The 48,961-nt window shown below is 35.1% G+C and carries 42 protein-coding genes (1 of these 42 only partly in view); 30 read left to right on the top strand and 12 right to left on the bottom strand.

Annotated features, from left to right (window positions below; translation table 11 throughout):
• The first annotated feature begins 173 nt into the window (after nucleotides 1-173).
• From ACMAYL_RS15695 to ACMAYL_RS15625, 15 genes are all read left to right on the top strand, one after another.
• Nucleotides 174-2,615 carry a DNA translocase FtsK gene (locus tag ACMAYL_RS15695; protein ID WP_103217578.1) on the top strand — a complete coding sequence of 814 codons (2,442 nt, stop codon included), beginning with the start codon at nucleotides 174-176 and terminating at the stop codon, nucleotides 2,613-2,615.
• Nucleotides 2,616-2,800: 185 nt separating this feature from the next.
• The gene (gene rpsB, locus ACMAYL_RS15690; protein ID WP_103217579.1) at nucleotides 2,801-3,580 is read left to right on the top strand and encodes a 30S ribosomal protein S2; all 780 of its coding nucleotides are present in this window, start codon (nucleotides 2,801-2,803) and stop codon (nucleotides 3,578-3,580) included.
• 26 nt (nucleotides 3,581-3,606) lie between these two features.
• Nucleotides 3,607-4,491, top strand: coding sequence for a translation elongation factor Ts (gene tsf, locus ACMAYL_RS15685; protein ID WP_103217580.1), 885 nt, complete (start codon nucleotides 3,607-3,609; stop codon nucleotides 4,489-4,491).
• A gap of 78 nt (nucleotides 4,492-4,569) precedes the next feature.
• Complete coding sequence (gene pyrH, locus ACMAYL_RS15680) at nucleotides 4,570-5,277, top strand: UMP kinase (protein WP_021268728.1); 708 nt, start codon at nucleotides 4,570-4,572, stop codon at nucleotides 5,275-5,277.
• Nucleotides 5,278-5,294: 17 nt separating this feature from the next.
• On the top strand, nucleotides 5,295-5,852 hold the full coding sequence (gene frr / locus ACMAYL_RS15675) for a ribosome recycling factor (RefSeq protein ID WP_103217581.1): 558 nt from the start codon (nucleotides 5,295-5,297) through the stop codon (nucleotides 5,850-5,852).
• Between the two features lie 18 nt (nucleotides 5,853-5,870).
• Complete coding sequence (gene uppS, locus ACMAYL_RS15670; protein WP_103217989.1) at nucleotides 5,871-6,623, top strand: polyprenyl diphosphate synthase; 753 nt, start codon at nucleotides 5,871-5,873, stop codon at nucleotides 6,621-6,623.
• A gap of 11 nt (nucleotides 6,624-6,634) precedes the next feature.
• A complete protein-coding gene (locus tag ACMAYL_RS15665) occupies nucleotides 6,635-7,453 on the top strand; it encodes a phosphatidate cytidylyltransferase (RefSeq protein ID WP_103217582.1) in 819 nt (272 codons plus the stop codon).
• 8 nt (nucleotides 7,454-7,461) lie between these two features.
• Entirely contained in the window at nucleotides 7,462-9,012 is a 1,551-nt protein-coding gene (gene rseP / locus ACMAYL_RS15660; RefSeq protein ID WP_103217583.1) for an RIP metalloprotease RseP, read from the top strand.
• On the top strand, nucleotides 9,012-9,608 hold the full coding sequence (locus ACMAYL_RS15655; protein WP_412471321.1) for a hypothetical protein: 597 nt from the start codon (nucleotides 9,012-9,014) through the stop codon (nucleotides 9,606-9,608). The genes rseP and ACMAYL_RS15655 overlap by 1 nt, the downstream gene beginning before the upstream one ends.
• A gap of 177 nt (nucleotides 9,609-9,785) precedes the next feature.
• The gene (locus ACMAYL_RS15650) at nucleotides 9,786-10,232 is read left to right on the top strand and encodes a hypothetical protein (protein WP_412463466.1); all 447 of its coding nucleotides are present in this window, start codon (nucleotides 9,786-9,788) and stop codon (nucleotides 10,230-10,232) included.
• A gap of 11 nt (nucleotides 10,233-10,243) precedes the next feature.
• On the top strand, nucleotides 10,244-11,005 hold the full coding sequence (gene pssA / locus ACMAYL_RS15645) for a CDP-diacylglycerol--serine O-phosphatidyltransferase (RefSeq protein ID WP_103217586.1): 762 nt from the start codon (nucleotides 10,244-10,246) through the stop codon (nucleotides 11,003-11,005).
• The gene (locus ACMAYL_RS15640) at nucleotides 10,986-11,960 is read left to right on the top strand and encodes a hypothetical protein (protein ID WP_412463465.1); all 975 of its coding nucleotides are present in this window, start codon (nucleotides 10,986-10,988) and stop codon (nucleotides 11,958-11,960) included. Before pssA ends, ACMAYL_RS15640 begins: the two co-directional genes overlap by 20 nt.
• On the top strand, nucleotides 11,947-12,711 hold the full coding sequence (gene truA / locus ACMAYL_RS15635) for a tRNA pseudouridine(38-40) synthase TruA (RefSeq protein WP_412470411.1): 765 nt from the start codon (nucleotides 11,947-11,949) through the stop codon (nucleotides 12,709-12,711). The genes ACMAYL_RS15640 and truA overlap by 14 nt, the downstream gene beginning before the upstream one ends.
• Before the next feature lie 103 nt (nucleotides 12,712-12,814).
• Nucleotides 12,815-14,095 (top strand): trigger factor, encoded by a 1,281-nt coding sequence (tig, locus tag ACMAYL_RS15630; protein ID WP_103217589.1) that lies wholly within the window; start codon nucleotides 12,815-12,817, stop codon nucleotides 14,093-14,095.
• A gap of 94 nt (nucleotides 14,096-14,189) precedes the next feature.
• Nucleotides 14,190-14,936, top strand: coding sequence for a hypothetical protein (locus ACMAYL_RS15625; RefSeq protein ID WP_412470410.1), 747 nt, complete (start codon nucleotides 14,190-14,192; stop codon nucleotides 14,934-14,936).
• Between the two features lie 31 nt (nucleotides 14,937-14,967).
• Here ACMAYL_RS15625 and ACMAYL_RS15620 read toward each other — a convergent pair whose 3' ends face one another.
• The 5 genes from ACMAYL_RS15620 to hisC all read right to left on the bottom strand — a co-directional run bounded on the left by ACMAYL_RS15620 (nucleotide 14,968) and on the right by hisC (nucleotide 19,633).
• Nucleotides 14,968-15,627: a hypothetical protein gene (locus tag ACMAYL_RS15620; protein ID WP_103217591.1), complete on the bottom strand. Its 660-nt coding sequence runs from the start codon at nucleotides 15,625-15,627 to the stop codon at nucleotides 14,968-14,970.
• A gap of 133 nt (nucleotides 15,628-15,760) precedes the next feature.
• Nucleotides 15,761-16,390 (bottom strand): flavin reductase family protein, encoded by a 630-nt coding sequence (locus ACMAYL_RS15615; RefSeq protein ID WP_392993628.1) that lies wholly within the window; start codon nucleotides 16,388-16,390, stop codon nucleotides 15,761-15,763.
• 2 nt (nucleotides 16,391-16,392) lie between these two features.
• Entirely contained in the window at nucleotides 16,393-17,499 is a 1,107-nt protein-coding gene (locus ACMAYL_RS15610) for a homogentisate 1,2-dioxygenase (protein WP_412470408.1), read from the bottom strand.
• Nucleotides 17,499-18,503 carry a fumarylacetoacetate hydrolase family protein gene (locus ACMAYL_RS15605; protein WP_103217593.1) on the bottom strand — a complete coding sequence of 335 codons (1,005 nt, stop codon included), beginning with the start codon at nucleotides 18,501-18,503 and terminating at the stop codon, nucleotides 17,499-17,501. The genes ACMAYL_RS15610 and ACMAYL_RS15605 overlap by 1 nt, the downstream gene beginning before the upstream one ends.
• Nucleotides 18,500-19,633 (bottom strand): histidinol-phosphate transaminase, encoded by a 1,134-nt coding sequence (gene hisC, locus ACMAYL_RS15600; protein WP_103217594.1) that lies wholly within the window; start codon nucleotides 19,631-19,633, stop codon nucleotides 18,500-18,502. Before hisC ends, ACMAYL_RS15605 begins: the two co-directional genes overlap by 4 nt.
• A 126-nt stretch (nucleotides 19,634-19,759) precedes the next feature.
• On the opposite strand from hisC, the gene ACMAYL_RS15595 reads away from it, so the two are divergent.
• From ACMAYL_RS15595 to ACMAYL_RS15580, 4 genes are read left to right on the top strand one after another with little or no spacing between them, the layout of a single operon-like run.
• Nucleotides 19,760-20,164: a DUF309 domain-containing protein gene (locus ACMAYL_RS15595; protein ID WP_103217595.1), complete on the top strand. Its 405-nt coding sequence runs from the start codon at nucleotides 19,760-19,762 to the stop codon at nucleotides 20,162-20,164.
• A gap of 11 nt (nucleotides 20,165-20,175) precedes the next feature.
• The gene (locus ACMAYL_RS15590) at nucleotides 20,176-20,916 is read left to right on the top strand and encodes an EI24 domain-containing protein (protein ID WP_103217596.1); all 741 of its coding nucleotides are present in this window, start codon (nucleotides 20,176-20,178) and stop codon (nucleotides 20,914-20,916) included.
• Entirely contained in the window at nucleotides 20,891-21,823 is a 933-nt protein-coding gene (locus ACMAYL_RS15585; RefSeq protein WP_412463463.1) for a hypothetical protein, read from the top strand. The genes ACMAYL_RS15590 and ACMAYL_RS15585 overlap by 26 nt, the downstream gene beginning before the upstream one ends.
• A 52-nt stretch (nucleotides 21,824-21,875) precedes the next feature.
• Nucleotides 21,876-22,412 carry a GNAT family N-acetyltransferase gene (locus ACMAYL_RS15580; RefSeq protein ID WP_103217598.1) on the top strand — a complete coding sequence of 179 codons (537 nt, stop codon included), beginning with the start codon at nucleotides 21,876-21,878 and terminating at the stop codon, nucleotides 22,410-22,412.
• Between the two features lie 28 nt (nucleotides 22,413-22,440).
• On the opposite strand, the gene ACMAYL_RS15575 is transcribed toward ACMAYL_RS15580, so the two are convergent.
• The 5 genes from ACMAYL_RS15575 to ACMAYL_RS15555 form a co-directional block, all read right to left on the bottom strand.
• The gene (locus tag ACMAYL_RS15575) at nucleotides 22,441-25,107 is read right to left on the bottom strand and encodes a valine--tRNA ligase (RefSeq protein ID WP_412470407.1); all 2,667 of its coding nucleotides are present in this window, start codon (nucleotides 25,105-25,107) and stop codon (nucleotides 22,441-22,443) included.
• Nucleotides 25,108-25,228: 121 nt separating this feature from the next.
• Nucleotides 25,229-25,984 (bottom strand): hypothetical protein, encoded by a 756-nt coding sequence (locus ACMAYL_RS15570; RefSeq protein WP_412463461.1) that lies wholly within the window; start codon nucleotides 25,982-25,984, stop codon nucleotides 25,229-25,231.
• Nucleotides 25,981-27,033, bottom strand: a complete 1,053-nt coding sequence (locus ACMAYL_RS15565) for a hypothetical protein (protein ID WP_103217601.1) — start codon at nucleotides 27,031-27,033, stop codon at nucleotides 25,981-25,983. The genes ACMAYL_RS15570 and ACMAYL_RS15565 overlap by 4 nt, the downstream gene beginning before the upstream one ends.
• Nucleotides 27,020-28,981, bottom strand: a complete 1,962-nt coding sequence (locus ACMAYL_RS15560; RefSeq protein WP_412471320.1) for a hypothetical protein — start codon at nucleotides 28,979-28,981, stop codon at nucleotides 27,020-27,022. Before ACMAYL_RS15560 ends, ACMAYL_RS15565 begins: the two co-directional genes overlap by 14 nt.
• Nucleotides 28,941-30,971 (bottom strand): heterodisulfide reductase-related iron-sulfur binding cluster, encoded by a 2,031-nt coding sequence (locus ACMAYL_RS15555; protein ID WP_412471319.1) that lies wholly within the window; start codon nucleotides 30,969-30,971, stop codon nucleotides 28,941-28,943. The genes ACMAYL_RS15560 and ACMAYL_RS15555 overlap by 41 nt, the downstream gene beginning before the upstream one ends.
• 261 nt (nucleotides 30,972-31,232) lie before the next feature.
• On the opposite strand from ACMAYL_RS15555, the gene ACMAYL_RS15550 reads away from it, so the two are divergent.
• A complete protein-coding gene (locus ACMAYL_RS15550; RefSeq protein WP_146037826.1) occupies nucleotides 31,233-32,069 on the top strand; it encodes a hypothetical protein in 837 nt (278 codons plus the stop codon).
• On the opposite strand, the gene ACMAYL_RS15545 is transcribed toward ACMAYL_RS15550, so the two are convergent.
• Nucleotides 32,066-32,914, bottom strand: coding sequence for an Hsp33 family molecular chaperone HslO (locus ACMAYL_RS15545; RefSeq protein WP_392993608.1), 849 nt, complete (start codon nucleotides 32,912-32,914; stop codon nucleotides 32,066-32,068). The genes ACMAYL_RS15550 and ACMAYL_RS15545 overlap by 4 nt on opposite strands.
• Nucleotides 32,915-32,987: 73 nt before the next feature.
• Here ACMAYL_RS15545 and ACMAYL_RS15540 point away from each other — a divergent pair, with 73 nt between their 5' ends.
• From ACMAYL_RS15540 to ACMAYL_RS15495, 10 genes are all read left to right on the top strand, one after another.
• Nucleotides 32,988-35,294: a PD-(D/E)XK nuclease family protein gene (locus ACMAYL_RS15540; RefSeq protein ID WP_412471318.1), complete on the top strand. Its 2,307-nt coding sequence runs from the start codon at nucleotides 32,988-32,990 to the stop codon at nucleotides 35,292-35,294.
• Nucleotides 35,294-38,491, top strand: a complete 3,198-nt coding sequence (locus ACMAYL_RS15535) for a UvrD-helicase domain-containing protein (RefSeq protein ID WP_412471317.1) — start codon at nucleotides 35,294-35,296, stop codon at nucleotides 38,489-38,491. Before ACMAYL_RS15540 ends, ACMAYL_RS15535 begins: the two co-directional genes overlap by 1 nt.
• 77 nt (nucleotides 38,492-38,568) lie before the next feature.
• Nucleotides 38,569-39,282, top strand: a complete 714-nt coding sequence (locus ACMAYL_RS15530) for an outer membrane beta-barrel domain-containing protein (RefSeq protein ID WP_392993602.1) — start codon at nucleotides 38,569-38,571, stop codon at nucleotides 39,280-39,282.
• Nucleotides 39,283-39,293: 11 nt separating this feature from the next.
• The gene (locus ACMAYL_RS15525) at nucleotides 39,294-40,688 is read left to right on the top strand and encodes a hypothetical protein (protein ID WP_103217609.1); all 1,395 of its coding nucleotides are present in this window, start codon (nucleotides 39,294-39,296) and stop codon (nucleotides 40,686-40,688) included.
• Complete coding sequence (locus tag ACMAYL_RS15520; protein WP_412470403.1) at nucleotides 40,685-43,513, top strand: tetratricopeptide repeat protein; 2,829 nt, start codon at nucleotides 40,685-40,687, stop codon at nucleotides 43,511-43,513. The genes ACMAYL_RS15525 and ACMAYL_RS15520 overlap by 4 nt, the downstream gene beginning before the upstream one ends.
• Nucleotides 43,513-44,400 (top strand): hypothetical protein, encoded by an 888-nt coding sequence (locus tag ACMAYL_RS15515; protein WP_412471316.1) that lies wholly within the window; start codon nucleotides 43,513-43,515, stop codon nucleotides 44,398-44,400. Before ACMAYL_RS15520 ends, ACMAYL_RS15515 begins: the two co-directional genes overlap by 1 nt.
• Entirely contained in the window at nucleotides 44,400-44,660 is a 261-nt protein-coding gene (locus tag ACMAYL_RS15510; protein ID WP_103217612.1) for a hypothetical protein, read from the top strand. Before ACMAYL_RS15515 ends, ACMAYL_RS15510 begins: the two co-directional genes overlap by 1 nt.
• An 8-nt stretch (nucleotides 44,661-44,668) precedes the next feature.
• Complete coding sequence (locus ACMAYL_RS15505; protein WP_103217613.1) at nucleotides 44,669-46,555, top strand: AgmX/PglI C-terminal domain-containing protein; 1,887 nt, start codon at nucleotides 44,669-44,671, stop codon at nucleotides 46,553-46,555.
• Between the two features lie 159 nt (nucleotides 46,556-46,714).
• Complete coding sequence (locus tag ACMAYL_RS15500; RefSeq protein WP_158246844.1) at nucleotides 46,715-47,476, top strand: outer membrane lipoprotein-sorting protein; 762 nt, start codon at nucleotides 46,715-46,717, stop codon at nucleotides 47,474-47,476.
• A 1-nt stretch (nucleotide 47,477) separates the two neighbouring features.
• Nucleotides 47,478-48,761: a hypothetical protein gene (locus ACMAYL_RS15495; protein WP_392993591.1), complete on the top strand. Its 1,284-nt coding sequence runs from the start codon at nucleotides 47,478-47,480 to the stop codon at nucleotides 48,759-48,761.
• A 39-nt stretch (nucleotides 48,762-48,800) separates the two neighbouring features.
• Here the strand turns inward: ACMAYL_RS15495 and ACMAYL_RS15490 are convergent, their stop codons facing one another.
• A protein-coding gene (locus tag ACMAYL_RS15490) for a biopolymer transporter ExbD (RefSeq protein WP_103217616.1) crosses the window boundary here: on the bottom strand, nucleotides 48,801-48,961 show its 3' portion. It continues 349 nt past the right edge of the window; only the last 161 of its 510 coding nucleotides appear in the window; its start codon lies off the right edge, out of view — the gene reads right to left on this strand; the stop codon is at nucleotides 48,801-48,803.

Genomic DNA, 48,961 nt, shown 5'->3' with positions numbered 1-48,961 from the left:
AGGGTCACTTGGTGTGAGACTAGGAAGATGCACCTTCTATATAAAAAGCCAGATCTTAGGATCTGGCTTTTTTTATTTGTGGCCGTAAAATTCTTAATTCACTAATTCATGCTTAAATAAGGCTTTTCGGCCTTTTCTTTTGCCTTTACTATCATTTCATATACAATAGTAATATGAAGAAAAATATCCTTAAAACTCAACTAGTTACCCTGTTTATCTTAACATTATTTTCATTTGTTTCTTTTTACTTTGGAAATGATCTACCGGATAACTACTTTACGATTACATCTAATAATTCAGGAAATATTCTTAGCTATTATTTTTTCTCATTGGTTAAGTTTGGCTCTTACTTTAGTGGGCCTTGGATTTTGATTCCTTTCTTCGTTTTTGCTCTATGCCATACATTTATATATGACAGAAGAGAGTATATGGTGGATATCCTCAATTTTTTCCCATTACTTTTCTTTGCTGGAAGTATTTCATTTTTTCTATTTCAAGATGCTCTTGGAATTGGACTACAGTATATTTTCAAAAATTCATTTACTTCGCTTTGGTTAGGTATTTATAGCGGTGTCGCTTTTGGATTATTTCTTTTGGGTACTTTTAGAGGTGGATTTAAAGAGAGTATCATTAAAGTATTTAATTTTACTAAGGCCGCTCCTAAGAAAGTGGTTCAGGCCAAGCAAGCTCTCATTGCTCCATTTGAGAAGAAGAAACCTGTTGCGCAAATTGAGCATGATAATAGTCTACGAAAAAGAATGGATAGCATTCTAAAAGACGATAATAAAGATAAGGATGAGACTAAGAAAGAGGGATCTTTATTTGCTTCTCTCAATAAAATTAAACCACAAAATATCTTAAAGTCTAAGACTGTTGTTGAAGAGAAAACTGACAATATTGAACAAGATGATGAGGATATTGAAGAAGCAGTAATTAAGCCACAAATTATGAGACCTTCATTTGATGAATCAAATACAGTCGTTCGTACAGCTCCTGATGTTGAAGAAGAAGATCCTAGTGAGGATGTTGATAGTAATACTCCTAGAGAGCCGCAAGTTAAGAAGATTCTTGTAACTGCTCCGCTTAATCGTATGGCAGATACTTCTAGTGATAACCAATATTTTAATATTGTTGATACTGCTACAGAGGCTACGATTGAGAAGGTTTCGAATGAGCCTGATAAGGCATATTTTGAGCAAATTATTACACTTCTTGAATCTAAGCTTACTGAGTTTAAGATTGAGGGTGAAATTGTTAACGTTTTAAAAGGTCCTGTTGTTGATACTTTTGAATTTAGACCAGGGGCCGGTGTTAAGGTTTCTAAGATTGCAGGATTAGCTGATGATTTATCCTTAGCACTCTATGGAGCACCTATTCGTGTTGTTCCTGCAATGATGGGGAAAGATACTGTCGGTGTTGAAGTCCCAAGAAATCCTCGTGATATCATATATTTAGATGAAGTTTTAAGTTCTAAAGAGTTCCAAAATGCTAAATATTCTCTGCCTATTGCGATGGGGAAGAATGCTTTTGGTGAATCTTTTGTTATCGATTTAGCTACTTGTCCACACATGCTTGTAGCAGGTGCTACAGGTGCAGGTAAGTCGGTATTTATTAATTCACTTCTTGTATCACTTCTTGTTAAGAAGTCTCCTAAGAAGATGAAATTAATTCTTATTGACCCTAAACAACTTGAAATGGCCCTGTATGCTAAACTTCCACACTTATTAATGCCTGTTGTAACTGATGCAAAAACTGCTTCAATTGCGCTTTTATGGGCATGTCAGGAAATGGATCGTCGTTACGGAATTCTTGCTGAATTTGGTGTTAGAAATATTTCTGGATTCAATGAAAAACTCAAGAGAGCAACTCCAGAAATGCTTGCTAAGATTCACCATCACTATGAAGATACAACGGCCGAAGATTACGAATTACCATATATCGTTATTATTGTAGACGAGTTTGCTGACCTGGTACTTACTAAGGCCGGTAAAGAAATTGAAAATAATATCGCACGTATTGCAGCTAAAGCACGTGCCGCAGGAATTCACTTAGTTCTAGCAACTCAAAGACCTTCTGTTGATGTTATTACTGGTGTTATCAAGTCTAACTTCCCAACTCGTGTTGCCTTTAGAGTATCTTCAAGAACTGACTCAAGTACTATTCTTGATAAAATTGGGGCTGAGAGACTTCTTGGGAAAGGGGATATGCTTTACAAACACGGTATTAATACTCAGCGTGTTCACTCTTCATATGTAGATGAAGTAGAAATCGAAGCCTTAACTCAAAAACTTGAAGCGCTTGAATCAGGATTCGATGAAAAAGCAATGGAATTTCTTGAGAATGGTGGTGAAGTTGAAACAGATGAATACTCTTATGGTTCACATATCACACCTGCATCTTCATCAAGTTCAGGTGATTCTCTTTATGATGAAGCTGTTAAAGTCGTAATGGAATCTCGCTCGGCGTCAGCTTCTATGCTGCAAAGAAGATTGAGAATTGGTTACAATAGAGCAGCAAATCTTATTGAAGAACTTGAAAAGCGCGGGGTAGTAGGACCTGCTCAGGGTGCTAAGCCGCGTCGCGTTCTTGTTGATGGAAGTTCACCAACTCTATAATTCAAAAGGCCCTTTCTTTCGGTAAGTTAGGGCCAATAATTCCTCTAAAAATATTACAAAAAAATATTGAATCCATAGTGTCATCGTGTTAAAAATGCACCATCGCAATATCGCGAAATAAACTACTGCTCGAAGGTTGGTCCGTTCGGTTCGAGTTAGTGTAATTAACCAACTTAGGAGTTCGTATGTCAGAATTAAACATTAATGATCTTTTAAAAGCAGGTGCACACTTTGGTCACCAGACTCACAAGTGGAACCCAAAAATGAAGCCATATGTATTTGGTGAGAGAAACGGTATCTACATTGTTGACCTTGCTAAAACAATTCCATTAGCAAAAAAAGCTTATGACTTCCTTAAGAAAACTTCTTCTGAAGGTAAGCCAATTCTTTTCGTAGCTACAAAAAGACAAGCTTCAGAAACTGTTAAGAATGCTGCTGCATCTTGTGGTGCATACTACGTAACTAACAGATGGCTAGGTGGGATGCTTACAAACTACAAAACAATCAACCTTTCAATCGATAAACTAAGAAAAGTTGAAAAGATGAAAGAAACAGGTGACTTCGAGTTACTAACTAAGAAAGAAAGAATCAAAGTTGGTAAAGAAGTTGAAAAGCTAGAGAAAAACCTTGGTGGTATCAAGGATATGAGAAAGCTTCCAGGTGCTCTTGTTGTTGTTGATCCAAACAATGAAAGAATTGCTGTAAAAGAAGCTAACAAGCTAGGTATTCCTGTTGTTGCAATCGTTGATACTAACTGTGATCCAGAAGGTGTTGACTACGTTGTTCCAGGTAACGACGATGCAATCAAATCGATCACTCTATTCTCTGATTACTTTGCAGGTGCAATTGCATCAAATGCTGGTAAATCTAAGTCTGCTGGTAACCAAGTTACTGATAAGGCACTAGAAGAAGAAATTCTTTCTAAGTATGAGAACGACATCGATTTAGCTGGTGAAGAAGAATAATTAATAAATAATTAGCGAGGTAAAAAATGGCTATTACGGCAAGTGCTGTTAAGGAATTAAGAGAAAAAACTGGTGCAGGAATGATGGACTGTAAAAAAGCTCTATCAGAGACTAACGGTGATGTGGAAGCGGCAATCGATTTCCTAAGAACTAAAGGTCTTGCAACTGCTGCTAAGAAAGCAAGCCGTGTTGCTGCTGAAGGTACTGTCGTATCTCTAGTAGAAGGGAACGCAGGTGTTATTCTTGAAGTTAACTGTGAAACTGACTTTGTTGCTAAAGGTGATGATTTCCAAGGTTTCGCTAATACAGTTGCTGCATGGACTCTTTCAAATAAGCCAGCTTCTATTGAAGAACTTAAAGAAGCTAAGAACTCTGAATCAACTGAACTTACTATGAAATGTGGTGAGAAAATCGACCTAAGAAGATTTGCTGCAGTTGAAACTACAGGTGTTCTTGGATCGTATAACCACGGTGGAAAAATCGGTGTTCTAGTTGATCTAGCTACTGATAAAGCTGATGCTCCAGAAGTTGCGGAACTTGCAAAAGATATCGCAATGCACGTTGCAGCTGCTGCACCTTCTTTCTTAACTGCTGATGATATCGATGAAGATTACAAAAAGCGTGAAGAAGAAGTTTACCGTGCTCAACTTAAAGAAGAAGGTAAACCTGAAAACATGATCGATCAGATCGTTAAAGGTAAACTTGGTAAGCTAGCAAAAGAAGTATGTCTTCTTGAGCAAGTTTTCATCAAGAACCCAGACTTTACTATCAAGAAGCTTGTTGCTGATGTAGCTGGTAAAGTTGGTGGTGACATTACTGTAACTGCTTTCCACAAAATCAATCTTGGAGAAGGGATTGAGAAGAAAGAAGACAACTTAGCGGAAGAAGTTGCTAAGATGACTCAACAGTAAAATTAATTACTAAATACGAGAAAGGGCTTTTTTAAGCCCTTTTTTTTTGCAATTACAGTGTAGTGTTATTGGGGATTTATGAAATATAAAAGAATTTTATTAAAACTTTCTGGTGAGGCCTTAGCTGGTGAAGCTGGTTATGGTGTAACTCACGATGTTCTTAACCAAATTTCAGAAGAGGTTAAAGAGCTAGTCGCAATGGGTGTTGAAGTTGCGATCGTTGTTGGTGGTGGTAATATTCACCGTGGTGTAGCAGGTGCTACAAGAGGTATGGACCGTACTTCTTCAGATCATATGGGTATGTTGGCGACTGTCATAAATGCGCTTGCTATGCAGGATTCTCTTGAGCAAAAAGGTGTATTTACGAGAGTAATGTCGGCTATTAATATGCAAGAAGTTTGTGAACCTTATATCAGACGTCGCGCAGAGAGACACCTTGAGAAGAAACGTGTTGTTATCTTTGCAGCAGGTACTGGTAATCCTTACTTCACAACAGATACAGCGGCAGCTTTAAGAGCAAATGAAATTGACGCACAGGTAATTTTTAAAGCAACAAAAGTTGACGGAATCTATGATAAAGATCCAATGAAATATGATGACGCAGTTAAGTTTGATCAATTAAAATATATCGACGTATTAAATAAAGGAATTAAAGTAATGGATTCTGCAGCTATCTCACTTTGTATGGATAATGAGATGGAAATTGTGGTATTTAATATGTTTGAAAAAGGTAATATTGCTAAGGCCGTAGCTGGTGAAAGCATTGGAACTAAAGTTATTAAATAATTTATAAGAGGTATATTATGATTAATGAAATTAAATCATCATTAGAAACTGGTATGTCAAAATCAATTGATTCTTTAAAGCATCAATTAACAAAAATCAGAACTGGTCGTGCATCAGCTTCTGTTTTAGATGGTATAACTGTTGATTACTATGGTTCTCCAACTCCTGTTAATCAAGTTGGACAAATTTCAACTCCAGAAGCAAGACTTCTTCAGATTCAACCATTTGATAAAACACTTATCAGTGAAATTGAAAAATCAATTATCAATGCTAACTTAGGTCTAAACCCATCAAACGATGGTAATCTAATTAGAATTGCTTTCCCTGCACTAACTGAGCAAACAAGAAAAGAGCAGGTAAAAGAAATTAAAAAAATTGGTGAAGATAGTAAGATTGCAATTCGTAACGTACGTCGTGATGGAAATGAACTTGTGAAAAAAGCTGAAAAAGCAAAAGAAATTTCTGAAGATGATTCTAAGAAATTTCAAACTGAAATTCAGACTGTAACTGATAAGTATACTAAACAAGTTGATGAAATCATTGCTGCTAAAGAGAAAGAGCTTCTTACTCTTTAATCTTTATTTGAATTAATGATGAACTTTCAAACTTCTAAATTAAAACATGTTGCAATTATAATGGATGGCAATGGGCGCTGGGCACAGAACCGCGCCCATCGTCGTGTATGGGGACATGTGCGTGGAAGTTCTGTTGTTAGTGATGTCGTAGAAAAAGCTGACGACATGGGGATTAAGGCCCTAACACTTTATGCATTCTCTACTGAGAATTGGGGCCGCCCACCTTCTGAAATTAGAACTCTTTTTCTTCTTTTAAAGAAGTTCCTTATTAAAGAAAGAACGAGAGTTTTAAAAAATAATATTAAATTTAATATTATTGGTGATATTTCAAAACTTCCTAAAGATACAATTGAAATTATTAATCGACTAAAAGAAGAGTCGAAAGATAATACAGGATTAAAATTAACTTTTGCTTTTGGCTATGGTGGACGTGCAGAAATTATAAGTGCGGTAAATAAGCTAATTGCTGAAGATATTGAAGTGACTGAGGAGAATATCTCTCAAGCTCTTCATGCCCCTGAGTTAGGTGATGTCGACCTAATGATTAGAACTGGGGGAGATCAAAGAATCTCAAACTTTCTATTATGGCAGATTGCATATGGTGAGCTGTATTTTACAGAAACAATGTGGCCAAATTTCACAAGTAAAGAATTTGAAAATATTATTTATGAAGTTGAAAAACGTGAAAGACGTTTTGGACAAGTTTCTGAGACTGAATCGCTTGCTGCTTCTAAAAATAAGATTAGAAAGAATATTAGATTAATAAATTAAACGGATTTAAAATGACAAATACTCAAAAAAGAGTCCTATCTGCCATTGTAATGATAGGTATCGTCGCATTAGCATATTCTATTGGAGTCATTGGTATTGAAGCATTACTTATCGTTGTAAGTGCTGCTTGCTTTTATGAATTTGCTAAAAACTTTCTGTCCCTTAAAGTTACAGGGATTTTCACACTGATTAATTTTGTTTTCTTACTTGGAATCCAATTCTGGGCGATGAACAATCCTCATGTTTTTGAAGGTTTTTTAATTCCTTCTATTGGCTGTCTTTTAAATCTTGTTCTAATTGGTTACTTGTTCGTTTCTCCTATGGAGTCGATGAATTTTGTTAATTTACTTAAACGAGTTACTATCTTGAGTATGGTGATGTTTTTGATCCCATTTCTTAATCTTCATTCACTTCTTAATCGAAGCAACTGGCAAGCTCTTGTAATTATTCTATTAGTTTTTAACTTTGGGATGGATACGGGCGCATGGTTCTTTGGTAAGAACTTCGGAAAAACGAAATTGTGGGCGGCCGTAAGCCCTAATAAAACAGTTGAGGGCCTAATTGGAGGTGCTGCAACATCAGGATTATTAGGAACTTTAGTTTGGTATTATTTAATAGGCGATTTTGCGGTAAAATATATACTGATCTTTTTTATTTTAGGTATTTTGAGTCAGGTCGGGGATTTGATTCAGTCTAAATTGAAAAGACAAATAGGTGTAAAGGATAGCTCGAATTTAATTCCTGGACACGGAGGAGTTTACGATCGAATCGATAGTCTTCTTTTTGTCATTCCGTTTTACACACTATTGTTGAGTTATAAAATTTTATAAGGGTTAGTATGTTAGAGAAAATAGTTATATTTATTTTATTTTTAGGGCCACTAGTATTTTTTCATGAATTAGGACACTTCTTATTTGCCAGACTTTTTGGAGTAAGAGTTGAAGTTTTTTCAATTGGCTTTGGTCCAAAATTATTTAGATGGAAAAAAGGTGATACAGAGTACGCAATCTCACTAATTCCACTTGGTGGTTACGTTAAGATGTTTGGGGATGACCCATTCAATAAAGATGGTATCTCTGAAGAAGAAAAGAAGTTCTCTTTTATTCATAAGAAGAAATGGCAAAGATTTTGGATCGTATTCGGTGGTCCACTTGCTAACTTCATCCTTGCTTTCTTTATTTTCTTTGCCCTTTTCCTGACAGGTGAAAAAGTTCCAGAAATTAAAATTGGAAATGTAGCGAAAGAAACTCGCTTTTATAAATTAGGTTTTAGAAGTGGTGATATTGTAAATAAAGTAAACGAGCATCTAGTTACTTCTCCTAGCGATATCGTTCTGGAGAGTGATGGGCATATTAGCTCACTAACAGTTGTTCGCCTTGGGAAGAAAGAAGTTGTGAAGGTTGATATGAAACCTGAGCAATTTTTTGAAGAGATGGTTAATTATCCACCTTTCTTACTACTTCCTATCGTCAAATCAGCAGATGGAAATCTGTTTATTGTTTCAAAAGGGAAGGGGCCAAATATTGATTACAGCCTAGAGGAATTAGCAGTTGAGGGTGGTCACTTAGATATTTATCCGATTAAGTCTATTGATAATGAAACTAGTCAGCCAATTTTCGATAAAGATGCTAAACCTGTTACTCACTTAGATGTAACAAATGGTCTTAAGCATGCCCTATTTACTAATAACTATTTCCCAATGGACTTAGTTGTTAAAAGTGTTCAAATGAAGTCTCCTGCAGATAAGGCAGGTCTTTTGGCCGGTGATATTATCACTACGGTCAATGGAAAAGAGGTTAATTCATTTGATGAACTTAGAGGTGAGATTCAGGAAAACGAAGGTCAAGCTTCACTGAAAGTTATCAGAAAAGGTGAGATTAAAGAATTTAATATCACACCTGATGTTAGAACTGAAAATGGAGTGACTGTTAAGCTAATCGGTGTTTACAGCAACGGTATTTATGCTGCCGGGAAGTATGTTACAACTGAACCGATGAATTTCTTTAAGGCAATTCCAAGAAGCTTTTATCGTACTTGGGATGGAGTTGTTAAAACATTTGAAGGCTTTAAAAAGCTAATCACGGCAGAGGTTTCTCTAAAGAATATTGGTGGGCCACTTACAATTGGAAAAGTTGCTTCTGATTCTTTTAATACTTCAATCTCTTATTTTTTCCAGTTGATGGCGCTGATCTCTATCAACCTTGGTGTTATTAATCTTTTCCCAATTCCAGTATTAGATGGTGGGCATATTGTTTTTCTTATTTTAGAAGCGATTAACGGTGGACCACTTTCAAGAAGAAAGTTAGAAATTGCTCAGCAATTTGGACTCTCGATCTTATTACTATTAATGATTGGTGCATTATTTAACGATTTTACGCGATTCTTCTAATGATTTACTTATTTATAGATACATCACATCTTCTGCACTTTGGAATTCTTGATGAGAACTTCTCTTGGATAGAAGATGTTGTTGTTGAAACTAAGAAGACCTCTGAGGTTCTTCATGAAAATATTCACGCTCTGCTTTCAAAGAACGGTTTTGATATAAGTCATATTAAAGGTCTTATCTCAATTGCTGGCCCAGGATCTTATACTGGAATGAGGGTCGGGGAAGGCCTTGCTCAAATTTTTGAGTTAGATGATATTGAAGTTTACTCTTTTTACAGTTCAGATATTCCAAGTATTCTTGGAGAGAATTCAACTCATTGGATGTTCCCTGCTTTTAAAAAAGAGTATTATATTCGTACAAATGATATTGAAAAGCTTCTGACACAAGAAGAATTTGAAGCGTTTTGCTCGGGTATTGTGGATAAGTCGCTTTTATATACTCATGGAGAAAATGAGCTTTCTGATCGCTGCGAAGGGGATACAAGAGAAGTTCTTCGTAAGAATCCTGCCTCAATCTTTGCTAAAGTTGTAAGTGAGAAAATGAGACAGAGGCCATACTATTTTCGACCTCTTCACGTCGAATTTAAAAAGTCTTAGTATGACATGTCAGTTGAATATTGATAAATTATTAAAGTGAAAATATTTTATCTATCAAAGTCCACAATCAACTTTATTATAGTAGTAGCATTTCTATTATTACTATTATTCGGCTTTTATTTATTCTTATTTTTCTTTGTTATTGTAGGATTATTTCTTTTCTTATTTAGAAGAAAATTGAGCTCATTCAAAGAAGACCAAGTTACAACTCGTGGCTCTATCTATGCGCCTGTAACAGGAAAGGTTATTGGTATTGATAAAATTTCTAATGACGTTTCAGAGTTATCAATAAGAATGGGACTATTGAGTGGATATGGGATATATTTACCAATTTCAGCGAGAGTAAATAACGTGATCTTCAAAGATAAAGACTTTGGAACAAAAGTTACGTTAGAAGACTCTAATGAGAGAAAGATTAGATTGTATTTTATAAATTCATTTTTTAAACGTGACCCAGAGTTAATTGTACTACCGGGAGACCTAGGAAGAAGGCAAGTTGATATTGGCTTTTATCCATTTGGTGCTACCGTCAAGATGCAAGTTGAAAACTCTGAACTCCTCGTGGCCGTTAATGAAAAGGTTAGGGGTGGAGAAACGATAGTAGGTCGCTACTTAGAAGAATAAAAGGAATTCAAATGACTAGATATGACGGACAACCACATAAACTAACTTTTTTCTTACCTAATATATTTACTGCTTTAAATATGGGCTGCGGTTTCGCATCAATTATTATGGCCATGAAGGGAATGTTTTATCCTGCATGTATGATTCTACTATTAGGTGCAATTTTTGATAGTGTTGATGGGAGAGTTGCACGTTTGACAGGTACTCAGTCTCAATTTGGTGAACAATTTGATTCAATTAGTGATGTCATCTCTTTTGGGATGGCGCCGGCTTTAATTATCTATTTTAAGTTCTTTCAAAACTTAGGTCGTCCGGGAATGGTGATTTCATTCTTATATCTACTTTGTGGTGCTCTAAGACTTGCAAGATTTAATGCTAATATTAATAAGGTTCCATCTAATTATTTCCAAGGTCTTCCAATTCCAGGAGGAGCGCTTGCGATTATTGGATTTATAATGGTAACGCTGGAGTTTAACTTTGGTGAGTATCAAAGTTATTACGCTGCTGCATATGTAATTTTCTATTCCCTACTAATGATCTCAAATATTCCGTTTAATTCGTTTAAAAACTCGGATTACGTAAGAAAAAATCGCCGCAAGGTCCTTGCATTAATTCTTCTCATTCTAGTATTAATCCTTATTTACGAGCAACTAATGATTTTTGTGCTGATTACTGCCTATGTTGTTGGATGTTTAGTGTATAATATTTTTAATAAGGATACTAAAGTTGAACTATTCGACTGGGAAGAAAAAGATGAAGAAAGCGAGTCTTAAAAAACTCTTAATTTGTACATTATTAGTTGTTAGTGGGAAGAGTTTCTCTGTTGATTTTAATCAACCTCTACCTGGTGAGTTAGACTCATCAACTTCTCCTTATGAAAATGATAACGGTACAAGTGAAGAAGAAGATAAGAACTCATTTCCAAATGTTTTTGGTTCAACACCTCAGCAGTATACTGAAGAAGAGCTAAAAAATGCAGTAATGAACTCGCAAGATAAAGAGTGGCTAAAAACAGCTACTGATGAAGGTTCAATTCTGATAGACCCAAGTCCGAATTCATATGTTGAGTATAAAACAGAAGACTTATTAAGAGATATGTATCAGAAAGCTGATACTCAAATTGGCTTTACGTATATCTACGATACTTTTGACTACGCTGATAGCACGGGAACTTTTGAGTCGACTTTCCAAAGTGATGACTCAGCGGCTGACTCTGTTCAAGCAGGTTACTTAACATTTAACTATAGAAAATATTTTCAACGAAATATTGTCTCTACTTTCTTTCAAGGAAATCTTGGAGTTTCATTCAACTCTGGAAAAGGAAAGTTTGGAGACGGCTCTCTTTCTCGTACAACGTTTAACCTATGGCTATTTCCAATTGATTTAAACCTTGGGGCAAAATTAAATTTTGGAAAGAAAGTATCAATAACAGCACAAGGTGGAGCTGTGGTTGCTCCAATATGGCAAAACAGAGATGACCGTGAGCAAGGCGATGATGATAAAGATATTCGCCAAGTAGGTTATGGTTATAATGCTTCTGCTTCAATTGATTTTTCAATTTATAATATCTTCCCAAACTTTGGAATGGATCTTAAAAAGTTCAGTGATGTTAGTGATATGAGCATTAGCCTCATGGCCAAAACCATGGATATTTCAGGATTTAAAAGAGAAGACTTTAGCGTAAGTGGAATGTCTTTTGGGATAGGTTTCAACTTTGAGTATCTATAAAGTTACTTTTTCATACGATGGAACTAATTACTTTGGTTGGCAAAAACAAATTGGCCAACAAAGTATTCAAGGTGAGATCGAAAGAGTTTTAAAGCAAATTTCAAAATCGGATGAGTTACAAGTTGTAGGTTGCGGAAGAACAGATACAGGTGTTCACGCTGTCTATCAAGTTACTCGTATAACTCTTGCTATTGATATTGATCCAAAAGCTTTAATGCGTGCATTAAATAGTCAGTTACCAGAGGAAATTAGAGTTATTGACTCCGAGTTTGCCCCTGAAGATTTTCAACCAGTATTCAATTCAAAGAGTAAGACATATCGCTATGTATTTTCTCTTAAAAGAGAATCAAATCCGTTTTTGAAAAACTATGTGACCTATCTAGGAAAGCAACTGAGCCTCGATAAGTTAAATGAAGCTTGCCAGCTTTTTATTGGTGAGCATAACTTCGAAGGCTTTTCCACAAAAGGTACTCCCGTAAAGTCGACAGTTAGAAGAGTGACTAGTTGCGCAATACGAGAGAGTCAAATGAGCTATGGTCCAGGCTTACAAGAAGATGTCCTGATCTTAGAAATCACAGGTAATGGGTTTCTAAAGCAGATGGTTCGTCTGATCGTTTCAAGTATTTGGTCGTACGCTCAAGGCAAGATTTCAAAAGAAGTTATTGTGAAACAATTGACTGAGCCAAGTACTGAAAAGGTCGCTCCGACCGCACCGCCACAGGGCCTATTTTTGGTTAAGGTTGAGTATTAGGCCAATTGAAACCCCTTATATTCATTGACTTTTTGCCATATTCTAGCTAATTTCGGCTATTCATAATGTTAATATTGTCGCATAGCGAAGTGAGGATTTATTCATGACTTATAAAGTAGAACAAGTTAATGACTGCACAAAAAAATTATCTTTTTCATTCGAAAACTTAGATCTAACTGAACAAATTACTGTTGCTCTTAAAGAGAAACAAAAATCAGTTTCAATCAAAGGTTTCAGAAAAGGTAAAGCGCCAATCGCTATGGTTGAGAAACTATACCGTCCACAGGTTGAAGGTGATGCTCTAAATCGTTTCGTTCAAAAGGAATTATTTGAAGCAATTAATAAAGAAGATCTTAAAGTAGTTGGATACCCTAACTTTGAAAATATGGATTACAAAGATGGAAAGTCTGTATCATTTGATGCAGTAGTTGAAATCTTCCCAACTGTTGAGCTTAAAGATTACTCAAAGCTTTCTTTCACAAAAGATGCTGTTGAAGTAACTGAAGAAGATGTTGAAAAAGTACGTAAGAACTACCTAGCTCCAAGAGCAGAAATGGTAGAAGCTGCTGAAGGTACAGCACTAGCTAATGGACTATTCGCAGTTATGAACTTCGAAGGTGAAAAAGCTGATGGTGAAAAACCAGAAAATATGAAAGGTGAAGAGTACCTTCTAGAGATCGGTTCTGGACAATTTATTCCAGGTTTCGAAGATCAAATGGTTGGTATGAAAGCAGGTGAAAAGAAAACTTTAGAAGTTACTTTTCCATCTGAGTACCACGTAGAAGAGCTTAAAGAAGCAAATGTTAAGTTCCACGTTGAACTTCTAGAAATTAAAGAAAGAAAACTTCCAGATTTTACTGACGAAGTAGCTAAAGAATTAGGATTTGAATCAGTTGAAGATTTCAAAGTAAAAACAAAAGAAAACCTAACTAAGCAAAATGAAAGACAAGCAGCTGAAAAGTTAAACCAAGAAATTCTTGAAAAACTAATCTCTGAAAATAGCTTTGATGTTCCAACTACTATGGTTGCTCAACAAAAAGAACACCTAAAGAACGACCTTGCTAACAACCTTAAGCAACAAGGTTTCACTGAAGATATGCTAGGTGAGTACTTTGAGAAGTGGGCAGGTGACTTAGATGAAAAAGCTCTTTTCCAAGTTAAGTCTGGTCTAATCCTTGATCACCTTGCAAGCAAGTTTGAAGTTGAATCAACAGATGCTGACTTTGATGCAAAAATCGAAGAAAGTGCAAGCCTTTCAGGTCTAACTGCTGACCAAGTAAAAGAATTCTACACAAGAGATGAGCGTATGAAAGCAAACCTTATGTATGCTATCCGTGAAGAAAAAACTTTTGCAAAACTTCACTCAGAATTAAAAATTAAATAATACCTTTGGGCCCGCTTTTAGCGGGCCTTTTAGTTCCGTCTTCAAATTTTTATAAATTCTAATATAATTAATCATATTTATTATAGGAGAGTTTATGAAATATCTTAGTTTCTTATTTGTTTTATCTACCTTAGTAAGTTGTGCTCAACTTGATTACAATATTCCAACTTCTCGTATGGATGGACCTGAGACAACAGGTGGACTAGGACAATTTGATGTCGCAATAGGGGTCGCTAGTGGTTATGATGTTGATCTAGCAGAAGGCTATGATTTTATAATTAGCGGAACAACAACTGATGAGTCTGTAAGTGGACCTGAGCCATTACTTACCTTCAAAGGGAATGTTGGACTCTTGCCAAGACTAGATATTGGCCTACAAACTTATCCTGATACTTCTGACCTATTAAAAGTAAAATATCAATTTATTGGTGGAGATAGAAAGACAGTTGGTTTAAAGATGTCTGTGCAAGGAGAGTTTGGTTTTGGTTATCATGAAGATGGATCTTTAAATACTGATTCAACGGTATATACAACAGATCTAAAGGCCAAGTCTCTAGGAGCTTCGTTAAATATTGGTTACCGTGTGAATCCATCGATGCTATTTTACTTAAATACAGTATTTATGGAATATAAAGTTGATGGAGTTCTTAAAGATGGTGCGACGGTTTCTTATGATGGACAACAGTCTCCAGAAGTTATCTTAGTTCTCCCTGGAATACGATTTGATTTCGATAGTGCGTATGTTCAAGTGGAGACAGGCTATTCATTTTTAAACTCTTCTTATGAAGATAGAAATTCTGATGATTTCACATATGGTCTAAGTTTAGGTTATACGTTTTAAATAAAGAAAAAGCCGCTGAGAGCGGCTTTTTTTATTCTTGAATTTCATTCATTTCATATATTACGTCGTATTTCTTACCAGTAAAATCTGTCTTCACAATATTTTCACCTTCACAGAAAAAATTTGATGCAGATGCCTTGTATCTTTTCTTTGTATTTGCATCCATTGCATTTAAAGCTAGGTCTACTTTACGACATTCCTTATTTCCTACAATTACTTTTGATACACTTTCAATGTCCATATAGCTTGAACAATAGTAATCAAGGTGAGGAGCGTCTTTTTCAGAAGTTGTGCTGTTAAATCTAATACTATCTAAGTTAGATACACCTCTCATAAGAGTGCGACCAAACTTACTAATATCTTCATTTTTATCGTGGAACTGTTTATAGTCACCTTCAATAACATTAGAATAGAATTTTCCAGTAGCATAACCAGCTTTAATAAACTTTTTACCACTTTTGATTTGCTCTTGTTTTGCAACTCTTAGCATTTCAAAACATTTGTTAAAACTATATCTTTCAGCTTCTTTTACAGAGCCACTCCCTCCACCGCTTAAGATAGACGCCAGTCCATTTCTTAAGTTATTTGACTGAGATGGTGATAGGTTTAAATTCGCAGTTAGGTTATCAAATAGATCTGCTTGGGCCGTAGCGCTTGTCAGTAAAATAGCTGTAAGTAGTAGTCGTTTCATAGGTATTCCTCTTCTCATTTAAAGTGTGATCACAGGAATATTAACGAAAAATGCTGCTCAAATGGTCAAATTTGGAAAATTTACTAGGGGTGTATAGATAATACTCAAGCCCCTAAGGGCTTGAAATTATTAGTTATTTTTGGATTTGTGCCTTCATTAGGCGCTCGATTTGTACTCTGTGATCACAGACGATCCAGTCATTTCCAGCACCTCTACCCATTGGAGCATACTTGTCTTGGTCTATACGGCCTTGATCTAGAAGTTCGTCTTCAACATGAACTCTAACGACTTCACCTGTTACAAATGTTCCAGTTCCTGGCACATCACCGTAGCTTAAAGTATCTCTGAGTTTACATTCAAAATGGATTGGAGATTCTTTCATTCTCTTTGGTGTAACAACTTCAGAATCTAACTCTGTCAGCTTTGCGAAATCAAATTCAGATTCACCATGAGGTAGTTCAGTTGAACATAGATTTACTTTTTCATAATTATGTTGAGTTACAAAATTTACGACAAATTCTTTTTGACGAAGAATATTTTTAAGAGTGTCTTTTTGTTCCCCATCGCTTGAACGAATCATTGGAGTGAAGCCTATGATCATTGGATTTGCACTTACCACAGTAAAGAATGAGAAAGGTGCAATATTACTTGATCCATCTTCATTTACAGTTGAAACAACTGCAATCGGTCTTGGAACGACTGATCCTATTAGTAGTTTGTAGTTATCTTTAAAGTCTTGGTTTGTTGTATCAAAAATTGCCATAATTACATCCAGCTTTTCCAGTAGTCTTTGTTTTCATTTTCTTCAAACCATTTAGTTGGTTTTAAAGGATAGCGAGTATCAACCATGACAGCGTACTCATCCGTGTATAATTTGTCTTCACCTGCTTCAAAGGCTTTTGGGTGTGGCCCATGGTGAACACCTTGAGGGTGGAATGTTAAAGCACCTGCATCGATATTATCGCGAGAGAAGAAGTTTCCTTGGTGATAGAAAAGTACTTCGTCAAAATCAATATTTGAATGATAGAAAGGAACTTTTAAAACTTTATGTTTCTTATCTTCAAGAGGTCTTTCAACAAATGAGCAAACAACAAAGTTCTTTGCTACGAACGTTGTGTGTCCCGATGGAGGAACATGGTAGCGATGACTCATAATAGGGCAGATATCATAAATAGAAATCTTCCATGGGTAGACAGATCCCTTCCATCCTTTTGCAGTAAGTGGGTTAAATGGATAGGTGATTGTTGTAATCTCTCCAAGCCTTTTTACTCTAACTTTATACTCCGGCCAATCTTGATCAGAGCCCAGAGCTGCTTCTGGAGTGAACTTTGCTGTTTGGTCATAGAGAGCGTTAGGGCCTAGAAGTCCACGAGATGGTTCTTCAAATTCAGATCGAGATTCAACTTGAAAGAACTTGGCAGCTTGAGAGATTTTAATTGTATATGTTGTTCCACGAGGGATGACAATATAGTCACCTTTAACAAATGGAACATAACCATAGATTGTTTCAAAAGTACCGCTACCTTCGTGAACAAAGTAGAGCTCATCAAAGTCGGCATTTCTTAAGAAATAATCAAGTGACTTTGTTAAATGGCCAAGACTTAGTTCACAATCATTATTTGTTAGGATTGCACGAAAATCATCTTGTAGGTCTTTATGACTAAAAAGTGAAGGAAGATTTTTTGGTTTTAAATCACCCGAAATATCAGTCCAGTTAACTGGAGGTTGAGTATGATAGAGTTGACTTACACGACCAAAGAAACCATTACGTCCGTGTTCTTCTTCGTATAAACCTTCTGGAATATCAACATGAGCTTGCTTTGTGTATACACCACTTGCTTTAAAGCTTTCCATTTTATTATCCGTTGCCATTACTTAGTACCTCTTTTTGGTCCTATTTTATTAGTTAGCTTTCCAATACCTTCAACTTCAAGAGTGATTTCATCACCTGGTTTTAGCCAGCGATCGATCTCTAGACCACAACCAGTACCAACTGTTCCTGAACCGAAAAGATCCCCTGATAATACCCATTCATCTTGAGAGACGTGAGCTATCATTTGTGCCCAAGTATAGTGAGAATCACCAGAAAAACCTTCTGACCATTTTTCACCATTTACAGTTGCAGTCATTTTAAGATTTGGTTCTTTAAAATCAAACTCATCAAATGTTGTAATAACTGGTCCAATTACTGAACAGAAGTCTTTTCCTTTTGCAGGGCCTAGACGTACGGCCATTTCTTTCTTTTGAATATCACGAGCTGAAATATCATTTAGAATTGTGAATCCAAAAATGTGATCTTTTGCATCTTCTTCGCGAATATTGATACCATCTTTAGCAATGACCATTCCTAGCTCTAATTCGTAATCAAGAATGTTAGTGTAATGTGGCCATAAGACTTCTTGGTTGTGTCCAATAAATCCATGAGTCGGTCCTTTATAGTATGCAGGAATTTCATACCATGCTTCAGGAATTGCCTCGTTTCTTTTTTTGAATCCAGCCGCTACATGTTTTTCATGTGCATAGAAGTCGCGATAGTTAGGGATTTTATCTATTGGTGTTTTTAAATTAATTTCATCAGACTTAAATGCAATTGGAGTCCCATCTTTAAGAGTTAGATCTCCAACTTTTTCTAAGAATAAATATAGTCCGTAACATTCACCAAGAAAGTCGATAGGATCATCTTTTGTTTGAAGAATTTGTAAAAGGGAAGGAGGGCAAGTGTGATTTGCTCTTTGCCAAAAGTTAAAATATCCTTCTCTTTCATAGTCACATGCCCAAACGTTATTTGGATCAATAACTAGTCCATTATCTAATAAAATACCTAGTCTTGGTTCTGGACGATGAGTTCCATGATTTACATATTGGCAGATTTTCATGCTAAATCCTTTCTGAATCTTTTATTATATGCAGGAAGAATACGATCGAAAGCTTCATAGAAGTGATACATTTCATCCTTTGTTCCTATACTAATACGTACATATTCAGGCATTTCATTTGCAACTAGCTTTCTAATGATAACGCCTTCGTTTAAAAGTTCCTCAAACATGAAGTCACTAGCTTCACTACTTCCTGTTTTAAATGTAACAAAGTTTGTTACAGATTTAATTGGATTGAAGTCTCTATTAGTTAAGTATTCCATTAGTTCGTCATAACGCTTTCGATTATTTCTAAGCGTACGTTCAAGATGTGGACGATCTTCGAGAGCTCCAACGGCACCAAGTTGTCCGATAAGATTTGGCTCAAATGGAAGTTTTACTTTTGTTAAGTATCCAATAAGTTCCGGATGTCCAAAGCCATATCCAACTCGAATACCAGATAGGCCATAAGCTTTAGAAAAAGTTCTAAGAGTTAGAACATTATCATAGCGATAGTTCATAGAATCTGGATAATCATCTTGTTCTTGGGCAAATTCAAAATATGCTTCATCTAGAATAACAAGAACGTGAGAAGGAACGTACTTCATAAGGTAGTCGAACTCTTCTTTTGTAATATATGTACCTGTTGGATTATTTGGATTTGCAATATAGATAACTTTTGTCTTCTCAGTAATGTTATCTGCAAGAGCTTTTACATCAAAGCGATAATCTTTAGTAAGAGGAACTTTGTTAAGCTTTGCTCCAACACTTCGAGCTAGAATATAGAAACCAATGAACGTGTTGTCACAAGTTAAGACCTCATCTTCAGGCTTAAGAAATGCACGAGCAATATATGCCATGATTCCTTCAGATCCATTTCCTAAGATAATATTCTCAAGTTTAAGATCATACATTTCAGCTAGCTTAGACTTTAGTGCATAAGCATGCATATCTGGATAGCGATGTAGGTCCCAAAGACCACGAGTCATTTCACGAATTGCAAAAGGTGATGGCCCTAGTGGGTTTTCATTCGAAGCTAGTTTTGAAACTTTTGTCAGTCCCTTTTCTCTAACTACTTCATCAATTGGTTTACCGGCCTGGTATACTTGTAGCTTTTTTAAGTACTCTGGTACGAGATCTTTATGATGCATCACTCTTCCTGTTTCATATTTTAGTTAAATTAAATTTGAGAAATTCTATCGTTTTTATGGCCGATTGAATAGTTTTGGTCGTTGCATCATGTATATAGGGCCGAGATGAATTAGACTTACTGTATTATGAGTAATTATCACTTTGGACAATTTACAACTGAACACCTCGAGCTTATTCAAGAGGGACTTAACTTATTTAATACTGGTCATTACTGGATGTGTCATGAGGTTGTCGAAGACCTGTGGATGGATGCAATGGGAGACAATGCGCGTTATGTGTATTGGGTTGTTATTCAACTGGCCACTGCACTATATCATCATGAGGATGACAATCTTAATGGAGCAAGTGGGATGGTCAATAAGGCCAAAGGTAAAATTGACTTCATTGAAAAAAATCATGTGGAGTCGGATATAATGGATAGATACTTAGACTGGCAAAATTTAAAAAGTATTGTGAAGGCCATTCCGCAAAAGCCTACTTTAAATGACTTTTCAAAGTTAAAAACTTTTAAATTTCCAGTTCAAAATTAAATGGAGTAGTAATGATTGGAAAGCTTCCATATTTCTTTTTTCGTTCAATGAATATCTTAAAGGCAGATAAGAAAATTATTTTAATTGCACTTTGTCCGGTTCTAATTGGTTTCATCCTTTATTACTCTTTGGGACATTATGCCTTTAGCGAAGTTTCCGCTTGGGGGCATGGATATATAAATGAAAAGTACCCTGAGCAGGGTTGGGTGAGCACTGTATTTTCAGGAGTTCTCATTATTCTTTTAGGAGTAATTATTAACTGGACGTTCTTTATCGTTGTCTCAGTCATTGCTTCACCTTTTAATGATATGCTCAGTTCAAGAGTTGAGATGATTTATAAGCTTCAAAAAGAGAGCACTGATACTTTTACGCAAACGATGAAACGACTACCAAGTATTCTTATGAATGAATTAAAGAAGATTGGTGTTATTGTCGTTTTATCAATTATCAACATTGGTATAGGCTTCTTTTTTCCTCCAATCACATTTGTATTAGGGGGATTAATTCTCGCTATTTCATTTATTGATTATTCATGGTCAAGAAATAACCTAACTTTTGCAGAATGTGTTGGTGATATTAAGTCAGGCTTTCTACCTTATTTACTAGGTGGAGTTGGTTTTATGATTCTTATATCAATACCTTTACTAAACTTATTCTTTCTTCCTTTAGCTGTTGTGTTCTTCACAGTTATCTATTGTGAACTAAGAGTTAAGGAGATAGCTTCAAGTGAAGAAGTTCCTACTAAGGGTTAAGGGAGATGAAGCAGAAATAGCTTCAATCCTTCCTGTTGTAAATGCCATTATTAATGAGCACGAGGACAATCAAGTTGCAATTGTTTACACAGATGCAACTCAGATTGATGACTTCTGGTTACCTGAAAGGTGTTGGGCCTACTCAATTTCAAAGAAAGAAACTGAATCAATGTTTGCAGCACATAAGTTTGCAGCAAATTTACATGAAGTTTTTAATACTGATTACTATATTGATTATGTGAATGATATGTACTCTGCTGTTCTTGGCTTGGCCTTTAGGGCCAATGTAAAGATTGGTTTACAAGGTGGACCAAAGAGCTTTTTTTATCAAGTATCACTACCTGAATATAGCGGTGAATATTTAGATGAAAAGAAAATGAGTGCATTAAGGGCGGTAGAAGGAAACTTTAAGAATGCTAATATCGACCACGCTTTCACACATCAGAGAATTTCAAATATATTTATCTGTTATCCACATAAGTATGATGTTGAATTTGTTGAAAGAATGAATTTTCTTGCTGAATGTTTACCAACTTTAAAGCTTCATGGTTATATTCCAAGTGAATCAGTGGAAGGTTATGATGGGGTTAAGGTAAGTAAAAGAATTAGTTTATTTAGTGAATCACCAAATATACTTCGTCGTCGAATTGATGAATTTGATGCAGTTATAACCAAATCACTAGCAACAGCGCAAATGAGCCGTAACCGAGGACAATTGGCCTTACTCGTTGGAGACGAAGAGCTTACAATACCAGAATGGAAGCACATGCCGGAGACAATTGGTCGCCTATGTTTTAGTGGTTCTACATTACTCTCTTATGGTATCAGTGAGTTAATTCAGCTTAAAACTTTTCCGGATTTAGAAGACTATATAGTTAATTATCAGTCACTTAGACTTGTTCCATAGACGTAAAAATGCCTTATTTGCGAGGCCGCTCGATTGTTGCTAAAATAAATCTATGGTGGCCGCAAAAGATCTTACATTTGCACCTTTTGAAATCGTTTCAGTAGAAGTGGAAGATATAAAGTCGTTGGCCCGAATCTATGTGGATTGTTTTTGGGAAAATTACAAAGGCATTCTGTCTAAAGACTATCTCTATTCATTAAAGTATTCTGATATACAACAAAATTGGGAAAGAAAAATTCCTCGTCGTCCAACAGAAGGGGGAACATTTGTTTTCCATGCTCCTGATGGAGATGTTGTTGGCTTTATTGATTACGGACCTGCTCGTGAGCATGAACATGGTATCCCTGGTGAAATCTATGATTTTTATATTTTAAAGAAATATCAAAAAGCAGGAATGGGGCAAAAGCTATTTGATGCTGTCTTAAAAGATTTTAAAAATCGTGGCTACGATTGTTTCTATTTGTGTACTTTTAAAAACAATCCCTCAAAAGGTTTCTTTATAAAAAATGGTGGCAAGGTTTTAAAGGAGTCTCCATTTGAGTTTAATGGAGAGATTTACCAAGAAGAATATTTTTACTTTGATCTATAAAAAAAGGCCCTCGTCGAGGGCCTTCTTATTATGCTTTGAATTGTTCGATTTGTTCTTTAAGTGAATTTAGCTTCTCTTCAAACTCACTTGCTTTTTGTCTTACCTCAACAACAACTTCTTCTGGTGCATTGGCCATGAATTTTTCGTTATTAAGTTTCTTACCAATTTTTTCAAATTCTTTTTGAGTCTTATCAAAGTCTTTTTCAAGACGTTTGATTTGAGCATCAAGATCAATGACTCCATCAAGTTTTAAAAAGATATCAGTGTGAGTCGTTGCCTTCATAATGCACTTTTTAGGATTATCACTAGACTTAGCTGCTATTGTTACATCTTTTGCACGAGCAAGATCTTGCATCCCTGCCATATTGTCGGCAAAGTACGAAGATGCTTCTTCATCATCAGTTAAAAGTGCAACTTCAACTTCATCTTTAGGTTTGATATTGACTGATTGTCTTAGGAAGCGAATTCCTGAAACAACTTCAATAAACTTATTCATCTTAACTTGTTCACTAGGGTAGTTAAGAGCTGCATCGTATTCAGGATATTCAGCTGAGATTAGTAGATCTTCGCTATCTTCTTTTAAATAACCCCAAAGCTCTTCTGTAATGAAAGGAGTAATTGGGTGTAGAAGAGCAGTAATTTTTCTAAAACAGTATTTAAGAACAGTCGCTCTTTGAACTTTGGCAGCTTCGTCTTCACCGTTAAGTGTATTTTTTGAAAGTTCGATAAACCAAGAACAGAATTTGTCGTATACGAATGAGTACACTTCAGAACAAGCGTCATCGTAGCGGAAAGCATCGAGAGACTCATTAACAATTTTAGTCGTATCGTTAAGCTCTGATAGAATCCATTTTTCTTGATCATCAAGATTTGTAGGAAGATCTTTTTCAGCAAGCTCTAAGAATGGTGAGATGAAACGGAAAGCATTCCAAATCTTATTAATGAAGTTTCTGTAACCAGCGATTCTTTCAGGGTCTAGGTTGATAGCACGGTTATAACCTGAACCAGCAGCTAGAGTAAAACGGAATGCGTCTGCGCCATATTGCTCTACCATCTCTAGAGGATCAATACCGTTACCAAGAGACTTACTCATCTTACGACCGAGCTTATCTCTTACGATTGCGTGAATATAAACCTTATCGAATGGAACTTGGTTAGAGAATTTAGTTCCCATCATCATCATTCTAGCAACCCAGAAGAAGATAATATCGAAACCTGTAATTAGAACAGAAGTCGGGTAGAACTTATCAAATCCTCTCTGCTCCATTCTTTCCTTATTTGGCCAACCTAGTGTCGACATTGGCCATAGTCCCGATGAGAACCAAGTATCAAGAACGTCAGGGTCTTGAGTGTATTCTTTTGCACTACACTTTGGACATGATTCTGGCTCTAGAGCTTCATCGGCCCATTGGTGCTCACAAGTTGTACAAGTAAATACTGGAATTCTGTGTCCCCATAGAAGTTGACGAGATACACACCAGTTCTTTGGTTCACGTAACCACGAGAAGTAAGTATTCTCCCATCCCTTCGGATAGAAACGAGTTGTATCATCTTCTACTTTTGCAACGGCTTCTGCCGCCATATCTGTAACGTTTACGAACCATTGTTTAGAGATCATTGGCTCAATAACAACACCAGATCTTTCACCGTGACCAACTTGGTGCACATGTTTTTCTTCTTTTACAAATAGTTCTAGTTCTTTTAATTTTTCAATAACACCCTTACGAGCTTTCTTACAAGGAAGTCCTTGCCACTCAAGACCGTGCTCATTAAGAGTACCGTCTAGGTTTAGGATATTAATGATTTCAAGATTGTGTCTCTTTCCAATTTCAAAGTCATTGAAGTCGTGCCCTGGAGTAACTTTAAGACAACCTGTTCCTTTTTCAATATCAACGTGCTCGTCACCAACGATTGGTACTTCACGGTTACATAGTGGAACGATTGCTTTCTTACCTATAAGGTGAGCAAATCTTTCATCATTTGGATTAACAGCAACGGCCGTATCTCCAAGTAGTGTTTCAGGTCTTGTTGTTGCAACTTCTAATTTAATATCACTATCTTTAACAGAGTAGAGGATGTGATAGAAGGCACCGTTAACTTCTTTGTGATCAACTTCTGCATCAGAAATAGCTGATTGAAGTTTTGGGTCCCAGTTAACAATATAGTCTGATTGATAAATTAGACCTTCATTATAAAGAGTTACGAAAGCGCGTCTTACGGCTTCGTTCGCTTCTGGGTCCATTGTAAACATTGAGTAATCCCAGTCACAACTTGCACCCATAACTCTTTGTTGGTTAGCGATAACGCCACCGTATTGCTCTTTCCACTCCCAGATCTTCTTTAAGAAGTCTTCGCGAGAGTAGTCGTGCTTAGTTTTCTTTTCTTCATTCCAAATTAGCTCCTCAACTTTTGATTGAGTTGCAATACCGGCGTGATCCATACCTGGAAGGAAAAGAGTCTCATAACCTTTCATTCTTTTAAAACGAATTAGGGCGTCTTGAGTTGTGATATCAAGAGCGTGACCTGCGTGAAGAATTCCTGTGACGTTTGGAGGTGGCATGATGACGCAAAAAGACTCACCAGTCTTTCCTGCTTTAGGAGCAAAGTATTTCTCATTTTCCCATTTTTGGTACCACTTCTTCTCTACATCATTTGAGCTATATGTCTTAGGTAGCTCATCGAAATTTCTTGTCACAATTTCTTCCTTTTTTCGATTTAACTAATTGAAATTATATATCATAGGATACACGTTATTTCTTTTAAAAATAGATGGGTAAATAGTTGAAATCCCCAAAAAGTACACGTCAATTTTAAGCTTATTCCCAGTTTTCGACAGGCTCAGGAAGCTCTTGCGGGGCCTTGTAATCTGGGTCTTTGTCGGGCGCGTTATTGAAGAGAAGTTGATCAACTTGTCTTCTGGCCTTAATGAGATCAATGTCATTTATTGAAATATAAGAGATATCATTTTCTTTCTTATGTGAAGAGGCAGTTATGCTTAAGTTACGATTTAGTGAGTTTAAGATTTCTAGGTTTGTGTCTAGTAAAGTTGCGTTACGAAGTGAGCTAGGTTTTCTTAAAGTATCTATCCAGTATTGAAGATAACTAATACGATTCATAAACTCTTTTAGTTCAGGAGAGATCTTTACATCACGATTTTTTATATAGTTGTTGTATTCTCTTAAATTTCTATTTGTTAATAACTCACCAATATCTTTTAAAATTTTATTTGAAATATATTTTGAAAATGGAAGTGTTGTTTCTATCGACTTTATATTTTGATCGATTTCGTTATAAAGTTTTTGAGAAATATTGATATGCTCATACTTCTTGCTAAGTCTCGTATTCAATATTGAATTTAAAATGATTAATTCGATAAAATCATTATCAATAGGTGAAGTAAGATTTTTACTAAATTCGACAATATATTCTTGATTGATTTTGCTATTGATATAAAGCTCTACTACTAAGTCTTTAAGTACAGGGCTTAGACTAGGTGAAAACTTAAGTTCTTGCTCAGTAGGAGCAGTGGCAAAAATAGTAAATGTAAACAAAAGGGTGATTAGGTATTTCATAGTTTCGACTTTATCTCTTTATCAATACTAAATTTACCTTCCTTATTTCTTAGAAGATAAATTTTGTCTTTGTATGGGACGAGGATCGATTTATTATGTAGAACGATATTTGAAACATAATTCAAGTCTGTTCTTTGTCTTAATTTTTTATCTTCTAAATTGTAAGAAACGATTTCTCTTTGGTTGAAGAGATTCGAATTTTCGCTTTTTAAAGTCAGGATAAAGAATAACTCATTTTGCTGAATATTGAGATTGTATCCTGGTCCACTTTGAAGATTGATAAGGGGAGAGCGTTTTGTAAAATCAACTCGACCTTTTTCAATCTCAACGAGATCAATATATGGATTTTCGCCAAGAGATGATTCTAGAATGAAGACTTTCGAATCAGAGCTTTCTAAGCTTATAATTTTATCTGTTTTATCATATTGATGAAGGAGGTATTTCTTTTTAGAGCGATTATTGTAAATATTTATATTACTCTTAAGTTCTCGGTCCTTATCTGTGTAATAAATAAGACTATCATCAAAAATTTCTACTTCACTTAGGTGTAGAATATCCTTTGTCACTAGGGGGATCGAAAAACGATCAAGATTATTCTTTAGATTTACAATTTCTATAAAGAGACTTCCTTCATCCTCTCTAGTGTACGAAATATAATTACTCTTAGAGTGAAATTTAGGAAAGCTCCCTTTTCCAACAAAGTCGAGCTGATTCTTTTTAATATTATAAAAATAAATTTCGGCTTCTGTAATATAAGAGAAATCTTTAAAGTGGTTTTCTTTAACACTTATAATATAAAGTTCTTCGTTTGCTTTGATAACATCAAACTCGCTATCAGTTTTTTTCTCCAAAACGGTATTTGCGCGATTCTTTGCGGAGTATGCGATAGCATTCTTTCCCTTTAGATAGAATGTAATACCGTTCAAGTCATCATACTTTAAGTTATGAACATTTTGTCTTGTTGTTAGCTCTAGTAGAGCTGTTTTAGAAAGAACACTCGTTGCTAATAAAGAAGAAATTATAAGCTTATTTATTTTAGTAAAGGCCATATAACTCCCAATTCTTTAAAGGACTTAAAGTAGAGTAGCGTGATAGTGCGGTAAAAGCATTTGCCCATAAAACAGATCGTGGTGAGCTAATGTCATCGAGCGCACTTCTAAAGCTTAGGTAGGTATTGTTATTAATTTCTTTATAACCATCAATAATAAATGGCATAGGTGTACAAATACCAATTTTTCTAAGTTGGTAATGAGAAGGATAGATATCTTCAGCACACCCTTGGCCGTGGATAATTCCATTCTTCTTATTATCTAAAAAGAATTTTAATGACGTTAGTGAATTAATCTCTTGTTCTTTAATATTTAGAACAGAGAGAATTCGTGAATGAATGTCAGCATCAGAAGAGTTGTACTTCGTTTTAAAGTAATCGAATGAGAGTGATCCTTCACTCCATATCTCTAGTGCTTTACGGTTATCAATCATTACATTGTACTTACAACTCTGAGAACGGCATGCTAATTCTTGAGGAACAACCCAGCAACCAGCTTTATATTTTAAGCGAAGAGGATTAAATTGTTTTTTCGACACTTGCTCGCACTTTATTCTACTTGTGACAATTTTCGTTTGAAAAAGAGCATTGGCAACAACCATGTTTAAAGCATTGTAATTCTCTTTTGAATTACCTGGAATGAAAGGTAAGCATTTCTTCCCATCGTTAGAATTGTAACAAATACTAAGTGGCCACTTTTCTTCTTCTCCTGACTCTAGATAAAGTCCATAGATCTTTTCATAAGATGGGAAAACACAGTCTTTACTCTTTAGGTCGTTGGTCGCGAAATGTTTGATAACTCGCGCACCATTGATGATGGCGTAGTTTCCAATATTCCTTGGGCAATCATTGTAATTATTTTTTAGACGCGAAATTTTTAAAGTTTCAGAAATTTCGTTACAACTAGGCATAGGATAGAGAACTGTGCCTGTCGCTGGACCTTGAGTCATGCATCGGCTAGGTTCATTTCTTAAGAGCGAGATACACTTCAAATAATCTAGTTCTTCCATTTTATCTTCAGGTGTTGTTTTACCCAAAATATTTCGACATCGAACTTCAATATGATCTGGCGATTTTTGTTTATTAATAATTAAAGACCAAAAGTCTTGCTTGGAATAATTTTTACAAAATAGTTCTTCACGACTTAGATTACTGCAAAAGTTTTTGAAGTATAAAATATCACGATCATTAATTTCATCAGTATATGTCTTAGATTGACGCCTTAGAGAATTGATATAACTTCTCTCAGAAATACTCAATGAATTATCTCTCAATCTTTCACCAAGTTTACCTGCTAGCTCTATGGTGTAAGGAGCACTACAGATATGATCAATATTAATATTACTCTTCAGGTCTTTGTATTGATCGAGGCATTGCGTTTGATTACGAGGAAATTTTGGAGTCAACTTTGTGAATGTATCTTTTAAGAGACCTTTTTCAAAGAGGCGAGACTGCTTGAAGGATAGGCGACAATTACTCTTGTAGTAATGAGCAAGAAAGGCATCAATAGGAACTAGGGCCGTTGATGTCGAACTATCTGATGTTACACTCGCTTCAACATTAAGAAGTGGTTGGTTGTTAATTCTAATAAGACGATTTTTTAGGAGTGTATATATTGAACACTTATTAACATGAAATAATTCTTTATAGTCTTGTTCACTATAGAGAAGGATTGCATTTAACTGTCTCTTAGATAACTCGATTTTTTCTTCATCTTTGAAATTTTGTCTAAACGAAACTTTATCGCTTGGCGGATTTAGAATCTTCTCGTTAATTTCACTCTGAAAAGTTTTTAACTTTTCTTCAAATGTTTCTAATAAACTAGTTTGATTTTCTTGAGTGTTTTGGGCGAGTATTTGATTTTGAAAAAAGCTAGGCCCAGCTAGAACTGAGCCTAGTATAATTGATTTAATCGATAGTTTTTGCAAGGATTGAAGCAACGTCTTCAATCTCAAGGTTTTCAGTACCTGTTTTTTCGCTAATTCCACCCTTAAAGTTTATCATACAGAAAGAGCAGGCCGTAGCTAATTTATCAACTTTCTTTTCACCTACATGCTCAAGGCGTCCAGCAGCTAAATCAGTACCAGCTTCAACTTCGTACCACATATTACCACCACCCATTCCGCAGCATAGGGCAGTATCTTCTTTCTTATCCATTTCTTTGATCTCAACACCTGCTGCCTTTAGGATTTCTCTTGGAGCATTGTATTCACCGTGGTGGCGACCAAGGTAACATGGATCATGGAAAGTAAGATTTTCTTCAACTTTCTTTTCTGGTTTTAGTTTCCCAGAACGTAGTAGGTCAGCAAGAAGTTCAGTGTGGTGAACTGTAGTAAAGTCACCATCATCAAATTTAGCGTATTCCTTACCAATCGTATGTAGACAGTGTGGACAGTGAGTTACAACTTTATCAAAGTCGTATTGTCTCATATTTGCAATATTTTCAATCGCAATTTCAAAGAATGAGTACTCATCACCAAAGCGTCTGATTGGGTCACCATTACATTTTTCAGTTTTCCCCATAACAGCAAATGAAACACCTGCTTTCTTTAGAAGCTTAACTGTATCTTGAACAACCTTTTGGTTAGAAGCATCGTATGAACCAGCACAACCAACATAGTAAAGGTAATCAACTTTTTTACCAGCTTCGATTACTGGAACATCAAGACCGTCTGCCCATTTGAAACGATCATCTTGAGAGATTCCCCAAGGGTTTCCGTTGATTTGTACTTTTTGAACTGCCGTTGCAGCGTCAGCTGGAATCTCTCCAAGTGTAAGAGTTTTGTATCTCTTTGCACCCATGATGATATCCACGTGCTCAATATTTGCTGGACACTCTTCCATACAAGCACCACAAGTAGTACATGAGTCTAGTTCAATTGATGAGTATATTGAGTTTTCCCAGAAGTCAGCGTCAGTTTCACCTTTTGCTGCCGTTTCAAAAGCAAGATCACGTGCTTTTGTAATAATCTTTTTAGGATCCAGAGGTCTTTCTGCAAGGTTAGCAGGACATACTTGCGTACAACGTCCACACTCAACACAAGCTAGAAGGTCTAGTTTATTTTTAAGACTAAGTTCTGAAATTTTCCCAAGTCCGAAAGTCTCAGCAGTTTCATCTTCAAAGTTCATTGGCTCAAGTACGGCACCACGTCTTGGCGGAGTAACTAGGGCAGCAAATGGAAGTACAAAGATGTGAGAGAATTTAGTTGTTCCACATGCAGCTACAAATAGCATTGTATTTGCCATGTGAACCATCCACATTGCACGATATGAATATGCCCAAACCTGTTCTGAAAGAGGAATCTTAGTAAAGATTGAAGCTAGCGCCCAACCAACTGGTGACCACGTTGCTTCTCCAACAGGCATACCTGTACCCATGATTCTTACACCTTCAATTAGGTATCCAAGAACAACAAGGCAGATAAGCATAGTGTACATAAATAATTCTTGCTTTGGTCTCGTTGCTTGAAGGTAAGAAGGTCTATCAATATATCTTCTTTTGTAAGCAAGGCCAATACCTGCAAGAACCATTAATCCGGCCATGTCGGCCAGGAAAGAGATTACGATATAAACAGGTCCTTTGTAGATTTTAAAAGGAGTGTCAGCGTGAATTGCAACAAGGTCTGTAGCAATCCATAGAATAACAAATCCCCAAAAGATTAGACCGTGGAAAAGAGCTACGTTTCTAAAACGTGGTACTTTACCAGTAAGAAGCATTGTTTTGAAGAATGATCCCCAGTTTAACTTCTCTGGTAAAAGGTCCTTTAGGCCCTTGATAGCATCAATACCTTTTTTTCCAGTGATAAATTGAATTTTTTGATACAGACCTTTGAACATAACAAAGACTGCTGCAAAAAATAGAATGTACATGACAACCTTAAACGAGAATGGAATATTCCAAAAAATTTCTCGCGTGGCGGCATCAAGAGTTTGATTCATTTCTTCCCTCGCTTACTTTTTAAACGTGAATATTAATTTTAATAATTTCAATCCTATATATATGATAATATATCATAAGAATCCCTATTTAATGAGTCGGAAATTATGATGTACGATAAAAAAAACTTAATATTTTTATTACTTCTCGGAATATTTTTTTCATGTTCAAGAGTTAATACTATTAACTTAAAAAAACATTCGTTTAATAACTATCCTCAAAACCTAATTTTTATTCAGATACCTGGCCTAAGTGAAGAGCATATGGGCTATTTGCACTTTAAGAACTTAAATTATACAGCAAAGACTGAGCTCGAAAATTATGCGTGTTTCGGTAAAATGTGGTCGTATAATATGATGACGATTACTCCAAGTGTTGAGGATCAATTACTAGCGCAGATTAACGGTTACGGTTTGGCTAACCAAACATGTGAAAAATATCAAAGAAAGTCTCTTTGGGATGTATTTGTAAACTCGGGCTATAGTAACTCTGTTATCTATCGCGGTGAATCTCCTAACTTAGCTGCTATTAATAAGTGTAATGCTAATTTTTACCAAAATACTCGATTATTTATCTCAGGTGGAAAGGCCGTAAAAGAAAGCAAGGCATTTCACTTTCAAAAGTCGAGTGATTATAAAGTTGGTGAAATTTATAGTGATCAATCATGTCGTGGACAAAAGTGTTTTTCGAATACGATGAATCTATTTGAGCATGTCTTTGATTCAATGAATGATTCTAATCGTAGGTTTGTTAATATCGTAGACTACGACCTTTATAAAATTTTGAAAAAGCAGGATGCAAAAGAATTTGCAAAGTATATGTCTTACCTTAATAATTTTCTGACCCAAGTAAGAAAGAAAGTAAGCTCGACAAACGATTACTTAATCGTTGTAAGTTCTGTTTCACCTAAGGCCATCGATTGGCGTAAAGTTAATAGTAAGTGGAAATCAATTTCAATAGCTTCTAATAAAGATTCTCAACTGATGGCCCCAGTTTGGGCAGATGGTGCACTTGCGGAAAATTTTTGTGGAATTTACTTAGAGTCTGATTTGAACAGCCGCTTCTTCTGGAGATCAGAAGAAACGACTCTGCCATTTTAGTGAAGGCTAAGAATACTTGAAACTTCTTCTTTTGTGATTAGATAGGCTGTTTTGCAGTAATCACATTTTGTTTCAATTGAAGCATCGTTGTGGAATACATCTGCAAATCCACTTGAGCGAACGACGCCTGCTACACCTGTAACCATGCGGTCGCGAGAGCAGTTACATTTGAATTTAATTTCTGTCGACTTTAAGAAATCAAAATCAAGTCCTTCAAATGCTTTTTGAATTTCGCTTTCTTCATTTAGAGCTTGTTTGAAAATATTATGAAAGCTTGTTTCATTTTGTTTGATATAGTCTTTCAGGCTCAACGACTCGACAATCTCTTCTTTATCTACATTGACTTCAGGAAGCTTCGTTACAAGCATTACCTGGTCACTATCATCGCTAATGATAATTTTTGATTTCATTTGATATGATTTATCAAAAAAGTCATTCATAATTTCTTTAATTGAGCGGTTCTCAACATTGATAATACTCGAATAAGGAGTCTTGCTATATGGAAATTGCTTTACCGTTCTAAGCTTTCCTGTAATTTTTTCTGGTATTGTTGGGAGCTCTTCTGGGAAGATTAGTGTTCTAAAAAAACCAGACTGATTCATTTCTAACTTGTAGCGAAAGTAAGGAGAGTCTGAATCAATAAAGATTCCCATATTTTCTTGAGGCTTTAGAAAATTAATTAGAGGTAGTATTGAAAGTGTGCAATCTCTAAAAAATCCAAAACCTTGATTATTGACACTGTGAATAAGTGCAAGATCATGAATAACTTTTTGACCTTCTAAAAAAGAAATTGCGAAGGTTTTCTCTTTATTAATGAAGTTGAATAGACGGCTTTCTTTAATCACAGTAAAATTCTCCTTGTAGGCGCTTTATATATCGTTTTTTGCATAAAGTGTCATTTAAAAAGGGTAATGTTGCGTGTTAAATCTTTATTTATATAAAAATCATTTTGATGAGTTATTTGAAGAAAATGAAAATATAAAAAGCTGGCAGATAGTCTGTCCGTCTCCCCAGCGTTCAGATTTATATCGTGATTATATTATTCGCAAAGGCCATGCTAGAAATACTGAGACAATTACAGTTGCAAAGTTCCTATCTGATCACCTGAATTTAGATGATGAGCAAAAAAAGCTATCTAAGTCTGAACTTATGGTAGACCTTTGGACTTTTTGGAAGTCTTCGGTAAATGATGATTATGAAAAGTTTCATTTTTGTTTTGAGCTCTTTACTGAAGTACGTTCATTTGATCTAAGTGGTTCATTAATTGAAGAATTAAGTCAGCTGGCCACTCTTGAAAAAGACTGTATCGCTGGACTGATGAGATTTCACACTTATTTAGAAACATATAATATTGTTGATGAACAAAAGTCTTACCAATTAGTTAGTGAAAGTTTTAGACCACAAGAAGACGTTGGTTATATTTTTATTGGCTTTGATCACTTAAATGCAAATCAAATTGATATGCTTAAAGGGATGGGAGAGAAGGCCAGTGTTTATATTCCTTTTGAAAAATCTATTTTCAACCAATGTGATAATAAAATCTTTTGGCCTAACTGGGTAGAGTTAGAGCAGATAAAAGAAGCACATGAGATCGAAAGCATATCTTGTGATTATATTTCTATTCCTTCTGGAAGAAGTGCTGAGTATTTAAGTGATCTAATTTCTGGTGAAAAACAAATTTTAAGTTTTTCGAATGGACTTGACCTGACTCAAGTAAACTCGATTCTACTCGCACAAAAAAGGTTTAAGACAGACTTTGCACTATTCTTTACAAGTGTTGATCAGTTAATTTCTAAAGTACAAGAACAGTTAAACTTGAATAAAGGTCATTTAAGTGCAGATGAATTAGTTTTGTTCTTAGATAAGCTTGCTCTTACTAATATGAACGAGAAGAGCTTTATGCTTTTAAAAACTATTTTAGCATTTAAGAAAGAAGTCTTAAGCTTTAGTGAGAAAGCTACGGTAAATGAAAATATTTATAATTCTGATTTAAAGCTATTGAAGGAAGTCCTAGGTCTTAACCTCCCAAGAACATCAGTTGTTAACATTTCGATGAAAGATACTGGTGTGATTGGAACAAGAGATAACTTATTCACTAGTGAACGTGCAGATAATCAATATCTATATATTTCGAAGGACGATTTGGGAGCACTAAGCTCTTCTCAAAGGTTCTCAAATGATGTTCTCGTTATTTTTAGTGCATTTGGTCCATTACAAAGTAAAAACTTAGATATTATTATTTTAAGAAACCAACTTCGACGCTTTTTTCAGGGAGGCGGAAACCTAATTTTAGAAGAAGGGCTAACGCATGGGAGTTCAATTGCTGAAAATCTTTTTGAAGGTGTTGAATTAAATCCAACCCATGCCCAAGCAAGTGAACGTAAAAGCTTCGGAACTATTTATAGTCAAAAAGCAGCTATACCTGAAAAATTATCACCATCATTTATTCAAACATATATTGATTGTCCGAAGAAGTGGCATTTAAAATACGCTCAAGGTGTCGACCTCGATGTTTCTTCTTCTGCCTTTATTGATCGACGTTATATTGGGACAATTAATCACAGTGTGATTGAATCTTATCTTGAGCTTCATAATCAGTATGATCGCGGAATTCTAAAAGAGCTTATTGCAAATACCTTTAAGCGATTTATCGATGAGAAGTCTCTACTACCTGAAAAGATCGATATTGAAAGCCTGAAACTTTCAGTAGAATCCTACTGTAGTGGCATTATTTATAAACTTCTTGAAATTAAGAATGAATCAAGTGTTGAATTCTTTTTCGAAAGAGATATTTCAAAAGTTAATGAAAAATATAAAGGGTCTATCGACTTAATTATCAAAGATGGTGATGATTATTATATTTACGATTTTAAAACATCTGGCGGGGCCGTTCCTACTAAAACTGATATAAATGATTTTCGAAAAATTCAACTTCTTGCTTATTATGAAGCATGGGGTGTCGAGCATAATCTAAAAGGTGGTGGCTATCTTTGCCTTGAAAACTTGAAAGATTCAATCTTTGTTGGTGAAGAAAAGTTTTTTAATGAATTTCACTCTAGAACAAATAAAATAGAAAGTTATAAAAAAGAAGAGTTTAATGAGTTTATGAATGAAACGATGGTTTCAATGAGAAGTGCACAGTCGTGGCCGGCAGCACCACTAAACTCAGGAATATGTACCTTCTGTGTTGCAAATCCAATTTGTGCAAAGGGTGGGGATAAGTAATGGCCATTCAACTTAATTCAGAACAAGAAAAAGCAGTAATGCATAATGGTGGAGTCCTACTAAATGCTGGAGCTGGTTCAGGTAAGACTAGAGTTATCATTGAGCACTTAGCTTACTTAATCGAAAAAAAGTACGATGCTCTTTTTGAGTCTGCACATCCTGATATTCTAGGGCAATTAAAGTCATATCTTTCTAAAATTGTAGTAATGACATTTACGAAGGAAGCTGCTGGAGAGTTACAATCTCGTATGTTTGATCGCTTTTCAAAAGTCGAAGATGTTACAAAGAAGAAAATTATTGATGAGGCCCTTGAATCACTTGGTATTTCTACGATTCACAGTTTTTGCCTTAAGTTGATTAAACGAGGTTATATTTTTGGTGCTCCAGCGAACCTCGATATTGTTGATCGTTTCAAAATTAATGTGAAAATTGAAGAGTTAACAAAGCAATGGTTCTCTCGAAATCTGAATAATCAGAAAATAGAAATATTTTTAAAGAATATTGACGCTCTAATTAGCTCGATGCAATTTGTGTTTGCAAGTCCTGAGCTTAGGTTTGAGTGGTCAAGTATTGATGTTAATGACGTCTCTTTTGATGAAGGCGAATACTTCGATAATATATTGAGCTTACTTGGCTGTAATGAAGTCTTTAATAATCATTACTCTAGTAATACTTACTCCGATGAACATAGTAAAAAAGCATGGTGGAAGCACTTAAGCGCATCAGAGTCTTTTTTCTTATCAAAGAATTATAGTTGGAATAATATAAAACGTTTTTGTGAGATTTATAAATCAAATAAACCGCGAAAGGCTAAAGGAATCCCTTTGGAAGTTGGAGAGCTAATTGATCAATGTAACTCTCTACTAAAGTTTTATGATAAAGAATCTGAAAACTATGATGCCTTTTTTGAGAATGAAGGGATATATCTAGAATGGTTAACTTTATACAAAGAACTGTTTAATTATATAGAAGAGTATTACTACAATTATCCAGGAATCGACTTCTCTGATATTGAATACCTAACTCTAAAGTCGTTAGAAGAAAGTGAAGAATCACGTAGGCTTTGTCAGGAGAATTTCGATTATATTATTGTCGATGAATATCAAGATACTTCTCCTGGGCAGTATCAAATTATTAAGCATGTTATCGGTGAGAATTTCAATCGATTAATGTGCGTAGGTGATCGCAAGCAAGCTATCTATGGATTTAGAGGTGGAGAAATTGCGGTATTTAATCAAACTGAAAAGGTAATTCCTCAAAACCTTTACATGTCCAATAATTATCGCTCAGAGGAAGCTGTTGTAAATTTTAACAACCAATTCTTTGAAACAATATTTGGATTAGGCGAAAAATATCAAGGGCACGATCAGTATAGTGTAAAAGTTGATTACCAAAACTTTCCAGATGTTAAAGAATCCGGTCTTGGTATCGTTAAAGGTCATAAAGTTAATCTCGAAATCGAGTTAGAGAAAAAATCTTCAACAACTTATGACAATATCGAAGCAGGTGCTATTTGTGATCTAATTAAAAAGAAGCAAGATACAAATCCCGATGAAGAGATTTGTATTCTTTATCGAACACTTGCACCTTCAAAGCAATTAATTTCAAACTTGATGGCAAGTTCTATTCCATTTGTTGCCCAAGTAAAGATTCCTTACGGGGAAGATCCTCTCGTTATTATATTTAAGGCCTTTGTTAACTTCTTAATTGAGGGAGTTAAGGAAGGAGCTGACGAAAAGAGACTTCATGCAATTGCTCGATACTACAACTTTATAATTGAAGGAGTATGTAGCCATTACTATGACTCATATCAAAGTATTGATGTAACAAGTCTTATGAAAATGAAAGATACTTATATTAATAGTAATATTGAGTATGCCTTCTGGTCGTTTGTATTTGATTTAGGCTTATCAAGTTCTGCCTATAAGAATAATTCTGAAAAAATAAATGGAATTATTGGTGGTGCTAAAGGTGATATTGATCAAATTTATAAAATCCTAAAATCTTTAGAGAAGGACTCGTATAGTGCTAGCTTCTCTTATCTTTCACAACCAAAAGTTAGAATTATGACGACTCACGCTTCAAAGGGGCTTGAATTTGATACGATAATTCTTGGTGGTATTCATACTAACGGCCGTACAGTTGTGGATAAGTCTAAGTTTGGTGCGCTTCCAGGAGCTTTATCTTGGAGTGCAGATATAAATAGTAAAAAATTAAACTCATCTCCAAATCTAATTCTAGAGAAGCTAATAAAAAAACAAAAAGAATTCTCTGAGTCAAAGAGACTTTTCTATGTGGCCTGTACAAGGGCCGTGGAAAACATCGAATACTTTGATATAAGTATCAATGGCGAAGATGTAAAACATTCTGACAATAGCTGGATTGTGCCACTTCGAAATTATCAAATGAAGTCAGTAGAGATTGAAAGTTTTGATCTTAAATACGAATTGGAAGAAGCAATACGTCCACCTATATATTTTCTCGATCCATTAGGAGTTAAGAATATTGATAACTCTGTAGACATTGGTCTCATCTCTGAACTTTCAGTTACAAAACTATCTGAGTTGGCTTTATGTTCAAGAAAATTCTATTTAAACCAAGTCTTAAAACTTGAGGATGATTTAAAAGAATTCTCAAAAGAAAAAGAAATCGCATTGCCTCACGTTCAAGGTGTTTCTGATGTTGATCGTGGTAACCGTCTTCACTTTTTAGTTGAAAATCTTATTAAAGGTAGAGATTTAAAATTTAATAATACAGAAGAGGTTGAAATTGTCGGATGGGTAGGGGATACAATTAAAAAGTCTTCACATGACAAAATTTTAAGTGAGCATCAAATAAAATTCTCTTTTTTTGGTCAAATGATTACAGGGATTATAGATGGATTGCTTTATCAAAATGGTCAGGTAGTAGAAATTTGGGACTTCAAGTCAGGACTCATTGATGATGATAAGCTGCGCTCATATTTCTTTCAATTAAAAACCTATGCTTATGGTCTACTATTAGTTGGCGAACAAGTTACTGAAAAAATTAAGTTAAAGGTACTAGCTCTTGATCAAAAACGTGTCATTGAAGAAGAAATTTCAATGGCCGTGCTTGAAGCAAACCTATTTGAAACGTGGAGAACTCTTACTGATTTAGTCGGGAAAAGAATAACTCACTGTTCATCATGTACGTATGGAAATTTATGCCACCAATAAGCGACTTAAATTGTAGTTAACATCTTATGTTAAAATAATCTCTGTAAATCCAACTATTTGAAAGGCAGGACGCTAAAATGATTAGGATGATCTTTGTATTATTTTTAACTTTTATGACGATTAAGACTTTCGCCGCAGAAAGTGATCTCTACAATTTTTCATGGCTTGATAAAGATAAAGAAATTTATGTACTTCAAAACCGTAAGTTTAAAAAACAACAACGCTTTTATGTAAGTGGTGGCTTTGGTAAAACACTATCTGGTGCGTTTGTTGATTCAACTTCTATGCAGTTAAGAGGTGGTTATTTCTTTACTGAAGAACTTGGTGCTGAATTTATCTATGCTTCTAATTCAGGTGAAGAGAATGATACAGCAGCTTCTGTTAGAAACAGTAATGGTGGTGGAAGTGGTTCAATTCCATTTAGAAGAATTGTAAACGACTATATTGGTGTAATGGCAACATGGGCGCCTTTTTATTCGAAAATTAATACATTCAATTCAATTCTCTATGTTGACTGGATCTTTGGTCTAGGTTTAGCAAAACTTAATGAAACAAATAATGGCCCTGAAGTTAGAGCAGGTTCTCCAAACCCTGGTTTAACAATAGATGAGTCACACACTGGTCTTATGTGGGATGTTTCAACTAAATTTTATATTAATCAATCTTGGAGTATTAGAGCAGATATTAACGGAATTCTTTATCAAGCTGCACCAGCAAGAGAGTCTGGTTCTGAGAGTGATCAATTATATTCAAATATTGATCTAACTTTCTCTGTTCAGTTTGACTTATAAAGGAAGCTATTGTGTTTAAGAAAGCGCTTATAACATTTCTAATATTGAGTCAGGCATACGCACTTGAGTCAATTTGGACTGATTTAACAAAATCAAAAAATCGCATATCTCGCTATCCGAATATTATTAAAGAGCTTATAGATAAAGAGATGTACCATACGGCCGTTCCTTATGTGAAAGAGTATTTAGTTACGTATAAGGGAAGGACGAATAAGAATTTTGAATATCTATTTGAACAAGTTGTTTCAAAGGTAGGAGATAGACAATTTATTCTGTTGCCTGAAAATTATCTTCAAAATATTGATTCTCCAACTCTTAAATATTTACTCGCTAAAAAGCAGTTAAAGAGAAGAAAGTATAAAGAAGCTCTTCAAACCTTAAATGGAACTATTCCGGCATCACATCCTGTAAAGCCATTTGCACTTCACTTAGAAGGTGTTGCATTTACTATGCTTAGAAGTTTTAAGGCCGCAGTTGGATCATTTGAGAACTGTGTTGATCAGTCGACTAGTAGTAGTGACGAAGTTCGTGCAAGACAATTACAAATTAATCAGGACTACTGTCTTGCTGGTATTGCAAGAGTGAAGTATGAACAAAAGAAATTAGATGAGTCTGAACTTGCTTTTATTGATGTAGATAAAAGATCTTATATTTGGCCTGAGCTACTAATCGAAGAGGCTTGGAATAGTTACTACAAAGGTGACTATAATAGAACACTTGGGAAACTTGTGACATATAAGGCTCCAGTTCTAAATTATATAGTTAATCCAGAAGTTAATGTTCTAAAAGCACTTAGTTATTTTAAGCTATGTTTATATGATGATATGTCTAATATCATTGATGATCACTATAAAGAATTCGATAAATCAAAACAAGTAATCGATCAAATGCTTGCTAAGAAGCATTCTTTAGAATGGTATTTTAAATTCATTAATAGCTATGTTGATGGAAAAAAATACTATGATCCACTAACAAATAAGCTACTTGAGAATGTAAGAAAAGACCCAGCGTTTTTACAACTGTATCAAAGTTATAAAGATGGCCTTCGTGAAATTAAGACAATAAAAACAGTTAGAAATAGAAGATTAAGAAAGATTTTAGCTATTAACTTAAAAGACTCTTTATTTCTTCAACAAAAACTAATTGGATCTTATGTTAAGAAGGTTTTTAAGCTTAATTCTGCACAATTAGAAAAGTCATTTATTGGTTTAAGTTATTTAAGACTTGAAGCACTGAATGCAAGAAAAGCACGTTTATATAGTGGTATTACAGATACCGGAGCAAGAGGTGATATTAAGTACCTGAAAAGAAACTCGAAGCAATACTTTTGGTCATTCAATGGTGAGTTTTGGGCCGATGAGTTAGGTGACTATGTATTCGCTCTTCGATCGGAGTGTCAAAAATGATTAAGGTTTTATTATTTGCAACTCTTATAAGTTTTAACTCTTTTGGTATTAAGCTTAATACTAAAAGAGATCGTATTGTTTCAGTAATCGATATGGAGCTTAAAGAGCTTGTGCGTATGAAACGATACACAAAGAACGATACAATGCTTGATTTGCGTATGGCCGAGCTTAATTTAGAGAAAGGGCGAATCATTCGTGAACAAGAAAATGAAAATTTCTTTAACTTAGATATAAAAGACAAGAAGCGTATTGATCGAAAGAAGTTTTTTGCTGAATCTAGCGCATACTATGATAGAGCTCAAAAAATTGGATTGTCGATACTTAATAAGAAACCAAACGCTAAGGCACGCTCTCATATCTATTATATCCTTGCTTATAATGAATTAGAAAATGTTCAAATGGATAGAGCAAAGTCTCTTTTCGTAAAATCTGTAAAATCAGCGCCAAAAAATGATTTAATCGGAGTTAAGTCTCGTCTTGCACTAGGTGATATCTATTATCGAGAAGGTGACTTCAGTAAATCTAAGAGGTATTACGATACTGTAATTTTTAAGATTAAAGATGATAAGTGGTACACTAAGTATCTTTACAATCTTGCTTGGTCTAACTTTAGAGTTGGAAATAAGAATACTGCAATTAAGCAAATGAAGGAAGTTCATAGTCTGTCGAAAAGTCCTAAATATATCGACAAGAAGGATATGGCCGGACGTGATGTTGGTTACTTCTATGCTGATAAAGGCGATACTAAGAAGGCCCTACAATTCTACCAAAATGAAAAGGGAACACCTGAAAAGAATTTTTTCGATATGGGAATGTTTCTTCTTGATAAACAGAAGTATTCTCAAGCTGCGGGAATGTTCAGATCTGCATTTAATGGAAAGAGTGAAGAGTACAAAGCTAAGGCACTTGTTCAACTATTACAAATCTATGATAAGTACAACAATAATAAGAATTTTCTTGTTTATGCGCGAACAATTACTAAAACAAAGCTTAATCCAGAGCAAAAGAAAGAGGCGCTGTTTTATGTAACAAAACGTGCTGCACATCTTCAAAAAGAATTAGGATTGTCTCATAATAAGAAGCGTCCAAAAATTATGAAGTTTAAAGGACGTATTGCTGCTGAATTATACTTTATTTCACAAGAAGTTGATCCTAGCTTAGGAGAGAGAGCTCTGTTCTATGCTGGTGAGTCTTACTATGCAGCTTCTGAATATGATCAAGCACTCTTTATGTACGATAAGGTTATCTCTTCTGATAAAACTGATAATGTATACTTTAAGAGATCATTAGCAGGTATGATTGTCGTACTAAATGACAAAAGAACTTCAGCTGGAATTAGAAAAAAATATTTTGAGAAAGTATTCTCAACGTATATCAAGCATGAAGATTCAAAGCCTAAGAAGAATAAAGCTGTTGAGAAGCTATTCTCTTACTATGTCGATGAAGAGAAAGATGCTAAAAAAGCACAAAATCTGTTTTTTGTTTATGCTAAAGAGAATCCAAGAGCAATTTCAAAAAATGAGGCAATGATTGGACGTATTGTCGATCTTCATAAATCACAGAAGAATAAGTCTGAGTTAATGGGTTTTGTTGGCGAACTTAAGTCTACTGGAATACCGCTAAGAAGAGGGTTTATCACTCATTTGAATAAAATTATTCTTGTCGCTCAATTTTCGGATATTCAAAAGGCAAATCAAAAAGGTGATAAGGTTACGGCCTTGAAGGGTTACCTGTTCATCTATAAAGATAAAGAAAGTACGCCTGAAGCTAAAAGGAATGCAGCATACAATATTGCTGTTCTTTTCTATGAGTCAGGTAATATTGATTTAATGACTAAGTGGCTTGATCGTGCAATTGAAGAAATGCTAATTTCTGAAATTACGAAATTTTATGAATCGTTCAATAGTATTATTAGTGAGTTGTTCCTAAGACAAAGAGTCGATCATGGAATGGCCCTTACTCAAAAACTACTGTCAAAAACTTGTTCTTTAAATGATAAGAGTAAAGAAGGTTTATTAAAGAACTATATAGTAATGGGGCTTGCAACCAATAAAGATAGTGCTGCAGTGAGCTTTGTGGATTCACAATCTAAGTGTCGTTTTAAAAATACAACACTATTATCTTCTTACGAACAAATATTTGATTACTATATCGACACTAAACTGCTCGATAAGGCGGATGCCATTTATCGTCAACGTCTAAGTGCCTACACGACAAACCTTTACAAGAAGTCTGAGTACGTAGGGAAGCTGTCAAAGTTATCAAGAACGCAAAAGAACACTTCACGTTATGCAGGTGAGTTATCTTATATTTATAATAAAGTTAAAAAGAAGAAAGATCTTGCAATCGAAACTATTGATGAAGTTGCTCTTATGGAAGTTGATAAACTTGAGAATGACGTGAATAACTTCAATTCAATTGGACTAAGCTTTCCTGAAAATACATTTAATAATACGATGAAGCTCAAGTTTAATCGTCTAGATCGTATTCAGGGAAAAGTTGCTCGTATCGTAGCGATGGGCTCAGGAGAGGCAATGGTTAAGAGTTATTCACTTTTAATTAATTCGTTTGATCGCTTCTCTACAGATGTCGGTTCATTCTCTCCTGAGGGCAAGTCTCCAGAATATATAAAGTCGTTTAAGGCGAGTATGGCCAATGTTTCGGCCAATCTTGCAACTAAATCAAGACAGCTTAAAAGAGAGCTAGATAATTTAATCAATAAGAATGACGTCTTAACAGTTAACTTTGGAACACTATCTAGACAAGGCTTAGGGCTACCTTCGATGTCTGGAGCCGTTCTAATGGATAAGAGGGGGAATCGTTAATGAAGTACTTAGCTATTCTTTCAATGCTATTTATGGTGTCTTGTGCATCTTCTAAAAAAGGTTCAAACCAACAGTTAGAAGATGGTGAGCAAATTGAAAATCTTACGAATGCAGACTTTAAACCAAAGAGTCAGATTCGTTATAATGCAGAAGCTGATTATCATCTCATTAATGATCTGGTTGATGACGTTCTAGAAGATGAGTCACTTGATAAGGTTGATTTAAATAAACTTGAAGAAATCGATTCAAAGAAGACTGGGCTTGTTGGCCTGTGCTACATGGGGAATACGAAGGAAGGTCTATCTCAGCTGGATGCAATGTACGAAAAGTATAAAGCCAATCCTTCATATTGGAATCAGCAGGGGATTTGCTCATACAAGTCTGGAAATAAGAGGCTTGCAAAAGTTTACTTTAACAAGGCCGTAGCACTTGATGATAAATATATACCAGCGATCAATAATATCGGTGTTGTCTATATTGATGAAGATAAAGATGCAAAGGCAATTGCGGCATTTAAGCAAGTACTTATTCTGAAGAAGAATAATAAAACAGCAATGTTTAATCTTGCAAATATCTATATCAGATATGGCCTATACTCAAAATCAACTTCACTGTTGAAGCGACTTTATTCTGTTAATAAGAATGATCGTGATGTTATTAACTCATTAGTTTATTCATATCTTTTTGATGCTAAGCCAAAATATGCTTATACAATTCTTAAAGAAATGAATTCTGATTATATTGATATCCCAAGTCTAAAGATCGCTCTTTACTATTCTTTAAAACAACTAAAGAGTGATCACGCTGTGACAATACAAAGTGACTTAGACACTACCGATATGAATGCTAAAGACAAGGCCTTCTATCAGCAAGTTAGGAAGATGTAATGATGAAAGTTTTATTATCAACGATGTTACTTTTATTTACGACACAAACATTTGCACAAAAGTCTGTAAAAGAAAAAGTAGTTTATAAGTATAAGAAGTTTGAACAGTTTAATCTTGAAGAGATTAGCGTTGACGGTGAGCTTGGGGCACCGGGAGAGATTACGGTCTCAAATCGTTATCTGCGTCAGTTCAAAAATAAATTACCTTCAAAACCAAACTTTCATTTAGAAATGATGAAAGGTTTGGATCGTATACGCTAGGAGTAGAAGTGGATCAAGGAAGATCATTTTATTTAAAGGGTAAAAAAGATATTCGCCTACCTCAAAAGAATCGTATCATCTTAGGAGCAAGTGACTCTTGTGATGTTCGTATGAGAGGTGCCGGTATTGATGATATCCATTGTCTTATCGAATTTTCTGACAAAGTCTCGATCTATAGTATGTCTTCTTCTAAGCCGGTATTAGTTAATGGCCAGGAAGTTGTTACGATGGAACTAAAGGGTGGTGAATCAATTACAATTGGTAATTACTCATTTACTTTTGATTCGTCATCAAAACTTCCTCCTCAACAACTAATTCACCCACAGGAAGTTGTTAAGAACTTACCAAAGCAACCTAAGTTTAATGATGAGCGCATACGTAAGGATGAAGAGTATCAGGTAAATTACCCTTTAAGTATTGATGATAACGTAAAGTTTTCAGAATATATCTTTGAAGAGCCAGATGAAATTTATCCAATCTTTAAATATAGTATTGATAAGGAAGCGGCCGAAGTTATTATCTTATTTAATGGAAAGATTGTTTCTCTTGATTATATTCCACATAAAGATGGAAAGTTTTATTTAGTTGGTGCTAACGCTCGTGGAAATGATATAGAGTTTCCATATCTAGGTAAGAAAGACAAGGTCGAACTTTTAGATATTAGAAAGAATGATGTCGCAGTTGGGAAAATTCCTGGTTTTGAACATCGTACTTTTCTAAATAATAAAAACGCGAAGAGCTCATTACGTCGTGATGATATTCACATTTTCGAAAAAGATAACTTAAAGGTTTTTATTAGGGGTACTGAAGCTCCTCCAATTGTAAAAACGGCACCTATATTTAGACGTGATAAAGAACTAAGAAAATATCTCATCTTCTGTTTATTATTCTTTATTGTTTTTGCAGCAGGAATGATGAACTTTAAAGTCGATAAAGAAATTGAAAAAGAGAAAGTTCCAGAACGTATTGCCAAGATTCTTTACCGTCCAAAACAGCTTCGTGTAACAAAGAAGAAGAATGTTGTTAAGAATGAAGTAAAAAAAGAAGTTGAAAAGAAGGCGCCAATTAAGGAAGCGGTTTCAAACGTTGAAAAACCACAAAAAGTAACGAAGAGTAAAGGTGATCCTAAGCAAAAGTCGACATCAACTCCAAAGAAAGGAACTCCTCGAAAAGGAAAACCAAATAATAAGGCAGTTGTAAGAGAGACTAAGAAGAAAGCTTCTAAGCCAGCTCGTACAACGAATAAGCAAACAACTGTTAAAAAACTTGCTACAAATAGAAAGAGTCGTGGAAAAGTAGATGTATATAAGTCGACATCATTTACTTCTTCAATGAACTCCCTAATGGCCAAAGGTGGTGCGCTAAATTCATTTAAGGCCGGTACTGGTTCAAGTGAAAGTTTTGCAGATGATAATTCAGCACTATCAACTGGAGACTCTGCACAAATTCAAAAAGCTGATGTAAAGGCCGAAGTTGGATCTTTAAGTAGTAAGACGAGTGGTAAACTTTCATCTTCATTTGGTACAGATGGACTTGTTCAAAAGAAACAAGTTTATATAGCAGGTGTTCCTTACCGTGAAGTTATTTTAGGTTCAATGGATCGTAATGACATTATGAGAATTCTGATGGAGAACGTTCCTCAGTTTAGATACTGTTACCAAAAAGAGCTTGATGTTCAACAAAAAGGTATCTCAGGTGTACTTGGTATGGAGTTTGTCATCGGTGCATCTGGTAACGTAACAAAAGCAAGTGTCGCTAAAGCAGATAAAGGCGTTCCTATAAGTGTTAAAAATTGTGTTGTTAATCATTTGAAAACAATACAATTCCCACGCCCAAAAGGTGGGGCCGAAGTTGGTGTTCACGTACCACTTAATTTAAATTCAAGCGCTTACTAAATTCATCTCAAATCACTAACGCCCCTTGTTGTAAAATAAGGGGCATAATTTCAATAATTTAATGAATCCATTGTCATTATCACCAGTAAATGTTCAATCATTGTGTTGTGAATGCTACTATCTGATGGGAAAACATACCGAAAAAACACGAGGTTTCTAATGAAGATTGTTAAACTTTTATTAATGTTATTAACACTTTCTGTATTTGCTAATGATAAAGGCCTAGAGATTGCCAAAAAAATGGATCAGGCAAACAAAGGCTATATTGGTGATACATCAACGATGGAGCTTGTTTTAGTTGATTCAAGTGGTGTTGAAATTGTCCGCGAAATGCTTGGTGCTTCTGGCGAATTCAATGGTGTTGATAAGAGCTTAATGGAATTTAAAAAACCATTAGATGTTAAAGGAACGAAACTACTTACTTGGACTTGGAAAGATGAAAGAGATGATGACCAATGGTTATACCTTCCATCTTTAAAAAGAGTTAAGAAGATTAACTCTCGATCTAAAGGTAGCTCTTTCATGGGTTCTGAATTCTCATTTGAAGATATCGGTGGTCAAACAATTGAAAAGTACAATTACAAGTATCTTAAAGACGAAAAAGTTGGTGGTCAAAAGGTATGGGTTGTTGAAAGAGTGGCAAAGGCCAAAAGTTCTTATTCAAAAGTCGTACTTTACGTCTCTCAAAAGTACCTAGCTCCTGTTAAGTCGGAATACTATAACAAAAGAAATGAACATATTAAGACTTCTTCTATGGAAGATTTTAAATCTTACACTGTTGGTAAGAGAAAGATGTGGCGTGCAAATAAAATTGTTATGTTAAATCTGAACAACAAAAAACAGTCGATATTCAAATGGAAGAATAGAGTTATTGGTAAGGCCGTTAATGAAGGCGATCTTACTAAGAGGAAGTTAAAGTAAATTGAAAACGCTAATATACGGATTAATTACAGGTGCACTAACTCTATCAAGCTTACACACATTAGCTGATGGAAGAGGTGAAGTTTCGTTAAACTTTAGAGGCTATGTCGAAGATGCTACAACTCTTTTAGGAGAAGACCAGCCTAATGAATTGGCTTTCGTTAAAGTTGCCCTTGAAGACAGGGGTGATTGGAGTGGCTGGGAATATAATCTATCTCTAATTGGCCGTGCAGACGAAAAGTATCAAGATAATAGCTACGTTGATTTTAATGAGTTTAATATTGGACGTAGTTTTGGAAACTGGCAGGCTTCTGTTGGGCAGCATATGTTTATGTGGTCGCGACTTGAGGCATACCATGTTGTTGATGTCATCAACTCTCGTATTAATGATGGAAATATTGAGCGTTTTGAAAAGTTAGGTGAAACTTCTGTTGTATTAAGTCATTATACTAGTATTGGAACAATGAAGTTTATCTATATGCCTTATTTTAAGGAAGCATTCTATCCAGATTCTAAAATGCGAATCTTTGACGGGCTTAGTCCGCAAAAGCAAAATATTGTAAAAGGTAATACGATTACAAATTCCGATGAAGACAATCAATTTGATCAATTTGCTGTTTACTATGCTCATCAGTTTGGTGATTTAGATTTAACAGTATTCGCTATTGATCACATTGATCGTACAAGACCTATCTTTGCAGCAGCTTCTGTACCTGATCTTCTTGCTGGTAATATTAACGCTTACTATCTTGATGTCGTTGACTATGGTACTGCTGCTACTTACTTTTGGGGTGAGCAGACTTTTAAGTTTGAGTATCTCTACTCTGATTTTAACGTCGATGATTCGGTTTCTATTCTTGATTATACTGGTGGGCAAAGAGAAATCTTTAATTATCAATTAGCATCTATTGGCCATGAGTATACATATAATTACGATAACAATTGGAGTTCTGGTTTTTATACTGAATATCAACGTGTTCTAGGTGTAGGAAAAGATAAGAGAAGCCAAGCTCAAATTTTCCAGAATGATCTTTTCATTGGTCATCGTCTTGCTCTTAACGACGCATACTCTAATGAATTTATGTTGGGTCTTTATATCGATCTTGAAAGAGCAGGGGAGACACTTTACTACCTAAGCTATGAGCGCCGTCTAAATAATGCATGGAAGATGAAGTTGAACTTTCGTGGTGTAACTATTGGTGATGATGCAAAAGCTGACAATCGTGGACTCTATGTTCTTGATGGGGATGACGAGTTCGGAGTTACGTTAACAAGATTTTTCTAGTTTGAATAAAAAAAGGCTCCGAATGGAGCTTTTTTTATTCTACTCTTGTCCTAAAACAACGAATTTATACTGTTGAAACCCTGCCTCAGCAGCAGTGTGCATAAGCTTCTTAACATAATTATACTTAAGAGATTTATCGATTACTAAATTAACAATACCAGAGAATTTCTTAGCATTTGGAGTTGATTTAGCAATATTTT

Source organism: Halobacteriovorax sp. RT-2-4, assembly GCF_047085445.1.
Taxonomy (GTDB): domain Bacteria; phylum Bdellovibrionota; class Bacteriovoracia; order Bacteriovoracales; family Bacteriovoracaceae; genus Halobacteriovorax_A.
Note: the sequence above shows the minus strand (reverse complement) of the source record. Positions and strands in the feature narration are given on the sequence as shown.

What these genes read in the sequence shown, in the direction of transcription:
- ACMAYL_RS15510 (WP_103217612.1), top strand. Translation starts at nt 44,400, where the DNA reads ATGATGAAAGTTTTATTATCAACGATGTTACTTTTATTTACGACACAA.
- ACMAYL_RS15620 (WP_103217591.1), bottom strand. Translation starts at nt 15,627, where the DNA reads ATGAAACGACTACTACTTACAGCTATTTTACTGACAAGCGCTACGGCC.
- rseP (WP_103217583.1), top strand. Translation starts at nt 7,462, where the DNA reads ATGTTAGAGAAAATAGTTATATTTATTTTATTTTTAGGGCCACTAGTA.
- ACMAYL_RS15610 (WP_412470408.1), bottom strand. Translation starts at nt 17,499, where the DNA reads ATGGCAACGGATAATAAAATGGAAAGCTTTAAAGCAAGTGGTGTATAC.
- ACMAYL_RS15665 (WP_103217582.1), top strand. Translation starts at nt 6,635, where the DNA reads ATGACAAATACTCAAAAAAGAGTCCTATCTGCCATTGTAATGATAGGT.
- ACMAYL_RS15640 (WP_412463465.1), top strand. Translation starts at nt 10,986, where the DNA reads ATGAAGAAAGCGAGTCTTAAAAAACTCTTAATTTGTACATTATTAGTT.
- pssA (WP_103217586.1), top strand. Translation starts at nt 10,244, where the DNA reads ATGACTAGATATGACGGACAACCACATAAACTAACTTTTTTCTTACCT.
- rpsB (WP_103217579.1), top strand. Translation starts at nt 2,801, where the DNA reads ATGTCAGAATTAAACATTAATGATCTTTTAAAAGCAGGTGCACACTTT.
- ACMAYL_RS15590 (WP_103217596.1), top strand. Translation starts at nt 20,176, where the DNA reads ATGATTGGAAAGCTTCCATATTTCTTTTTTCGTTCAATGAATATCTTA.
- uppS (WP_103217989.1), top strand. Translation starts at nt 5,871, where the DNA reads ATGAACTTTCAAACTTCTAAATTAAAACATGTTGCAATTATAATGGAT.
- hisC (WP_103217594.1), bottom strand. Translation starts at nt 19,633, where the DNA reads ATGCATCATAAAGATCTCGTACCAGAGTACTTAAAAAAGCTACAAGTA.
- ACMAYL_RS15555 (WP_412471319.1), bottom strand. Translation starts at nt 30,971, where the DNA reads ATGAATCAAACTCTTGATGCCGCCACGCGAGAAATTTTTTGGAATATT.
- ACMAYL_RS15530 (WP_392993602.1), top strand. Translation starts at nt 38,569, where the DNA reads ATGATTAGGATGATCTTTGTATTATTTTTAACTTTTATGACGATTAAG.
- ACMAYL_RS15605 (WP_103217593.1), bottom strand. Translation starts at nt 18,503, where the DNA reads ATGAAAATCTGCCAATATGTAAATCATGGAACTCATCGTCCAGAACCA.
- ACMAYL_RS15570 (WP_412463461.1), bottom strand. Translation starts at nt 25,984, where the DNA reads ATGAAATACCTAATCACCCTTTTGTTTACATTTACTATTTTTGCCACT.
- ACMAYL_RS15520 (WP_412470403.1), top strand. Translation starts at nt 40,685, where the DNA reads ATGATTAAGGTTTTATTATTTGCAACTCTTATAAGTTTTAACTCTTTT.
- ACMAYL_RS15565 (WP_103217601.1), bottom strand. Translation starts at nt 27,033, where the DNA reads ATGGCCTTTACTAAAATAAATAAGCTTATAATTTCTTCTTTATTAGCA.
- frr (WP_103217581.1), top strand. Translation starts at nt 5,295, where the DNA reads ATGATTAATGAAATTAAATCATCATTAGAAACTGGTATGTCAAAATCA.
- ACMAYL_RS15655 (WP_412471321.1), top strand. Translation starts at nt 9,012, where the DNA reads ATGATTTACTTATTTATAGATACATCACATCTTCTGCACTTTGGAATT.
- tsf (WP_103217580.1), top strand. Translation starts at nt 3,607, where the DNA reads ATGGCTATTACGGCAAGTGCTGTTAAGGAATTAAGAGAAAAAACTGGT.
- ACMAYL_RS15550 (WP_146037826.1), top strand. Translation starts at nt 31,233, where the DNA reads ATGGGCTATTTGCACTTTAAGAACTTAAATTATACAGCAAAGACTGAG.
- tig (WP_103217589.1), top strand. Translation starts at nt 12,815, where the DNA reads ATGACTTATAAAGTAGAACAAGTTAATGACTGCACAAAAAAATTATCT.
- ACMAYL_RS15535 (WP_412471317.1), top strand. Translation starts at nt 35,294, where the DNA reads ATGGCCATTCAACTTAATTCAGAACAAGAAAAAGCAGTAATGCATAAT.
- ACMAYL_RS15625 (WP_412470410.1), top strand. Translation starts at nt 14,190, where the DNA reads ATGAAATATCTTAGTTTCTTATTTGTTTTATCTACCTTAGTAAGTTGT.
- ACMAYL_RS15580 (WP_103217598.1), top strand. Translation starts at nt 21,876, where the DNA reads ATGGTGGCCGCAAAAGATCTTACATTTGCACCTTTTGAAATCGTTTCA.
- ACMAYL_RS15595 (WP_103217595.1), top strand. Translation starts at nt 19,760, where the DNA reads ATGAGTAATTATCACTTTGGACAATTTACAACTGAACACCTCGAGCTT.
- ACMAYL_RS15515 (WP_412471316.1), top strand. Translation starts at nt 43,513, where the DNA reads ATGAAGTACTTAGCTATTCTTTCAATGCTATTTATGGTGTCTTGTGCA.
- ACMAYL_RS15500 (WP_158246844.1), top strand. Translation starts at nt 46,715, where the DNA reads ATGAAGATTGTTAAACTTTTATTAATGTTATTAACACTTTCTGTATTT.
- pyrH (WP_021268728.1), top strand. Translation starts at nt 4,570, where the DNA reads ATGAAATATAAAAGAATTTTATTAAAACTTTCTGGTGAGGCCTTAGCT.
- ACMAYL_RS15615 (WP_392993628.1), bottom strand. Translation starts at nt 16,390, where the DNA reads ATGGCAATTTTTGATACAACAAACCAAGACTTTAAAGATAACTACAAA.
- ACMAYL_RS15695 (WP_103217578.1), top strand. Translation starts at nt 174, where the DNA reads ATGAAGAAAAATATCCTTAAAACTCAACTAGTTACCCTGTTTATCTTA.